Origin of the sequence: Gordonia sp. KTR9 (assembly GCF_000143885.2) — a bacterium.
In the GTDB taxonomy this organism is placed as follows: domain Bacteria; phylum Actinomycetota; class Actinomycetes; order Mycobacteriales; family Mycobacteriaceae; genus Gordonia.
The window spans coordinates 114,465-172,135 of record NC_018581.1 but is presented as its reverse complement, the minus strand read 5'-3'; the positions used below and the strand labels follow the sequence as shown (position 1 = coordinate 172,135).

Annotated in this window: 49 protein-coding genes (2 of these 49 cut by a window edge); 17 read left to right on the top strand and 32 right to left on the bottom strand. The window is 68.6% G+C overall.

The window, feature by feature from the left end; genetic code table 11:
* Nucleotides 1-134, top strand: the end of a protein-coding gene (locus tag KTR9_RS01560; protein ID WP_010843972.1) for a ferritin. It extends 403 nt beyond the left edge of the window; 134 of the gene's 537 nt are visible here — the last part of the coding sequence; the start codon falls outside the window, past its left edge; its stop codon occupies nucleotides 132-134.
* A 271-nt stretch (nucleotides 135-405) separates the two neighbouring features.
* Here the strand turns inward: KTR9_RS01560 and KTR9_RS01555 are convergent, their stop codons facing one another.
* The 6 genes from KTR9_RS01555 to KTR9_RS01530 all read right to left on the bottom strand — a co-directional run bounded on the left by KTR9_RS01555 (nucleotide 406) and on the right by KTR9_RS01530 (nucleotide 6,402).
* A complete protein-coding gene (locus KTR9_RS01555) occupies nucleotides 406-1,800 on the bottom strand; it encodes an IS1380 family transposase (RefSeq protein ID WP_014924917.1) in 1,395 nt (464 codons plus the stop codon).
* Nucleotides 1,801-1,968: 168 nt separating this feature from the next.
* Nucleotides 1,969-2,892: a DUF5926 family protein gene (locus KTR9_RS01550; RefSeq protein WP_014924916.1), complete on the bottom strand. Its 924-nt coding sequence runs from the start codon at nucleotides 2,890-2,892 to the stop codon at nucleotides 1,969-1,971.
* A gap of 55 nt (nucleotides 2,893-2,947) precedes the next feature.
* The gene (locus tag KTR9_RS01545; RefSeq protein WP_014924915.1) at nucleotides 2,948-3,757 is read right to left on the bottom strand and encodes a glycerophosphodiester phosphodiesterase family protein; all 810 of its coding nucleotides are present in this window, start codon (nucleotides 3,755-3,757) and stop codon (nucleotides 2,948-2,950) included.
* Nucleotides 3,754-4,716: a DUF4328 domain-containing protein gene (locus tag KTR9_RS01540; protein WP_148281134.1), complete on the bottom strand. Its 963-nt coding sequence runs from the start codon at nucleotides 4,714-4,716 to the stop codon at nucleotides 3,754-3,756. Before KTR9_RS01540 ends, KTR9_RS01545 begins: the two co-directional genes overlap by 4 nt.
* A 77-nt stretch (nucleotides 4,717-4,793) precedes the next feature.
* Nucleotides 4,794-5,144 carry a rhodanese-like domain-containing protein gene (locus tag KTR9_RS01535; protein ID WP_010843976.1) on the bottom strand — a complete coding sequence of 117 codons (351 nt, stop codon included), beginning with the start codon at nucleotides 5,142-5,144 and terminating at the stop codon, nucleotides 4,794-4,796.
* 394 nt (nucleotides 5,145-5,538) lie between these two features.
* A complete protein-coding gene (locus tag KTR9_RS01530; protein WP_044505630.1) occupies nucleotides 5,539-6,402 on the bottom strand; it encodes a S49 family peptidase in 864 nt (287 codons plus the stop codon).
* Between the two features lie 96 nt (nucleotides 6,403-6,498).
* Here KTR9_RS01530 and KTR9_RS01525 point away from each other — a divergent pair, with 96 nt between their 5' ends.
* Entirely contained in the window at nucleotides 6,499-7,248 is a 750-nt protein-coding gene (locus KTR9_RS01525; RefSeq protein ID WP_010843978.1) for a VOC family protein, read from the top strand.
* A 55-nt stretch (nucleotides 7,249-7,303) separates the two neighbouring features.
* Here the strand turns inward: KTR9_RS01525 and KTR9_RS01520 are convergent, their stop codons facing one another.
* Together KTR9_RS01520 and msrA are read right to left on the bottom strand one after the other, a co-directional pair.
* The gene (locus KTR9_RS01520; RefSeq protein WP_014924912.1) at nucleotides 7,304-8,380 is read right to left on the bottom strand and encodes a winged helix DNA-binding domain-containing protein; all 1,077 of its coding nucleotides are present in this window, start codon (nucleotides 8,378-8,380) and stop codon (nucleotides 7,304-7,306) included.
* 50 nt (nucleotides 8,381-8,430) lie between these two features.
* Nucleotides 8,431-9,141 (bottom strand): peptide-methionine (S)-S-oxide reductase MsrA, encoded by a 711-nt coding sequence (gene msrA, locus KTR9_RS01515; protein ID WP_014924911.1) that lies wholly within the window; start codon nucleotides 9,139-9,141, stop codon nucleotides 8,431-8,433.
* Between the two features lie 145 nt (nucleotides 9,142-9,286).
* Between msrA and KTR9_RS01510 the strand changes: the two genes are divergently transcribed.
* Both KTR9_RS01510 and KTR9_RS01505 read left to right on the top strand, forming a co-directional pair.
* Nucleotides 9,287-9,469 carry a hypothetical protein gene (locus KTR9_RS01510; protein WP_055477220.1) on the top strand — a complete coding sequence of 61 codons (183 nt, stop codon included), beginning with the start codon at nucleotides 9,287-9,289 and terminating at the stop codon, nucleotides 9,467-9,469.
* 217 nt (nucleotides 9,470-9,686) lie between these two features.
* Nucleotides 9,687-10,316 carry a superoxide dismutase gene (locus KTR9_RS01505; RefSeq protein ID WP_010843982.1) on the top strand — a complete coding sequence of 210 codons (630 nt, stop codon included), beginning with the start codon at nucleotides 9,687-9,689 and terminating at the stop codon, nucleotides 10,314-10,316.
* A gap of 489 nt (nucleotides 10,317-10,805) precedes the next feature.
* Here KTR9_RS01505 and KTR9_RS01500 read toward each other — a convergent pair whose 3' ends face one another.
* The 3 genes from KTR9_RS01500 to KTR9_RS01490 all read right to left on the bottom strand — a co-directional run bounded on the left by KTR9_RS01500 (nucleotide 10,806) and on the right by KTR9_RS01490 (nucleotide 14,996).
* Entirely contained in the window at nucleotides 10,806-11,891 is a 1,086-nt protein-coding gene (locus KTR9_RS01500) for an IS110 family transposase (RefSeq protein ID WP_014924910.1), read from the bottom strand.
* A 208-nt stretch (nucleotides 11,892-12,099) separates the two neighbouring features.
* Complete coding sequence (locus KTR9_RS01495; protein WP_014924909.1) at nucleotides 12,100-12,852, bottom strand: energy-coupling factor transporter transmembrane component T family protein; 753 nt, start codon at nucleotides 12,850-12,852, stop codon at nucleotides 12,100-12,102.
* Complete coding sequence (locus KTR9_RS01490; protein ID WP_148281133.1) at nucleotides 12,849-14,996, bottom strand: ABC transporter ATP-binding protein; 2,148 nt, start codon at nucleotides 14,994-14,996, stop codon at nucleotides 12,849-12,851. The genes KTR9_RS01495 and KTR9_RS01490 overlap by 4 nt, the downstream gene beginning before the upstream one ends.
* Nucleotides 14,997-15,211: 215 nt before the next feature.
* Here KTR9_RS01490 and KTR9_RS01485 point away from each other — a divergent pair, with 215 nt between their 5' ends.
* The 3 genes from KTR9_RS01485 to KTR9_RS01475 all read left to right on the top strand — a co-directional run bounded on the left by KTR9_RS01485 (nucleotide 15,212) and on the right by KTR9_RS01475 (nucleotide 17,476).
* Entirely contained in the window at nucleotides 15,212-15,733 is a 522-nt protein-coding gene (locus tag KTR9_RS01485; protein WP_014924907.1) for a hypothetical protein, read from the top strand.
* A gap of 149 nt (nucleotides 15,734-15,882) precedes the next feature.
* Nucleotides 15,883-16,578: a TMEM165/GDT1 family protein gene (locus KTR9_RS01480; protein ID WP_014924906.1), complete on the top strand. Its 696-nt coding sequence runs from the start codon at nucleotides 15,883-15,885 to the stop codon at nucleotides 16,576-16,578.
* Nucleotides 16,579-16,714: 136 nt separating this feature from the next.
* On the top strand, nucleotides 16,715-17,476 hold the full coding sequence (locus KTR9_RS01475; protein WP_044507485.1) for an SDR family NAD(P)-dependent oxidoreductase: 762 nt from the start codon (nucleotides 16,715-16,717) through the stop codon (nucleotides 17,474-17,476).
* Nucleotides 17,477-17,512: 36 nt separating this feature from the next.
* Here KTR9_RS01475 and KTR9_RS01470 read toward each other — a convergent pair whose 3' ends face one another.
* The 3 genes from KTR9_RS01470 to KTR9_RS01460 all read right to left on the bottom strand — a co-directional run bounded on the left by KTR9_RS01470 (nucleotide 17,513) and on the right by KTR9_RS01460 (nucleotide 19,992).
* Nucleotides 17,513-18,691 (bottom strand): MAB_1171c family putative transporter, encoded by a 1,179-nt coding sequence (locus KTR9_RS01470; RefSeq protein ID WP_014924904.1) that lies wholly within the window; start codon nucleotides 18,689-18,691, stop codon nucleotides 17,513-17,515.
* A gap of 87 nt (nucleotides 18,692-18,778) precedes the next feature.
* On the bottom strand, nucleotides 18,779-19,291 hold the full coding sequence (locus KTR9_RS01465) for a hypothetical protein (protein WP_014924903.1): 513 nt from the start codon (nucleotides 19,289-19,291) through the stop codon (nucleotides 18,779-18,781).
* A gap of 125 nt (nucleotides 19,292-19,416) precedes the next feature.
* Nucleotides 19,417-19,992 carry a helix-turn-helix transcriptional regulator gene (locus KTR9_RS01460; protein WP_014924902.1) on the bottom strand — a complete coding sequence of 192 codons (576 nt, stop codon included), beginning with the start codon at nucleotides 19,990-19,992 and terminating at the stop codon, nucleotides 19,417-19,419.
* 291 nt (nucleotides 19,993-20,283) lie between these two features.
* Here KTR9_RS01460 and KTR9_RS01455 point away from each other — a divergent pair, with 291 nt between their 5' ends.
* Nucleotides 20,284-21,279 carry a hypothetical protein gene (locus tag KTR9_RS01455; protein WP_044505629.1) on the top strand — a complete coding sequence of 332 codons (996 nt, stop codon included), beginning with the start codon at nucleotides 20,284-20,286 and terminating at the stop codon, nucleotides 21,277-21,279.
* A 42-nt stretch (nucleotides 21,280-21,321) separates the two neighbouring features.
* On the opposite strand, the gene KTR9_RS01450 is transcribed toward KTR9_RS01455, so the two are convergent.
* A complete protein-coding gene (locus tag KTR9_RS01450; RefSeq protein WP_014924899.1) occupies nucleotides 21,322-23,022 on the bottom strand; it encodes a TM0106 family RecB-like putative nuclease in 1,701 nt (566 codons plus the stop codon).
* 230 nt (nucleotides 23,023-23,252) lie between these two features.
* Here KTR9_RS01450 and KTR9_RS01445 point away from each other — a divergent pair, with 230 nt between their 5' ends.
* Together KTR9_RS01445 and KTR9_RS01440 are read left to right on the top strand one after the other, a co-directional pair.
* A complete protein-coding gene (locus tag KTR9_RS01445) occupies nucleotides 23,253-23,945 on the top strand; it encodes a DUF6474 family protein (protein WP_014924898.1) in 693 nt (230 codons plus the stop codon).
* Between the two features lie 147 nt (nucleotides 23,946-24,092).
* Nucleotides 24,093-24,785, top strand: coding sequence for a hypothetical protein (locus KTR9_RS01440; RefSeq protein WP_014924897.1), 693 nt, complete (start codon nucleotides 24,093-24,095; stop codon nucleotides 24,783-24,785).
* On the opposite strand, the gene KTR9_RS01435 is transcribed toward KTR9_RS01440, so the two are convergent.
* The 8 genes from KTR9_RS01435 to lysX all read right to left on the bottom strand — a co-directional run bounded on the left by KTR9_RS01435 (nucleotide 24,765) and on the right by lysX (nucleotide 35,283).
* The gene (locus tag KTR9_RS01435) at nucleotides 24,765-25,700 is read right to left on the bottom strand and encodes an alpha/beta fold hydrolase (RefSeq protein ID WP_014924896.1); all 936 of its coding nucleotides are present in this window, start codon (nucleotides 25,698-25,700) and stop codon (nucleotides 24,765-24,767) included. The genes KTR9_RS01440 and KTR9_RS01435 overlap by 21 nt on opposite strands.
* 35 nt (nucleotides 25,701-25,735) lie before the next feature.
* On the bottom strand, nucleotides 25,736-26,551 hold the full coding sequence (locus tag KTR9_RS01430; RefSeq protein WP_044505627.1) for a cyclase family protein: 816 nt from the start codon (nucleotides 26,549-26,551) through the stop codon (nucleotides 25,736-25,738).
* Nucleotides 26,552-26,554: 3 nt separating this feature from the next.
* A complete protein-coding gene (locus tag KTR9_RS01425) occupies nucleotides 26,555-27,763 on the bottom strand; it encodes a PQQ-dependent sugar dehydrogenase (protein WP_044505623.1) in 1,209 nt (402 codons plus the stop codon).
* Between the two features lie 94 nt (nucleotides 27,764-27,857).
* On the bottom strand, nucleotides 27,858-29,411 hold the full coding sequence (locus KTR9_RS01420; RefSeq protein ID WP_014924893.1) for a succinic semialdehyde dehydrogenase: 1,554 nt from the start codon (nucleotides 29,409-29,411) through the stop codon (nucleotides 27,858-27,860).
* A gap of 89 nt (nucleotides 29,412-29,500) precedes the next feature.
* Nucleotides 29,501-29,992, bottom strand: a complete 492-nt coding sequence (rraA, locus tag KTR9_RS01415; protein ID WP_044505620.1) for a ribonuclease E activity regulator RraA — start codon at nucleotides 29,990-29,992, stop codon at nucleotides 29,501-29,503.
* Nucleotides 29,993-30,026: 34 nt separating this feature from the next.
* Entirely contained in the window at nucleotides 30,027-30,923 is an 897-nt protein-coding gene (locus KTR9_RS01410) for an alpha/beta fold hydrolase (RefSeq protein WP_014924891.1), read from the bottom strand.
* Between the two features lie 83 nt (nucleotides 30,924-31,006).
* Nucleotides 31,007-31,621 (bottom strand): ECF RNA polymerase sigma factor SigK, encoded by a 615-nt coding sequence (sigK, locus tag KTR9_RS01405; protein WP_044505619.1) that lies wholly within the window; start codon nucleotides 31,619-31,621, stop codon nucleotides 31,007-31,009.
* Nucleotides 31,622-31,869: 248 nt separating this feature from the next.
* Nucleotides 31,870-35,283 carry a bifunctional lysylphosphatidylglycerol synthetase/lysine--tRNA ligase LysX gene (lysX, locus tag KTR9_RS01400; RefSeq protein WP_044505618.1) on the bottom strand — a complete coding sequence of 1,138 codons (3,414 nt, stop codon included), beginning with the start codon at nucleotides 35,281-35,283 and terminating at the stop codon, nucleotides 31,870-31,872.
* Between the two features lie 134 nt (nucleotides 35,284-35,417).
* Here lysX and KTR9_RS01395 point away from each other — a divergent pair, with 134 nt between their 5' ends.
* Both KTR9_RS01395 and KTR9_RS01390 read left to right on the top strand, forming a co-directional pair.
* Nucleotides 35,418-35,663: an RNA-binding S4 domain-containing protein gene (locus KTR9_RS01395; RefSeq protein ID WP_010844003.1), complete on the top strand. Its 246-nt coding sequence runs from the start codon at nucleotides 35,418-35,420 to the stop codon at nucleotides 35,661-35,663.
* 839 nt (nucleotides 35,664-36,502) lie between these two features.
* Nucleotides 36,503-36,937, top strand: coding sequence for an SRPBCC family protein (locus KTR9_RS01390; RefSeq protein WP_010844004.1), 435 nt, complete (start codon nucleotides 36,503-36,505; stop codon nucleotides 36,935-36,937).
* A 20-nt stretch (nucleotides 36,938-36,957) separates the two neighbouring features.
* On the opposite strand, the gene KTR9_RS01385 is transcribed toward KTR9_RS01390, so the two are convergent.
* The 4 genes from KTR9_RS01385 to gltB form a co-directional block, all read right to left on the bottom strand.
* Nucleotides 36,958-37,629 carry a DedA family protein gene (locus KTR9_RS01385; RefSeq protein ID WP_014924889.1) on the bottom strand — a complete coding sequence of 224 codons (672 nt, stop codon included), beginning with the start codon at nucleotides 37,627-37,629 and terminating at the stop codon, nucleotides 36,958-36,960.
* 125 nt (nucleotides 37,630-37,754) lie between these two features.
* On the bottom strand, nucleotides 37,755-38,642 hold the full coding sequence (locus tag KTR9_RS01380) for a cutinase family protein (RefSeq protein ID WP_014924888.1): 888 nt from the start codon (nucleotides 38,640-38,642) through the stop codon (nucleotides 37,755-37,757).
* Nucleotides 38,643-38,804: 162 nt separating this feature from the next.
* A complete protein-coding gene (locus KTR9_RS01375; protein WP_010844007.1) occupies nucleotides 38,805-40,259 on the bottom strand; it encodes a glutamate synthase subunit beta in 1,455 nt (484 codons plus the stop codon).
* Complete coding sequence (gene gltB, locus KTR9_RS01370; RefSeq protein WP_010844008.1) at nucleotides 40,252-44,835, bottom strand: glutamate synthase large subunit; 4,584 nt, start codon at nucleotides 44,833-44,835, stop codon at nucleotides 40,252-40,254. Before gltB ends, KTR9_RS01375 begins: the two co-directional genes overlap by 8 nt.
* A gap of 515 nt (nucleotides 44,836-45,350) precedes the next feature.
* Between gltB and KTR9_RS01365 the strand changes: the two genes are divergently transcribed.
* Complete coding sequence (locus KTR9_RS01365) at nucleotides 45,351-46,394, top strand: alpha/beta hydrolase (RefSeq protein WP_044505616.1); 1,044 nt, start codon at nucleotides 45,351-45,353, stop codon at nucleotides 46,392-46,394.
* 79 nt (nucleotides 46,395-46,473) lie between these two features.
* Here KTR9_RS01365 and KTR9_RS01360 read toward each other — a convergent pair whose 3' ends face one another.
* From KTR9_RS01360 to KTR9_RS01340, 5 genes are all read right to left on the bottom strand, one after another.
* A complete protein-coding gene (locus tag KTR9_RS01360; protein WP_014924886.1) occupies nucleotides 46,474-47,883 on the bottom strand; it encodes a carotenoid oxygenase family protein in 1,410 nt (469 codons plus the stop codon).
* Between the two features lie 63 nt (nucleotides 47,884-47,946).
* The gene (locus KTR9_RS01355) at nucleotides 47,947-48,570 is read right to left on the bottom strand and encodes a hypothetical protein (protein WP_014924885.1); all 624 of its coding nucleotides are present in this window, start codon (nucleotides 48,568-48,570) and stop codon (nucleotides 47,947-47,949) included.
* A 134-nt stretch (nucleotides 48,571-48,704) separates the two neighbouring features.
* A complete protein-coding gene (locus KTR9_RS28110; protein WP_274518055.1) occupies nucleotides 48,705-51,440 on the bottom strand; it encodes a helix-turn-helix transcriptional regulator in 2,736 nt (911 codons plus the stop codon).
* A gap of 51 nt (nucleotides 51,441-51,491) precedes the next feature.
* On the bottom strand, nucleotides 51,492-53,675 hold the full coding sequence (locus tag KTR9_RS01345; protein ID WP_014924883.1) for a DUF2254 family protein: 2,184 nt from the start codon (nucleotides 53,673-53,675) through the stop codon (nucleotides 51,492-51,494).
* Between the two features lie 96 nt (nucleotides 53,676-53,771).
* A complete protein-coding gene (locus KTR9_RS01340) occupies nucleotides 53,772-54,764 on the bottom strand; it encodes a GGDEF domain-containing protein (RefSeq protein WP_014924882.1) in 993 nt (330 codons plus the stop codon).
* Nucleotides 54,765-54,924: 160 nt separating this feature from the next.
* Here KTR9_RS01340 and KTR9_RS01335 point away from each other — a divergent pair, with 160 nt between their 5' ends.
* The 4 genes from KTR9_RS01335 to arr all read left to right on the top strand — a co-directional run.
* On the top strand, nucleotides 54,925-55,563 hold the full coding sequence (locus tag KTR9_RS01335; protein ID WP_014924881.1) for a response regulator: 639 nt from the start codon (nucleotides 54,925-54,927) through the stop codon (nucleotides 55,561-55,563).
* Nucleotides 55,547-56,878, top strand: coding sequence for a sensor histidine kinase (locus KTR9_RS01330; protein WP_014924880.1), 1,332 nt, complete (start codon nucleotides 55,547-55,549; stop codon nucleotides 56,876-56,878). Before KTR9_RS01335 ends, KTR9_RS01330 begins: the two co-directional genes overlap by 17 nt.
* 134 nt (nucleotides 56,879-57,012) lie before the next feature.
* On the top strand, nucleotides 57,013-57,477 hold the full coding sequence (locus KTR9_RS01325) for a hypothetical protein (RefSeq protein ID WP_014924879.1): 465 nt from the start codon (nucleotides 57,013-57,015) through the stop codon (nucleotides 57,475-57,477).
* 151 nt (nucleotides 57,478-57,628) lie between these two features.
* A protein-coding gene (gene arr, locus KTR9_RS01320; protein ID WP_014924878.1) for an NAD(+)--rifampin ADP-ribosyltransferase crosses the window boundary here: on the top strand, nucleotides 57,629-57,671 show its 5' end (the start). It continues 395 nt past the right edge of the window; only the first 43 of its 438 coding nucleotides appear in the window; its start codon is at nucleotides 57,629-57,631; its stop codon lies beyond the right edge, outside the window.

Genomic DNA, 57,671 nt, shown 5'->3' with positions numbered 1-57,671 from the left:
TGACGACCCTGCAGACCATTGCCGAACGCTGCAACGGGAACCTCTTCGACCTCGAGAACTTCGTCGAGCGAGAGTTCAACGGCGAGAAGACATCCGACGCAACCGCACCCCTCGCGGCCGGCGGGAACATCTGACGCAGAAGCACTTTCGCTGGCAGAGGTGCGAGCGAAGCGGGCCTCCTGCTCCCTGAGGTGCGAGCGAAGCGAGCCTCGAAGGGCTGGTGACCAGAACTCACCAGACCCTTCGAGGCTCGTCGCTTTCGCTAGCCTGGATCTTTCACGTGAGGTTGGGGCGGGTGGGGTTGTGGTGTGGGCGTGCGGGGGTTCCGGCGTGTGGCCGGTTCTTCGGGTCCTGGGTTTGTCGGGTGTGGGGCTGCAGAGACTGAGTGCGTGGTCGTTGGGGTGCTCAGGTGGTGTGTAGTGCGGTCCAGCCGGTGGTGATGGTCTCCAGGTGGGGCCAGTTGGTCGGTAGTCGCAGGAGTTGGCGTCGTCCGGAGTGGATGATGCGCCCGGCCACGGCGAGGATGCGTAGGCGTAGTTGTTTGGGTTCCCATCGGCGGATTGTGGCGTGAGGGCCCCAACATAGGGTTTGGGTCCATACCAGTAGTTCTGTTGCCAGACAGACTATTTCCAGCCAGATCTGGTTCTTGGTGAACGCCTGGAACGGCAGGTTGGCCAGTCCGGTGTCTTTGAGGTTGCGGATGCGGTCCTCGGCGCGGGCGCGTTGGCGGTGGCGTAGTTCGAGGGTGGGTAGCGTCCAGCCGGTGCCGCGGGTGTTGGTGGCGAACACGGTGTAGCGGCGGCCATCGATATCGGTCAACCGTAGTTGGGCCCCGGAGTGGGGGTACTCGCGGCGGACGATGACGCGCATCCCTGCCGGCCATGAGGGGGCATCAGCGTTGGCCAGGGCGGGAATCGTGCTGGTCAGCTCGGCGACGTGGGCGTCGAGTCGAGGTTCACCGTGGGTGTCGATGGCTGGTTGCCAGGCCTGTTCGGGTAGTCGGGCCAGTGCGGTTTTGATGGTGTCGGAGACGATGTAGCCGATCGAGTACTGCAATCCGGCGTCGGTGATGTGGGCCAGGAACTCTTTGGAACATCCCGCGGCGTCGGTGCGGACGAGTACCTGGCCGCGTTCACCGGCCGGTAGCTGGTCCAACGCGGCGCTCAGCGTGGTGATGTGCAGGTCAGCGCCTTGGGGTGAGGCGCCGCCGCGGCGGAGGTCGCAGATGAGTGGTTCACCGGTGCCGTACTGGCCGTGATCGAGCAGTGCGCACATCGGGGCGTGGCCGTACTGGCGTTTGTAGTTGATTTCGGCGTGTTCTTTGTCCGAGTGCGCGGTCACGGTGGTGGCGTCGAGATCGATGATGACCTGCCCGCCGTCGAAGCTGCCCGGTCGTCCCTCCAGGGGCCGTCGCCGCGCCCACACGCGTTCTCGGCAGTGTGCGCGGGCCTGGCGGATGGCGGCCACGGCTGCGGTGGAGTCCTCGGCGAGTGTGTTGATCAGGCGAGAGGCTGTCGGGTCCGAGGCGACGGTGCCGAACAGGGCGGGTTGGGCGCGCACGATCGCCAGATCAGACACACAGTCACCGCCCACGGCGACCGCGGTCGCGAGGTCGAGCAGCACTTTGGCGGGGTGGTGCACGGTGCGCGAGGTTGTCCACGGCATCAATGCCGCGCTCAGGGCGGTATCGAGACCGGCGATCTGCATGGTCTTGCGTAGCAGGACCGCGCCGGTGGTGCTGGTCAGTGACTCACTGCGGTCGGTATCGACAACCAGATGTGGGTAGCGGTTATGCTTCACGTGCGAAGTGCCTCTCTGCGCCAGGATCATTGTCTTGTGGTGATTCAATAATCCACTGGCAGACAGGCACTTTCGCGTATTCACACGCCGACAACCCCACACGCCCATGAAAGATCCAGGCTAGGGGGCAACGTCGACACTCCTCGTAGCTCAGGGAGCGGAGGGGTGTCAGCGCAAGGTGACCTGACGACCGCGGATGCCGTCGCGCGAGCTGCGCTGCTCGATCGTCAGCGGTGAGGTGTCGGCGAGTGCCTCGCCGAGCCACTGGTCGAACTGGTTCAGACCGGCGTACCACTCCTCGTGGTGCATCTCGTTGTCGAGGTCGAAGACCGGTACGAGCAGTCCGTGGGTGCGGAACGACCCGGCGAACCGCGACCCCTCCCCGACCGTCAGCCGTCCGGCGGCGTGCAGCCGCGCCATCGCCGACATCAGGTCGTCCTCCGGCTCGGGCCGAATCCAGCGCAGGTGGGCCCGCTCGCCGGCGTCGACCCACCAGGGTGCACCCGCGCCGCTGTCGACCACGAGCCGCGCAGTCGGCAGCACCGACTCGTTGGCGCGCTCGAACATCGCGGTGATCTCGGCGGGGACATCGGTGCCCTCCACGAACCACCAGCCGAAATCCTGGTGGACCGTGATGTCCAGGGTGGCGTCGGGTTTCACGACCTCGTCGAGGGTCGGGGCCTCGTCGGCGGACTCCAGATCGAACTCGCTGCCCGCGTCGGCGTGCGCCGCCCACGCGATGGCGGCGGCCAGTTCGACCGTCAGCGCCGTTCGATCCGGGTCGGTCTGCAGACCGACGAAACCTTCTGTGGCGCCGTCGACCTCGCGCGCGAGAGCGGGCACCGCCCCGGGCAGGATCGTCACGATCGAGACGTCGTTGCGCGAACCGGCCGGTTCGACGAGTTCCAGTCGCGCGGTCGCCGAGGCGACGAAGGTCCGCAGCGCGACGAAGTCGCACTCGGACGCGAACCCGGCGAACGGCCGGGGCGGCGGCGCCAGAGCTGCCGCCTGCCGCGCCTTACGTGCCGCTACGCGCTCCGCACGATTGCTTCCCGGACGTGGTCCACTGCCCCGTTTGCTCTTCTTGCCCATCGGTCCACTCTCTCACGCGGCCCGCGGCGCCCGACACGGTCGTGCACGCCGCAGCTCAGTCGACCGTGACCAGCCAGTCGCGCACCTTCGCCGGATGATTGGTGGCCAGCCACCGCACACCCAGATCGGCGCAGAGCTGGACGTCGACCTGTTCGTCGACCGTCCAGCAGTAGGTGACCCGACCGGCTGCGGCGGCGCGGTCGACGAGATCGGGGTACTGCCGCAGGGTCATCACCGACGGCCCGATGCCCGTCGCTCCGACCGCGGTGGCGGCACCGCCGCCGAGAACCCGGGCGGTGTCGCCGAGCAGGATCGTCGGCAGCATGGGGGCGTGGCGCCGGATACGCCAGACCCCCGCGGAGGAGAACGAGATGACCACTGCTCGACTGTGATCGGCCGAGGGTGGGGTCGCCACCCCGAACTCGTGCAGCATCTCGAGGAGCTTCTGCTCGACGAGACTGCCGAAACGCACCGGATGCTTGGTCTCGATGAACAGCCGGACGGGACGACGCCAGTCCAGGGTCAGGGTCAGCAACTCGCGCAGCGTCAGGATCGACGCCGGCCCGCCCGACGCGTGCCAGCTGCCGAAGTCGAGTTCGCGCAGCTCGGCGAGCGTCATCTCGCTGACGATGCCCGTGCCGTTCGACGTGCGGTCGACGGTCCGGTCGTGCACGCACACGAGCTCGTGATCGGCGGTCAGCCGGACGTCGCATTCGAGTCCGTCCGCTCCCTGCGCAAGGGCGAGTTCGTACGCGGCCAGGGTGTGCTCCGGGCAGTCACCCGACGCTCCGCGGTGCGCCACCACCGCCGGCTTGCCCGAGCGCGAGACCTTCTCGGCCGCGCCCACATTCACCCCTGAGTTCATCCGACCGCCACCCACCGTCTCGTCGGGACCGGGGCCGCCTCGGCGGCTTCGAACAGTGTCCGCACCCGGCGTGCCATCCAGAAGGCGAAGGCCGCGGAGATCGCCGCGCTGACGATCACCATCGCCAGCGCATTCGCTCCGGTCTGCAGCGAGTCCGAGCGCCACGCGACGAGCCTGGCGACGATCGCCGCCGCGGCCGCCACGTTGACCAGCACCCAGGCGACCCACAGCTTGCGCAGTCGTCGACCCACGAGATCGGCGTCGAGCGAGGGATCCTGGCCGACGCGGTGCGTGGCGACTTCCTGCAACACCAGTGGGGCGCCGATCAGGTTGATCAACGGCAGTCCGGACAGCGCCGCGACCCAGCCGGGGCGGCGCGGGTCCGCAAGACCCGCGGACGCATAGGTGTCGGCGCGCAGTTCCAGGACCCACCGCATGAAAGCCAGCGTGGCGAGCACGAATCCGAGAAATGCCACGACCCCGACGAAGACGGTGAGCCAGTCCGACGCCACGATGAGGAACTCGGGAAGCGGACGGTCGCGGTTGACCACCAGCAGGATGTAGCGGACGAGATGGACCAGCGCCGACGCGGTCAGCGCGGAACCGGTGAGCACCAGCGCGAGTCCCAGCCGGGCCCGGGAACTCTCGAGCTTGCGGTGCGCGGTGTCGGTCTCGGCCGGTTCGTCGTGCAGACCCCAGGTGGGTATGTAGACGTAGCGAGGGATCAGCCGGGGACCGCGGCGGCCCGAGGCGCCGCGGCGGGCGGGTATGGCCTCGGGTGGGCGGCGGGCCACCCATCGCACGTTGCGGCTGCGGTAGAGCCGCCCGGCGGGCATCGGGGCCGAGCCGGCACGAGGCGGGATCGGTGAGGGGCGCATCGCGACACCGGGGGCCGAGGATCGCGCCGACGACCCCTGGCGGACGGCCATCGCGCGAGCGGCATCGTCGACGACGCTCAACGGTCCACCACAACGTGGACAGTGTTCACGTCCGGGACGATGCGGCGCCTGGATTCGACACCGCGGGCACAGGTCGATCATCGGCCGGCGTCGCCCTCGGATCGCGTATCGCCGAACTCGACGGGCTTGCCGTGCTCCTGCCAGGCGAGCATGCCACCGCGGACGCAGATGCCGTCGTAACCCACCTGGGCGAGGTACTGCAGGACGCGCATCGACCGGCCGCTGGAATGGCAGACCACGTAGAGGTCGTGATCGGGGTCGAGTTCGTCGAGGCGCCCCGGGACCTCGGCCAGCGGGATGTGCACGGCGCCCCGGATATGGCCGGACGCCCATTCGTCGTCCTCGCGGACGTCGAGCATGACCGCGTCGGTCCGCCCGGTGAAGTCGTCCGGAAGATCGGTCACCGGAACCTGAGTGATGTCGCCCATGGTCACTTTTCCATGGTGGCACAGAGACGGCCGGGTGCGACGCCAGCTGTCCACCAGGGCGGCCCGCGCGCCGCCGCCACCACCCCTCGGTTCGGCGTCGCACGGTCACTATGTTGACCTACATAAACTTATCCACATGCACGTTCTGGACGTTTGTCCCCAGGTCGCAGACTGACCGTCTAGTTGGGGATGAGACTGTGGAATTGTGGAAAAACGCAGGCCAACGGTTATCTACTTGTGACAGCGGTCACTTGATTGATCGAATGTGCGCGTAGGAAATTCACGTCAGTGCAGCGGTCGAGACGACCTGAAGTTCCACTTCACTGAACAGCCCTGTGGATAACTTGGGGACAATACACAAATAAAGCCGTGTGAAAACCCTCGCCGGCAGGTTTCAGTCCCGGTGCAGGAGCGACATACGCAGCGACGGTGCGCGATCGAACGCCGCCAGAACGCCGGTCGTCACACTCTCCGCGAATCCGGCGACCGACGTCTGGCTTCCCACCAACCGCATCAGGAGCGGCTTGGGGGTCTCCACGACGGTGATCTCGGCATCGGGATACCGCTCGGCCACGACCGAGCGCATCACGCCGATGCCGTCGACGACGCCGAGTTCGGCGGCACGGCTGCCGATCCACACGTCGCCGTTGAAGAGTTCCTCGTCGGACGCGATCAGCTTCTTGCCGCGACGCTGCCTCACCCACGCGATGAACGCCTCGTGCAACTGCCCCTGGAGCCCCTTGAGCCATTCGACGTCCTCGGCCTGCTCGGGCGAGAAGGTGTCGAGCCGGGCCTTGTTCTCACCGGTCGTGTAGAGCCTGCGCTGGACACCGAACCGGTCGAGCACCGCCGAGAAACCGAAACCCGACGACACGACGCCGATCGATCCCACGAGGGAGGTGTGTGCGGCGAAGATCTCGTCGGCCGCACACGCGATCCAGTACCCGCCGGAGGCCGCGACGTCCTCGCAGAATGCGAGCACCGGCACGCCCTTCTCCGCGGAGAGCTGACGGATGCGCTCGGCGATGTACTCCGACTGCGCCGGCGAGCCGCCCGGCGAATTGATGACGACCACGACGGCCCGCAGACGCTCGGTGGCGAAGGCCTTCTTCAGGACCGGCTCGACCGATTCGGTGTTGACGCCGTGCTTGCCCATGCCGGTGATCCCGATCGGGCCGTCGAGACGGACGACCGCGACCTGTTCGGTCCGCGCTTTCGAGAACTTCTTCCCCACCGCTCCCAGCGGTCCGACAGTCATCTGCCCGAGTCTAACGATCCGGGCGGTCGAGCGTCCGTACCCGTTCGCACGCGCCGCGACACTCTGCGGCGTCCGGCGCACCGTACAATCTGCCGGGTGCAGGTGCGGTGGCTCAGCGCATTCCTCGATTTCCCCGCCGGGGTGTTCGGCAGCGAGGTGACCTTCTGGCGCGCGATCTCGGGCAGTACCGTCTCCCCGCCACGGGGCGAGCATCGAGAGTTCGCGTCGCTGGAACCGTTCTACGGCGACCCGCACCTGCGGGTCCAGCGGATCGACGACGGCCCGGGCGGAGTCCATCTCGACATCCACACCGACGACCCGCACACCGCCACCGCGGAGGCCCTCGCACTCGGCGCCACGCTCGTCAACGACGCCGGCACCCACCTCACACTTCGGTCGCCCGCCGGGTTCGTGTTCTGCCTCGTGCCATGGGAAGGCGAGACCAAGCGGTCACGCCCCATCCGATGGCCCGGTGATGCGATCAGCATCATCGACCAGCTGTGCATCGACATCCCCGCCGACATGTTCGACGCCGAGGTCGGGTTCTGGACCCGATTGACCGGCTGGCCGACCAGATCGCGGAATCGACCCGAACTGATCGCGCTGCGGCGCGACCCGGCGGTGACCCTCGGAATCCTGTTGCAGCGCAGGCAGGATGAGCCGCAGGACGACGGGCCGGCGACCGCCCACCTCGACATCGCCACCAACTCCGTCGCCGACGAGGTCGCCCGGCACGAGGACTGGGGCGCGCGCGTGATCGAGCACTATCCGCACTGGACGACGATGGCGGATCCGGTCGGTCGCCCCTACTGCATCACCTCACGGAACCCGCGCACCGGCGACTGAGTCGCGGACCCGCTTCGGTTCGCAGTTGGCATCCGCAGGTGACCCGGCGTCCCGGTCACCGGATACCGGCCGTGAACTCGCGAAGCCGGTCGACCTCGACGTCGACCTCGCCGCGTTCAGCGGCGGTCACCGGACGCAAGAATTCCACGACCGGAATCTCTTCTGCGTCGAGAGACCATGTGCCGGCGAGGAATCCGTCGACGAAGAGGAAACCGGGCGACCGGCCGTTGGCGGTCACCGTGCGCCGGAACATCTCCGGCTCGGCGACCCGGGCCCGGTCGGCCTGAACGCCGATCACGTGATCGAACGGGGCGATGAGCCGGACAGGTGCCGGCGTGTCCGGGTCGGCGAGTGCCAGACCGTCGAGGTCGTAGAGCACGTCACCGTTCGGCCCGGCGAGCCGGACGAGTTCCCAATCGGCTTCCAGCTTTTCGACGAGGGGGCGCAGCCGGGTGAGCCCGGACCAGGTCTGGATGGACTTCACGGTCGCCGGTCCGAACCCGCGCAGATACAGCCGGATCAGGTCGGCCCGGGCATCGTCGTCGACGACGGCCGGCTCGCCGGGCCCGGCCCACTCGGCGAAGATCCGGTAGGTCGGTCCGCCCCGACCCCGCCACAGCCCGCGCGGGGGAACCTGGACCAGCGGCAGGCCGCAGCGGGCGATGGCGGTGAGTGTCGACGGGTTCTCGGCGGGATGGCGGGTGGCCAGTTCTCTCCCGAGTTCGGCGCCGGTGAGTTCCCGGCCGGCGAGGAGCTCCTCGGCGGACGCGAGAACTCCCGCCGGATCGGCATCCACCAGTTTCGGCGCGTGGATGTCGGTCAGCTCGCGTCGCAGCGTCGGATCGGCGAGCGGCCGAATCCAGCGTGCGTCCTCGGCGTCGATGAGGAAGATCGTCGACCGCAGCAACGCCATCCGCACGACCTCACGGTCGGTGAGCAGCCCGTCCAGCTCGATGGGATCGAAATCCTCGATGCGCGACCACAATCCGAAGAACGCCGCACGCGGGTCCTGTGATTGCAGGCCGACGCAGCGGTCCAGTACCTCGATCGCGTCCTCGGCGACCCGGTCGAGCAGGTGCTGGCGTTGCAGCAGGGTGCGATTCCACTGGCGCAACGAGATCTCTTCGGTCACCGCACGTCTCGTCGAGCATGAAGTCGGACGACTCGGCCGGGCACCGCGTGTCAGCCCGGATAGACGACGCCGGTGGCGGCGTGGCAGCGGTACCCGTGGGGATTCTTGGCGAGGTACTGCTGGTGGTGATCCTCGGCGTAGTAGAACCGCCCGTCGCCTGCCTCCGCGAGCAGTTTGATCTCGGTGGCGATCGCGCCCTCGCCGGCGGCATCGAGTGCGGTCTGGAACGTCGCGGCGGTCTTCCGGACGGTGGCCAGGTCCTCGTCGGTCAGGGCGTACACCGCCGACCGGTACTGCGTTCCGATGTCGTTGCCCTGACGCATCTCCTGCGTCGGGTCGTGCGACTCCCAGAAGATCTTCAGCAGGCCCTCGAGATCGGTGACGGCCGGATCGAACACCACCAGCGTGGACTCGGTGTGTCCGGTCCGGGCGGTGCACGTCTCCTCGTAGGTCGGGTTGGGCGTGTAACCGCCCGCGTAGCCGACCGCGGTGGTGTGGACGCCGGGGACCTGCCAGAAGATCTCCTCGATACCCCAGAAACAGCCACCGGCCAGCACGATCGCGGCAAGACCGTCGTCGAATCCCCCGATGCCGTGCACGTACGTGCCGTCGGACTCGGGCCGGCCACGCATCGGGGTGCCGAGGATCAGGTGCTCGCCGGGGACCGTGATCTCGGAGCTGCGGCCGGGCAGGGCGGCGTCTGCGGCGACGAGATCCTGTTTGCGTGAGCCGGCGGCGAAGAGCTGGTCGAGCCAAGACATGCGCCAAGTCTACGCGCGGGAGAGGCCGCATCAACGAGACGACGAGTTGAGCTGATCGTCCGAGTCTGCCTATGATGGCGATCACATCCGTGACATTGTGATACCGATCACGTCCACGTCATCCCGGTTTCTCGACGGGAGGGATGTGCAGCCGATCACGGAACGAAAGGCGACGATGGCGACGCACGCGACCGGAGATCTCCGACGCGCCCCAGGGGTCGGGCGTACCGCTCCGCGCGCCAACTACGACGTGGCGAGGAGTTGCCGCACAAGCGCCCTGACCATCCTCGCGCTCGTAGCGGTCTTCGTTCTGCTCATCCTGATCTGAGCGCAGCGGACTCGACGCGGCCCAGACGCCGCTGCTCCCTTCGCTCGTCGTCACCGATTCGCGTTGAAATCTCAACCGCACTTGATGTTTCTTGGGTCGCGCTTGTTGCAATCACCCATGCTCTGCGGAAGGGTGGAACCATCCGCGTGGCGCCCGGCCGAGTCGTCGGACCCACGCGTGGACAGGGAAAACGAGTAGCACCTCAGAGAGGAACATCGTGGCTGATTACACCTTGCCGGATCTCGATTACGACTACGCGGCACTGGAACCGCACATCTCCGGCAGGATCATGGAGCTCCACCACAGCAAGCACCACGCCACCTACGTCAAGGGCGCCAACGACACCCTGGAGAAGCTGGCCGCGGCCCGCGACGACGACAGCATCGCCGGCAAGGTCTACGGACTGTCCGCCACGCTGTCGTTCCACCTGGGCGGTCACACCAACCACTCCATCTTCTGGAAGAACCTGTCGCCCAACGGCGGCGGCGAGCCCGACGGCGACCTCGCGGCCGCCCTCACCGAGCAGTTCGGTGGCTTCGACAAGTTCAAGGCCCACTTCACCGCCGCGGCCACCACCCTGCAGGGGTCGGGCTGGGCGATCCTGGGCTACGACACCATCGGTGGCAAGCTCGTCATCCTGCAGCTGACCGACCAGAGCGGCAACATCCCCGCCGCCATCATCCCGGTCGTCATGCTCGACATGTGGGAGCACGCCTTCTACCTCGACTACCAGAACGTCAAGCCGGACTACGTCAAGGCGTGGTGGAACGTCGTGAACTGGGCCGACGCCAACGAGCGTCTCGCTCGGGCGAAGAGCCAGGGCAGCGGCCTGGTCGTCCCGGCCTGATCCTCGGTTCGCCGAACATCAACGGCGCCGGTCACCTTCGAGTGACCGGCGCCGTTTGTCGTCTGATCTACCGCAGACCCACTGGCCGGCCTGCTCCCTGAGGAGCGTCCGGAGCTTGCGGAGGGCGCGTCACGAAGGGTCTCGCAAGGCAACTCACCAGACCCTTCGTGGCTCGTCGCTGATATGTAGTGCTGCTTTGTCAAGTTCCATGGCGAGTTGGCCTCCTTGCTAGGGGGCTGTAGTGGGGGTTGGCCACCCGCCGCGGTGTGTGGTGGTCGTTACTCGCGACGGTGTTGTCGGACTGATATACGCGGGTTGGTTACCGCTCAACGGTGTTCGACAGGAGATGAAAACGCTGACCGACGGGTCTATGTAAGCGTGCGTACCGTGCACCCAGAGGTGCTGGCGCACATAGCGACGCCGTGGATTCGTTCCCTGTTCACCACAGCACAGTCGCGGCGGGTGGCCAAGATTGTGTGTCAGTGCTGGTTAGTCGTCGAGCACCGCCAGCGACCAGCACCAGCCGGCGAGCTCACGAGCGATCGCGGTGTTGGCCACGCAGGGATGTTTGCTGCGGCGGTCGAATTGTTGCCAACGCTTGTGTAGCCGTCGGTTGCCGGCATGGCCACGGGCGCGGGCCGAGGGTGAGGCGGCCTCCCACCGACGGCGCATGGTCTGTCCGGGCGTGCCGTAGGGCCGCCGGTGTTGCCAGGCCGCCTCGACCAGCAACCGCCGCACGTGGGCGTTCCCGGCCTTGGTGATCGATCCCTGACTGCGGGTACCGCCGGTCGAGTATTCCGAGGGCACCAACCCGGCGTAGGGGCCGATCGTGGCGCCACTGAACCTCGACCAGTCGCCGATCTCGACGGCCAGAGCGAACGCGGTCAGCGTCGACACACCCCGCAGACATGACAATCGGGTGACAACAGCCCGCCACGGATCGGTGGCCGCGGTCTGTTCGATCAGCTCATCGAGGCGGTCTCGGCGTGCGGTCACGCTCAACACCGCGTCCAGGTCGTTGTCGAAGGCGGCTTGCAACAGCGGCAGCTCGAAACGTTGACGCTGCAGCCACTGTTGATGAACACCGGTCCAGGGTTTCCCGCCGGAGTAGACGATCCCCTGGCGCAGAAGCAGTTTGGACAATCGATGCCGCGCCCGCATCAGGTCGCTGCGAGCGTCCTCGCGGGCGCGGACCAGATCACGGGCCGCTTCGGTACCCTCCTCGGGCACACCGACCGCGACTACCTCGCCCAGGCGCAGCAACTTCGCCAGGTGCGCAGCGTCTCGGGCATCGGTCTTGACGCGGTCCCCGGCTGGCCGTTGCAGCTTCGAGGGCGCGGCAACCACACACTCCATCCCGGCCGCAGTGATCGCCCGAGCCAATCCGAAACCCGTCGGACCGGCCTCGTAGGCAACCCGCACAGGCGGAGCCAAGCTGTGAAGCCAGCTCACGATGGTCGCCGCATCGGGAACCAACGTCTCCCGAATCACGTTGCCGCTGTCCTCATCGATGGCGTGAGCGACCACCGAACGTGCGTGAACATCCAATCCGACACTTGTACCCTGAACAATCACCGGAGGCCTCCTGATCTGCAATGTGGTACTACCGCCGAGTGTGAACTCAGCAGCAGCAACCCACGATGTGTTTGCAGCTTGAGGCCTTCGGCCCCAAGGCCCTCATACCGTCTATCGCTCCTCGCACCTCAGGGAGCAGGGGTTATGCGGTTCTTTCGGATTAGGGCGCAGTGGATGTGTGATTCTTTCGGATCGAGAACGGAACCAGTCACAGGATGAGCGTCACCACTATCGCCACGGCGCACGCCAGCACGATGATGCTGAGCGCCAGCACATCTGCGCGCCCGGGACCGGCGTGGTGGGCGGTCAGCCGGCCGGTGCCGCCGCGGGCGGTGATCGCCTCGGACATCTCGGCGCTGCGTCGGAGCGCCGAGGACATCGCCGCCGTGATCAGGTCCATGATCCCCATCTCCGCCGACGGATGATCGCTGCGTCCCCTGGTGGTGGGACGCAGGCGATGCGCCGCGCGCAGCATGCGCAACTCCTCGATCAGCAACGGAAGACCCCTGAGGCACAACGCGATCGCCACCGCCCACTCGTCGACGGGCAGCCGGAGCCACCGCAGCGGGCGCATCAGCCGCGCCAGCGCGGGCGCCACATCTGCCATCGGGGTGGTCCAGATGACGAGGATCGAACTGGCGACGAGGACGAGGGCAAGCGTGATCGCACGCAGGAACACCAGGGCACCGGGAATGCCGGCGAACGACACATTGAACGCGACGCCGATCCCGATCAGTCCCCAGAACCACCACGGCGGACGCGGTATGGCGCCCAACGGGATTCCAGCCACGAGCGCGGTGATCACGACCACCGCGGCGACCATCCCGAGCGCCGGCCACGACGGCAGCACCCAGGTCATGATCCCGAGGATCAGCACAATCACGAGCTTGGTCCCCGCCCACAGCCGGTGCACGAACGAGCTGCCCGGCACCTGCCGCAGGGGGACGGTGCGCATCGTCATCGGATTCCTCCGTCCCAGCCGGTCGCCTGGTCGATCATGTGCTGCGAATCGGGTAGCAGCCGGCCGTCGACGAGCCGGACCCGTCGCGTACACACCGACTCCAGGGATTCGAAGTCGTGGGAGATGATCACGATCGTCATGCCCTCGGCCCGCAATCGGGCCAGCAGGGCGACGATCTCCTCGCGGGCCGGCGGATCGAGACCGGCCAGCGGCTCGTCCAGGACGAGGAGATCGGGGTGACGCGCGATGAGGCCCGCGAGCACGACACGTCGCATCTGCCCGCCCGACAGCGCGTCGACCTTGGTGATCGCCATCTGACGTGGCAGCCCGACGAGTTCGAGCACGCGGGCGACCTCGGCGGTGCCCACCTTCTCGCCGCCGGCCGCCATGATCTCGTCGGCGACGGTGACCTTCTGCAGCTGCAGCCGTGCGTGCTGGAAACCGAGCCCGACCGCGCCGACACGCTCGGCCATCGGCGTGCCGGCATCGAAACCTGTTCCGGGATTGATCTTTTCGTGGGTATCCAGCAGACGGCACGTTCCGGTCCCCGGTGGGAGCAGTCCGGCCATGATCCACGCGAGGGTCGTCTTGCCCGACCCGTTGCCGCCGACGATCAGCAGCCCCTCGCCGCGGTAGACGGTCAGCGAGATGTCCTCCAGCGCGACGACCTCCCACGGCGAGCCCGGCAGATGGGCGTACCCCACCTGGTCGAGAACGAGTAGCGGCCCACCGATCCGCGAGGTCGGCGCGGGCGGCGGCGACGGACGCATCGCCTGCGCCGGCGCAGCCAGGTCGGCGTCGGGACTCGGCATCCAGTCCGGCGCGTGCGGCACCAGGCGCCCGGAGTCCAGATGGATCACCCGATCGGCCGCCGCGGCCTCGCTGCCGCGATGGGTGACCAGGACGACGGCGATCCCACGGCGCGCCGGCAGACCGGCGAGCAACGCCAGCAGTTGTCCGCGACCCTCCGGGTCGACCATCGAGGTCACCTCGTCGGCGATGAGGAGTTGCGGGTCCCGCGCGAGCGCGCCGGCGATCGCCAGCCGCTGCTGCTGGCCGCCGGACAGGTCTGTGGTCTCCCGGTCACCGAGGCCGGCGAGTCCGACCTCGGCGAGCAGCGCCTCGACATCGACGTCGACGCCGGGCGGCAGACCCCACACGACGTCGTCGGCGACGCGAGAACCCAGCATCTGGATCTCGGGACGCTGCAGGACGAGAGCGGTCCCGCCCTGCGCACCCAGACCCGGCAGGCCCGGCCGGTGGACCGTACCCGTCGTCGCGGGCCGGCCGGCGATGATCTTGGCCAGCGTCGACTTCCCGGACCCGTTGGCGCCGACGACGGCGACGAACTCACCGGGATCGATCCGCAGGTCGATACCGTGCAGCACCGGGCGGGCCTCGGGCGAGTACGCGAATCCGACGTGGTCGAAGACCACGGGGAGCGGCGCGATGCCCGAATCGTGGGGCGCACCGGCGGACGTGGCCGGAGCAGACCCCGACCGGACGGCGTCGAGAGTGTCCTCACTCGGCACATCTCGCAACCGCCCGATGACGGAACCGAGAATCCACCACGCGACGACGAGCGAGATCGCGGTGCCCACGGTCCCCGACACCCAGACCCACACCCACCAGTGGTCGGCAATGCTCCGGCTCATGGCGTCGAGCCCATCGGCGACGCCCCCGGTCGGGCCCCATCCGTGCAGCCACTTCGCGACACCGTGGATGGAGTTGGTCATGGCCTCGATCGTCAGCTCGCGCAGGGGCACCAGCACGAGCAGGATCAGCACGGAGATTCCGCCGAGCAACGGCGACGCCACGAGTGTCGCGACACCCAGGACGCCGATCCCCCGGCCCCGGCGCTTGATGTCGCCGACGAGCCCTCCGACCAGCGCGGAACCCAGGACGGTCGCCATCGCGCCGGTCCCCGCCATCGCGAATGCGACCGCGGTGGTGGCCACGGTGGCGGTCACGAGGGCCCGCGGCCGGGTGCGCGCCGCGATGAGTGCGAGCGGCACCGGGGCGAGCAGTCCGGCCGCCTGGGCCAGCGGGATGACCGACGCGATGACAACCGCCGCGACGGTCAGTCCGCCGAAGATCGCGACGGACGCGAACTCCATCGGACGCAGCGGGGGCGAGTTCTTCACCGGTCCAGTGTGCCTGGTGTCGTCGCCCCCACCGGCGGGGACAGCGCCCCCGAGCCGCGGCTGTCGGTCGTTCGCATGTTAAAGATCCATCACAACACGGTGATTCGAGTTGTCGGCGTCTCGCTGCGGGTGGATGGTCTTTTCACCCGGGTCGGCCATCGGTCCCCAGTCCGTGGACCATCGGCGAGGTCTCGCCCGGGCCGGAGGAGGACATGATGCAGTCGATTCCGATCGGTCTCACCCCGTTCCAGCAGGAGGGCACCCTGAACGGGATTCTCATCTCCGGCCGCTGGCCGGAGTCGACGCTCGAGTGGACGCAGACACTCGTGGCCTCGGTCCGGATCGCCTGCCGGCCGGGTTTCCTGTCGACGACGACGATCTTCGGCGTGGTCGAGCAGCGTCCCGAACAGGGTGAGGCGGACGCCGTCGGCATGATGGTCGCGATCGGCAACGTCGTCGACGACAGCTTCGTCGAGGCGGGCCGGTTCCTGAACAATCCGCCGGCTCTGGTCATGTTGCATCCGCCCTCGCAGACGCGCCCGTCGCTGCCCGAGTGCTCACAGGTCGCCTCCGGGTGCGTGCTGCTGCCCGGTCTCCCCGAACTCGGGCTCGAGCACCGGGCGGGCTGGGCCGAGGCGGAAGCCGACGGGACCGTGGTCAACCTACGCAATCAGGTGGGGATCGACCCCAACGCCGACCCCGACACCGCGGTGCTCGCGATGCTTCTCGCAGCGTAGGGCGCCGAGGCTCCCCGAAGGCGTTTCGACGGGCCGCCAGAGCGTTCGATCACGGGCACCCGAACATTTGATTTTGATGCCCCGACCTGTGGAAATACGGGCATTCGACGAGTTGCACCGGCGAGTTCGGGCTGACTAACCTGGCGTCCGTGATTGCTGCCCTGCTCCTGAGCTTCGGCGTGATCTTCGTCGCCGAACTCGGGGACAAGTCACAGCTGATGGCGATGACCTATGCCCTGCGCTACCGCTGGTGGGTCGTCCTCCTCGCGATCACCGTGGCCACCACCGCGGTGCACGCGGTCTCGGTCTTCTTCGGCCACTTCCTCGGACTGTCCATCCCCACCGCACTCCTGACGATCCTCGCCGGACTCGCGATGCTGATCTTCGGCCTGTGGACCCTGCGGGGCGACCGGCTCGACGACGAGGAGTCCAGCCGGGCGACCCGCGTCGGCGCCTCGGTGTTCTTCGCGGTCATGTCGGCGTTCTTCCTCGCCGAACTCGGCGACAAGACCATGCTCGCGACCATCACACTCGCCACCGACAACGACTGGCTGGGGGTCTGGATCGGATCCACGCTCGGCATGGTCGCCGCCGACGCACTCGCCATCGGGGTGGGCGTCCTGCTGGGTCGCCACCTCCCCGAACGGGTCATCGCCATCGGAGCGGCCGTCCTGTTCTTCGCCTTCGCGACATGGCTGATCGCTGACGGGCTGATCGGTGCGTCGGTACCCGTGATCGCCGGCACCCTCAGCGCTGTCGTGGTCATCACAGGAGTGGGCGTGGTGTTGATCCGCCGCGAGAACCGCCTCCACGTCCAGGAACGCGCCCGAGCGCTCGTTCGGTAGAACCGAGGGCTGATCGAGGGTCCTTCACGACACCTGACTATCGTGAAACTGCAGCATGAGCCGGAGCGGCGTCGCCGACGACGGTGACGCGGCCGGCAGGAGAACGGGTCGGGTACCGCGAAAGGATCACTCACACATGGACGTTTCAGGCGCTTCCGTACTGGTCACCGGCGGGGCTTCGGGCCTCGGCGCCGCCACCGCACGGCGTTTCGCCGCAGCCGGCGCCCAGGTCTTCGGTCTCGACCTGCAGGCCTCTATCGACAAGGCCGCGCCCACCGACGGTGTCACGCTGATCGCCGCCGACGTCACCGACGAGGCTCAGGTCCAGGCCGCCATCGACACCATCGCCGAATCCGGGGCGCCGTTGCGCGTCGCGGTGAACTGTGCGGGCGTCGGCTGGGCCGCACGGATTCTCGGCAAGAACGGCCCCCACGAACTCGACCTCTTCCGCAAGGTCATCGACATCAACCTGATCGGCACCTTCAACGTCATGCGTCTGGCCGCCAACCGCATGCAGGAGGAATCCACCATCGACGGCGACGGCCAGCGCGGCGTCATCATCAACACCGCATCGGTGGCGGCGTTCGAGGGTCAGATCGGCCAGATCGCCTACGCGGCGTCGAAGGGCGGCGTGCATGCGATGACCATCTCGGCAGCACGCGACCTCGCGCGCATCGGTGTGCGCGTCTGCACCATCGCCCCCGGGACCATCAGCACCCCCATGCTGGCGGGCGTGACCCCCGAGTTCCAGAAGACCCTGGCCGAGGCCATCCCGTTCCCGCAGCGTCTCGGGGAGCCCGACGAGTACGCACAGCTCGCCGAGTTCATCGTCACGCACAACTACCTCAACGGCGAGACCATCCGCATGGACGGGGCCATCCGCATGGCCCCGAGGTGACCTGGCGACCCCGTCGCGCAGGAGCCGGCCGGCCGATCACCGGTCGGCCGGTTCCTCGACATCCCGCAGCGCAACCACTGCGCGGGCCAGCCTGACCAGCGGAGCGGCGTCGGCCTCGAGTCCGTCGCCCTCTGCCGGGGCCAGGTCTCGGACGGCGCCGCCGGCGCCGTCCCGCGGATCGTGCTCGGCGACGGCAGCGCGCAACAGCCGCGCCTGCACCTCCGGTTCGGCATAGGAGAACACTGCCGGAATCCGAGGACTCAACTGGGTCAACGCGTCCCGGGTCTCGACGACGCGCCGATGCAGGCGTGTGGTCGGCGCCAGTCGCCCGGCGTCGGGTAGCACCACTTCCGGGACCGCGTCGGTCACGAGTCGCCACAGGGGCAGCAGTTCGGTGTCGAGCCGTCGACGGCGCCGGTTGGCGGCGACCGTCTGTATCCGCGCGTAGACCATCGGGTAGCTGATCCCCATCAGGAACGCGACGACACCGACGACGGCGACGACCCGGTTCGTCGTCAGAAGCCACGGGGACCGAACGACATTCGTCGCGGACACGACCACGAACACGACCTGGCAGACGGCGCCGATCGCAAGACACGTCAGGCCGGTCATCAAAAGACCAAGGGACACACGGAGATAGCCGTCCGCCGTGGCGTAGAACTTGCGGACACTGTTCACGCACGCGATGAAACCGTAGGTCAGGTAGCCGCTGGCGATCAGCATGAAGAGCGCGAAACCCCAGTTCTGAACGGTCCATTCGTCGATCGTCGCAGTGCGGATCTCGACCGGGATGACCAGCATGGTCACCTGCAGACCGACGAGGGCCATCACGAGCGGCAACGCCTCCCACCCGGCCCGACGTTCGCGCGTGACCTGTCCGGGGAAGAAGAACACCACCACGAGCGCCGCGACCCCGATCGCGAGGAGTGCGTAGAACGCCACCCTGGACAGGCCGGCGAACCCGACCTCGTTCAGCACGTCGGCAACCGAGTCGTCGACGACGACGAACGCAAGGGTCAGCGCCGCGACGGCAACCATCATCGCCAACGGCTGCAGCCCCCACCCGGCGCGCCGGATCTGATCGAGACGCCAGCAGAACGCGAAGGCGAAGACGACCGCGGCGACCGCATTGACCGCGCCGATCCCGACGTCCACACCCGACGCCAGATCGACCGACGACGCCTGGACCTCGGATGCAGGGACGCCCCACGACACCGGATGGACCGTCGGGCCCCCGCCCGCGACAGTGATCACGCCCAACAGGGACTCACATTCTCACCGCGGTCGCAACCGGCCGGCATGTCACAACCATCCCCGGTGGCCGCCGAGCAGTCGCTGCAGGCCGCGCAGTTCGTCGTGCGCGGCGGTGCTCCCGACGCCGGTGCTGGCGTCCTCGGCCCAGCCGAGGATCAACGACGCCAGCATCTCGGCTTCCCACTCCGCGTCGTCGGAATAGCACGTGCGCCGGAGCGCGGCCGAGGACTCGTCCTGCGTCAGAGCGGCGATGCCCTGGGCCGAAGCCTCCCCCAGGACCTGGTGGCCGGCGACCAGATGTCCGAACTCGTGGATGACGATCTGGTCGCGGTGCAGCCGGGACGTCTCGGCCTGGTGGAAGAAGTAGTCCGCGTCGGAGGCAGCCAACCAGATGCCGTTGGGCACACCGGCGGGCAAGGGATGCGCGATCAGCCGGATCGGCCGGCCGCGACGCTCGCCGTATCGGTCGCACAGTTGAGTGACGTCGAGGGGCAGATCGAGATCCAGCCCCTTCAACGTGGTGCGGCACAATGCACGCAATGCGCGCTCTGATCGACGCATGGCCTCATCGAAGCACGAGCGCCGTCGGGGCCGCGACCCACCCACGGCGGTCGACCTCTCGGGCCTGTCCGGGCCGACACCCCTCGGTCCGGACTGATCAGGCTCCGCGAACGCCTCGGTCGCGGTCAGTCGTCGCTGTTGTCCCCGACGACGCGCAGGCGCGAATCGGCCGACGGCTTGCTGTCACTCAGGCCGGCTGCGATGACGTCCGGCGGGTCCTTGGGCAGGCCCTGCTGCTCACGCAGCACCTTGATCAGCTCGTTGACCACCGTGACCGAGTCACTCGACAGCCCGGCCAGACGGAATGCCGCCAGTTGGACGTTCGTGTCGGCCTGCAACCGCATCAGGTCGATCTCGTCGCGGGTGCGCTGCGCCGCCCGATCCTCGAGGAAATAGTGCACGTCGACCCCGAAAGCGGCCGCGATGCCCTCGACCGTGCGGAACGACGGGGACTTGGCCTTCCCCGATCGCAACTGGCTCAGATACGACTCGCCCAGCCGGAATCCCCGTTCGGTCGATCGTGCCGCGATCGCTTTCGCGCTGTACGCCCGGCCGTTCGGCCCCGGAACAGTGCGGAACAGCTCTTCGAGCCGCCGGGCGAAGAGCCCGGGGTCGAGAGCATCCGTGTCCGTGGTCTTCGAACGATCGGTGTCAGTGCGTCCGGTGTCGCCCATAGGCTTCTCCGCCCCTCCTGAAGTCATGACACTCTTCTCCGAAATGCAAAATTTGAATTTGCAAGCATTAAAGCCCGCTGTACACGGCCATTGCAACGATCGGTACGATCAGAAAGTACCGGACCGCCGCACTCGGCGCGTATCACCTGTGAAGATGGTGTAACGATCGATAGTGTGGCGTTCTTCACATTCTTGGGGGTCATGGGTTGCCGACACGGATCCGGCGGGTGAACATCTGGCTCCGACCCGGAGCGGGCGGCGGTCTGCCCCGCGGTGTCGGCGGCGTTGTCTGTCCCCATCGACTGTACGCCTGACGCCATGACCCACCGTCTCCCTTCCGGCCCGAATGCCGGCAGCAGGCCACGCGGCCTCGCCGTCCTCTTGGTCGTCATCGCCGCGATCGCCTTCATCGCTCTGGCGCCCGGTGTCGCGTCGCCCGCGCCGTCGGACCCCGGCGCGTCCGGGTCCGACTCGGCCGGTTCCGCCGACACGGATGCCGACACCGACACGGACACGGACACCGATGCGGACACCGATGCGGACACCGACGTCGACGCCACCGACGACGAGGACTCCACCGACACCGACGAACCCGGCGGCTCGGCGACCACGGATCCCGAGACCACCGATCCTGAGACCACCGATCCCGAAGACACCGACGAGCCCTCGTTGCCGTCGTTCCCCTCGGGATGCGAGTGCGGACCGACGCCGACGACCGGCACATCGGACCCGACGACGGAGACCACCGAGACGACCGAGACCAGCGACACGACGACAACAACGACGACCGACGATCCGGACCCGACGAGCACCGAGCCGACGAGCACCGAGCCGCAGACCTCGTCCGGGAGCGACGGCGAGGGCGGCGTCACCGTCAGCCGCACCCGCGAGCCGGAGGCCGCCACGCCGACCTCCGACCACGACGACGCGGGCGGGTCCGATCCAGCAGGGGCACCCGCGGAATCCGGGCCCGCGAGCGGCGACGTGCCGTCGGTTGCGCCACCGAGCGGCGGCGGGTCCGCAGGGTCATCCGGAACGCCTCCGTCCTCGGGTCCGGCGGGCGAGTCGGGGGCCGACCGCCCTTCTCCCGACGCGGAATCCGACGACACCGACGATTCGCAGACGGTCGCCGGTGCGCAGGAACCGCCGGCGGGTCCACCTCAGGCGTCGACCGGTACTTCGGGTGGTTCGACGTTGACGTCGGTGCGGAAGTTCGTCCTCGGGGTGGCGCCGGGCGCGCTGCTCCTGCTGGGTGCCGTCGCCCTGTTCGGCAGCGGGTCGTTCCTCGACTCGTTACGGTCGATGCGTCCCTGAGTCGTTCCCGGCCGGTTCGTTCCCGGCCGGTTCGTTCTCGGTTCAGCCCCGGTGGTGTCCGCCGGTGTCGACGGCAGCCCGGGCCGGAGCCGGCGCAACGGGTGACCATTCGAGTAGATCCCGCTCGTGGGGCACCTGCGCGGCCGCGCCGTCTGACATCCACTCGCGCAGGACCTTGGTGGCGCGCACATCGTCTTCGTTGTACTCGAGAAGGCGCTGACGCTGGCCATCGTCGGGACGTCCGCCGCCGAGCGCAACGGCCGCCCGGTACCACTCCATCGACGCCTCCCCGCTCGCGTCGTCGTCGCGCCAGGAGAATCCTGCCACCGGCGCCACCCGTTTCAGTCCTTTGCCGCGGGGACAGATGAAGTTCTCGCCGACGGCCTCGTAGATGTCCACCCATTCCGACGATCCGATGAAGGCCTGGACCTCGGCACGAGCGGGGATGCCCGGTTCACCCGCGAAGCGGTCGGCCGACCCCAGAAGCCACCGGTTCTCCGCCTGTTGGGAGTAGCAGTAGGCCGCGAACGTCTTGCCGGCGTCTCGCGCAGCATCCCGTTGCGCCATCAGCCAACCCCAGAACTCGGCGAAGGACCGTGCCTCGTCGCGGGTGGGCAGCGGATCCCAGGTGACGAACGGGCGATACTCGACGGGCACCGACTCATCGGTGGTGTCCGTGAGCAGTGTTCCCCACAGATACGCGCCGTGCTCGCCGTAGCTCTCCATGTCGACGTCGATCTCGACATCCGCGCGGTGGACCCGGGGCGAGTCGACGCGACGCACGAGCTCGGTGCCCGTGAGCCAGGCGATCGCATTGATGATCGCGTCCCCGAACCGGACTCCGCCCGGCCATCCCTCCGGCGGCGCCCCGCGCTGCGCGGCGAGCTGATCGATCGTCGTGATCCCCGCGTCGATCAGCACCGCTCCCTGGTTGCCGGTCGCCACGAGACTGACGTCGCGCTTCTCCTCCAACTCGGGTCCGCAGCGAACCCACCACGGACACGAGCGGCATTCGCTGATCCGGCGGGGCTCGGTCGGGATCTCCCCCGCCGCGACCGCGAGCCGGCGCTCGAGGATCGCCGAGTAGTCCTCGAGCATGGCTCCGGTGTCCAGGACGACGATGCAGTCGGCGTCCACGCCGATCACCCCGCCGCGCAGATCCGCCGTGTCGGTCGACGACGCCCTGCCGAGCTCGACGAGCATGGCGGTCAACTGTGCCAGCCGGAGGTTGTCCCGACGATTCGGCCGGCCGGTCCGATAGGGATCGGGACTCGGCGCCCACGTCCAGAACGGACTGGTCACCAGGGTGGCCGGACGTCCGTCCGGGTCCGGAGCCGACTTCGCCGGCTGGCTGACGCGGTGGTTGACGACGATGACCGGGACGTATCCCTCGCCGACCCGGACCAGCAGCTCGGAGTGGCCGCGCCGCCCGTGCACCTCGTCGACGGGGAGCGTCGCGTTCCAGATCCACTCGGCACCGTCATCGCAGGCTCGCAGCGTCGCCGCGACGCGGTCCGATGCGCTCGCGTCGGGGTCGACGACCACGAACACGCCGGGCTGGTCGCTGTGCACGCCGCGAAGCAGTTCGCGGACCGCGGCGCGGTGATCGGCGGCGGCCTCCTTACGACGCTGCACACCCGGCGGGTCGGGCTCCTCGGCAGGACGTCTGCTGTGGGCGAAGTCGAGAGCCACTCGGTGCTCGCAACCAGCGAGGTCGCGCGGCGACAACACGACAGGGGCCACGCCATCCCTTTCTGGGCTCGAGCGGAGGAGACACGTGGTCGGATACAACCACATGTCATGCTTGTACTTGTTATCACGCGCACCTGACGCCGGGAGCGAAGCGAGCGGGGCCACAGAAGTGCGGCGCCGCCGTGGGCGGGCAAGCCAGCCGGTCGACCGGCGCCGGGAGCGGAACGGGAGCGGGCCGGGGGTCGACTGCGGTCTACTCGGCAGCAGCGAAAGGGCATTCGATGGGATTGTTCTCCTCCGACGGTACGACTCGTGCGCAGCGCAAGGCAGAGGCCAAGGCTCTCAAGGCGAAAGCCAAGCTGGAGGCGAAGTTCGATGCCAAGTCGCGGCGCAAGGAGCAGAAGGCTCGACGCAAGAACGAGCACAAGTACTTCAAGAAGGAGATGAAGGCCGAGCGCAAGACCGCCAAGCAGCTCGCCAAGTCCCAGACGAAGGTGAGCAAGGCCGAGGCGAAGAAGTTCGCCGTCGAGGCGCAAGCAGCTGCCGACGCGAAGGCACTCAGCCCGGCCAGCGTGAAGCGCTACCTCACCGTCGCGCGGCTCGTGGCACCGATCGCCGCACCGGTCGTCTACCGGGCCGCGGTCGCCGGACGTGAGCAGCTCTCGACGCTGCAGGCCAACCGCGCGGGGGTCTCACCGGAAGTGTTGCGCCAGTTCAGCGGTCACGGCGCCAGCCTGTCCGCACGGATCGCCACCACCCGCACTGCCCTGGAGAAGGTCGTCGCGCAGGACACCAGTGCCGATGCCAAGGACTTCGTCGCGGCGATGACCACGCGCCTCGACAACCTCGACATCGCGGTGCAGACCGCCGAGACGATGTCGGCCGGTCAGCGCCGCACCGCCCACAAGTCCATCGCCGACGAGCTCGAAGCGGTCGACGCCGACATCCTCGCCCGGCTCGGCGTCCGTTCCTGACGCGAGTCCCCTGCGGGCTCTGCAGGCACCGCCCAGGGGCCACGACCCTCGTCGGGTGAGGGTGCCGACCCACTAGGATGGGCCCGAACGGGCCGCGCGGCGGAGCAGTCGCCGAGCGCATGCCGGACACTTGCGAGGGAGCACCGTATGACCGAGCCGGATCCGAATGTCACGCCGTCCGGCGGTGACCCGAACCGCGACGAGCAGGCACTGTTCCCGATCGCCACACCTGGCGATCCGAACGCCGACGCGCCGGCCTCCGCACCCGCACCCGAGAAGCCGGTAGCGAAGAAGGCGGCCGAGAAGGCGCCGGCCAAGAAGGCCACGCCGGAGACGGCGGCCGCGGAGTCCGGCGGCGACAAGCTCCCGCCGAAGAAAGCCGCGAAGAAGACATCCCCGACCAAGGCGCCGGCCAAGAAGAGCCCGGCGAAGAAGGCAGCCGGCGTCGCACCGGCGAAGAAGTCGACGGCCAAGAAGGCGCCGGCGAAGAAGGCACCACCGAAGTCGGCCCCGCCCGTGCCGGAAACGCAGGCGCCGACTCCCGAACCCGAGGCGCCGCAGGTGTCGGCCCCGGTGTCATCGTCGAGTCCGCCGGTGACCCGCTCCCCGGAACCGGCCTCCACGGCTCCGGCCGCCACGCCGCCCGCACCGACGTCTGGGCCCGCACACCCGCCGGTCGACGTGGTCGCCGAATCCGACGCCGCCCGTGCGACTTTCGCTCAGTTGCGCTCGGGCTCCCCGACCGAACCCCCGACCACCAATCTGACGCCCGCATTCGCGGGGCTGGCGGCCGCGGTCGCCCTGATCGTCTTCGTCGTGTTACGCCGAATCCTGCGCTGACGGACCGCCGGCCGGTGACGCGGTGTCCGTACCGTGGGCCGGGGTCGAATCCGTTGCGTCCGAGCCGGTTCGCGTCCGATGGTCGGTGACGCGGGCGACGATCGCCGCCGCGACGTCGTCGGGGTGGGCCTCCGGTAACCAGTGGTCGGCGCCGGGCAGCACGATGAACTCGTAGTTCGCCTCGACCCAGCCCGAGCACAACCGGGCCGCGGCCGGGCCGATCGCGATGTCGGCGTCGCCCCACACGAACGTGGTCGGGACCCGCACCGGTCGTGGCGTGCTTCGCTTGTCCGGCAAGAACATCGCGCGGTACCACCCCAGCGCGCCGGGAAGTGCGCCGGAGTCGCCGATCTCGGTCGCGACCCGCGACGCGAACGGTTGCGGGAGTCCCATCCGCTCACCGAAATCCGGCTGCGTCCGCATCGCCGCGCCGAGGAGTTTCTCGGGCAGCACCGGGACCTGGAATGCGGCCATGTACCAGGAGCGGAAGATCTGGCCGTGGGGCATGGCGCGCAGGAACGCCCCGGGGTGCGGCACGGACAACGCGGTGAGCGTTGCGACCCGGTCGGGATGGTTCGCCGCGACCGTCCACCCGACGATCGCACCCCAGTCATGGCCGACGATGTGAGCTCGTCCGATCCCGGCGGCGTCGAGCAGGGCGACCACGTCGGCCGCGAGCTCCCCTTGGACGTAGTCTCGTCTCCGTGTGGGTCGGGCGCCGGGCGAATAGCCACGCTGGTCCGGTGCCAGCGTTCGAAACCCGTTGTGGTGCAACGTCGGCGCGACCAGCTCCCAGCACGAGGCCCGCTGGGGGAACCCGTGCAGCAGTACGATCGGTTCACCGTCGACCGGCCCCGCATCGGTGACATCGAAGGTGAAGGGCCCGCGATCGAACCGGGTGAGGCGTGTCGTCATCGATGACCTTTCGTATCCGTTCACACGTGGACCGTTCACACCATTGCGAGTACGCGCGCCGGACCGCCGGTTCCGCCGGAGAACCTCGGGGCGCCGACGATCACGATCGAGCCCTGCGGCGGAACCGCTTCCAGGTTCGCCATCGCCTCGACGGCGTACCTCCCGCTGCCGAGGATCGCGGTGTGGGCCCCGGTGACGCCGCGGACGTCGACGCTGAGCGTGTCGGTCCCGATGGCCACGACTCCCCGCTCGGTCACGAGCATGCCGACCGCGGCGGATGAGTAACCGGCGGCGTCCGCGCCACCGGTTCGCGGCTGCCACCCGGTGTGCAGCGCGACCAGCGCGCCGCGGGGAATCCGCCCATGTCTCGACTCCCAGTCCTCGACATCGCGTTCGGTCAACTCGGCCCGCCGGTCTCGGCGTGCCCTGGACTCGATACTGATCACCGCGAGAGGCGCGACGAGGTCGGCCGGATCGATGCGGTCGACCGTGATCCCGCCCCCGATCTTGTGGGCGGGCGCATCGACATGGGTGCCGGTGTGCTCGGCGAACGAGACCCAGTTGGTTGCGAAGCCCGAATTCCCCGCCCGCACACGGGATGTCGGCACGGTGACCATCGGCGGGTTGCCCGGCCACACCGGGAACGTCGGTGAGAGTGTGTGGGTGAGGTCGACGATCCGCCCGGCCGATGCGTCACCCGGCGCTCCGCGAGAGGGAGCTGCCAGTCCGGCTCCCGCGGCCATCGAGGCCGAAATCCCCGTCGCCACCCCGGCAGCCACCCGCAGTGCCGTACGGCGAGACATCCGGCGCGCTTCCTCGTGTGCGTGCTCGACGATCGCGTCGTCGCACATGCCTCAGCCGTTCCAGCGCACACGCAGGATGCGATCCGAACCTTCGCCGTCGCTGGTCGTCAGGACGAGTGAGCCGTCGGGCGCGACGGCCACCCCGCGCAGGCGGCCGTGCGCGTCCTTCAACGCCTCGGTCTCCGAGACCACGCGTCGCCCGTCGTCGGAGAGCTTCATGAACACCAGTCGCTTGCCCTTGAGTGCCGTGAGCACGAGACCGCCGCTGTACGCGCCCCAGCCGGTCTCGGGCAGGAAGGCGATGCCCGGCAGGGCTATCGTCGTGTCGCCCGAGCTCCACACCGGGCCGATCGCACCCGGGACCCGGACCGGATCGGTCATCGGCACCGATTCGTCGTAGATCACCGGAAGACGATCGGGTTTGTACCCGTAGTTGCCCCCGGCGACGATGCGGTTGAGTTCGTCGTCGCGGGTCGTCCCCTGCTCGATGGCGTACACGCGGCCCGTGCCGGGCTGGACGGCAACGCCCTGGACGTTGCGGTGACCGAGGCTGTAGATCGGACTCCGCGGGTTCGGATTGCCCGGAGCCGGGGTGCCGTCGAGCCGGATGTGCAACACCTTGCCGCCCAGCGAGGTACGAGACTGCGGAATCCACGGAGTGGCGTTGTCACCGGTTCCGATCCACAGACCGTCGGCGGTCGCCGCCAGCCCGCAACCGCCGTGGCGTCCCGACGAGTTGACCGGAATCCCGCTCAGCACCGTGCGTTCGCGGGCCATCTGGGTCCAGTCGGAGCCGACCCGCCAGGACACGACCTTGATGGTCTGCCCGGTCTGCGGGAACTCGATCGGGATGTTCGACAGCGACCCTGGCGCACCCGGAGCACCGGGCACGGTCGCCTCCGCCTGGCAGGAGTACACGCGGCGGGTCTGTGCGAAACGCGGATCGATGGCGAGTCCCATCAGCCCCGACTCGCCTTCGGCGAAGATGCGCGACAGGTCGGCGCGGACGTTCACGCGTTGTCCTCCCGGGCGCACCGCGACGAACCGTCCCGACCGCTCGCCGGTCAGCACCGTCCCGTCCGGAGCGACCACGACGCCCCACGGGATGCTCAGCCCGCCGGCGACGGTCGTCACCTGGAGGGAAGGTGCCGCGTCGGCGGCGGGCGCGGACACCAGTGCGCCGACGAGGGCTGCCGAGACTGCCGCGGTCAGCACCCCCAGACGCGTCCGGCGGGATCGGGTCACGGGGTCTCTGCGCATGCGGGGGCTCCGGGTCACGGGGCTACCGTAACCACGCTCACACCGATCGGGCAGGACAATCGGCTCACTCGGGGGCGGGAGGCGCCGCCGGGCGCTAACGGCCGGGCAGGTACTTCAGCGCGCGGACAGCGGCCGGGGTGATGGCGCGGTAGATGTTCGTCGGGACCACCGGCATGCGGTCGATGCCGATGAAGCGCTGTTCGGCGATGGTCTGCGGCTCGGTGTACTTCAGCAGGCCCTCGTCGCCGTGGCGGCGCCCCACCCCGGAGATGCCCATGCCACCCATCGGGGCCGCAGTCGACGCCCACGCCGCCGCATAGCCCTCGTTGATGTTCACCGTCCCGGCCCGGAGTTGCTCGGCGACCTCCTGCGCCTCAGCGCTGCTACCGGCGAAGACGCTCGCGTTGAGGCCGTAGTCGGTGTCGTTGGCGAGCTTGATCGCCTCGTCGGTGGAGTCGACGGGGTAGATGGAAACGACGGGTCCGAAGGTCTCGTTCCCGAAACAGACCATGTCGTCGGTGACGTCGGTGAGGACCGTCGGCTCGAAGAAGAAGGGGCCCAGGTCGGCTCGTCGTTTCCCGCCGGCCAGCACCTTCGCGCCCTTGGCGACTGCATCCTCGACGTGCGCCTCGGCGGTGTCGACCTGGGCGGCCGAAGCCAGCGAGCCCATGTCGGCGGTGAAATCGTAGGAGGCCGACAGCTTCATCGTCGACACATGGGCGGCGAACCGCTCGGCGAAGTCGTCGGCGATCTTCTTGTCGACGTAGATCCGTTCGATCGAGATGCACAGCTGCCCGGAGTTGGAGAACGACGCGCGCGCCGCACCCCGGACGGCGTTGGCGATGTCCGCGCTCGCGGTGACGACCATCGGGTTCTTGCCGCCGAGCTCCGCCGAGAAACCGATGAGCCGACGCCCGGCCTGCTCGGCGAGGGTCGCCCCGGTCTCCGAGGAGCCGGTGAACATCACATAGTCGGTGGTGGCCATGATGGCCTGTCCGACAACCCCGCCCGGGCCGGGCACCACGGCGTACAGCTCGCGCGGCAGGCCCGCCTCGTACAGCAACTCGGCCAGGGCCAGTGCGCAGTACGGGGTCTGGCTGTCCGGCTTGATGACCACGCCGTTGCCGGCGATGAGCGCCGCCACCGCGTCGGACACGGCCAGTGTCAGCGGGTAGTTCCACGGGCTGATGATGCCGACCACGCCCTTGGGCAGGTAGCGCACACGGACGCTGGTCGCACCCGGCAGCATGCCCTTGACCTTGCGGTCGGAGAGCAGCTTGGGACCGTTCGTCGCGTAGTGCCGCGCGGTGATCGCGACGTCGATGACCTCTTCTTGCGCGTAGATGCGCGCCTTGCCGGTCTCGGCCTGCGCGATGTCCATCAGCGACGCCGCGTTGCGGTGGACCAGTTCGGAGAACCGATCGATGATCGCGGCGCGGTCGGCCGGCGTGCGGGCCGCCCACCCCTGCTGTGCCTGGCGGGCACGGGCGACCGCCACCTCGAGATCCTCGGCGGTGGCGACGGGAATGGTCGCCATCTCCGTCCCGCTGAACGCCTCGAGGACGGGGCGCGTGGGACGACTCGCGGCGTCGTCGATGGCGACGAGCGCACCCAGGCGGGCGAAATAGTCGGCGGTGGGCTTCGGCATGGCGGTGCTCCCTAGCGCTGTCGGGTGTCCGGTGTTCTCTTCGATGGCGATCGCCGGTCCCGGCGATCGGGGTTCTGCCCGGTGTCGGCCTACTGTGGTTCCGGCGCGACGAGCACGATGCCGTCGTCGTCGGAGTAGACGATGTCGCCGGGGGCGAACGTCTCACCGCCGATGCTCAGCGGGATGTCGCGCTCACCGGCGCCGGTCTTGGTCGATTTGCGCGGGTTGGTGCCCAGGGCCTTGACCCCGATCTCCATCCCACCGATGGTCTTGGCGTCGCGGATGGCGCCGTTGACGATGATCCCCACCCAGCCGTTGGACCGGCCGAGTTCGGCGATCAGGTCTCCCACCAGGGCGGTGTGTACCGACGCGTCGCCGTCGACGACGAGCACCCCGCCGGGGTTGGACTCGCCGAGAACCGACTTCAGCAGGGCGTTGTCCTGGAAGCATCTGACCGTCGACACCCGTCCGACGAACTCCCGGTTACCGCCGTACTGCGTGAACTGGGTGTCACAGCTACGGACATCGGCACCGATCTCGTCGACGAGGTCGGCCGTCGGGGTGAAGGTCAGCTCGCTCATGCCGAACAGTTTAGGTGTAACCGCAAGTAGCTGGTTACTCGCGGGTAGGGATCGATCGGACCCCACGGATGATCTCGGCGACGTCATCCGGGCGCTCGGAGACCAGGAAATGCCTCGCCCGCGGGAGAACGGCGATCTCGCGGGCGCCGAGCACCTCGGCGTATCGCCGTTGCTTCCATTCCCACAACTCGCGCCACCCCGGAAGCCTCGACGACGCCACGACGACGATCACCGGGGCGTCGGGCATCGGCGCGGACCGTCGCAGACTCCGCAGCGTCTGGTTCATCGACCCGAAGGCGGCGTTCTCGACGAGGAGCGCGAGCAGATACGGCGGCTGCCCGAACACGTGGGTGCTCCACCGGCGCTGCTGCTCCCCGCGGCCCTCCGGGGGCGCGGGCACCACGCGGCTCCACACCTGGAAACTCGGCCAGCGACGGATACCCACGCGACTCGTCACCGCACGCGCCGCACCGACCACCCGGTGAGCGTTGCCGACCCGGAACGAGAGCGGGACGAGCCGCCATGGGAGCAACACGAACGACCCGTCGAGCACGACCACACCCGCCGTCCGTTCGGGATACCGCCGCGCGAACGCCTCCACGTACAGCGACGCCAGCGAATGACCCACGACCACAACCGGTTCGTTGACGCCACGCGCATCGAGGACGGCGGCCATCCGTTCCACCTCGCCCAGCAGCGAGGGATGGTGGCCACGGCCGATGGGATCGGACAGCCCGTAGCCCGGGCGGTCGTAGCGAAGGACCCGCCACGACGTGGACAGCCGCGCGACCAGCGGATCGAGGTCGAACCAGTTGCTCCCGAGCGCCGCCATCAGCAGCAGCGGCGGCCCCGAGCCCTCGTCGAGCACGTGGAGATGATGCTCCCCGACCGTCACGAACGTGCCGGGTGTGTCCGGGCCCTCGTCGGGCATCCTCTCGCGCACTCGTCCAGTGTGCCCGGAGGGACCCGGCAGCGTCGGCGGACGATGCGACCGGACGCCACCGACGAGCCTGGTCAGCGATCGTCGTGCGAGTCCAGGCAGATCCGCAGCCGGCGCAACCCGTCCCGGATCCGGGACTTCGTGGTGGGCAGCGGTGTGTCGGTGCGCGCCGCCACCTCGGGATAGGTGAGCCCGCCGAAGTACGACATCTCGAGGCTCCCGCGCTGCAGGTCGGTGAGGTGTCCGAGGCAGGTGCGCACCGCGCTCACCTCCGCCGCCCGGACGACTTCTTCGAGCGGAATGTTCTGCGCACCTTCGGGTTCCGCGTTCCGAGCGCCGTACTCCGACATCCGCTCGGTCTGCATGTTCTCGGAGCGGACCCGGTCGACGGCGCGGCGGTGCGCGATCGTCATCATCCAGGTGATGACCGACCCGCGAGCGGGTTCGTAGTCGGCGGCCCGCTGCCAGTACTGCAGGTAGGCCTCCTGGACCACCTCTTCGGCGTAGTGCCGGTCACGGACCACCCGGACGGCGAGCCCGTAGATCCGGGAACTGGTCAGATCATAGAGACGCGTGAACGATGCGCGGTCTCCTCCGGCGACGGACACCAGAAGATCGCGCAAGAGCTGCGATTCACCCCCGCCCCCGTGGTCCGCTCTCGCGGTTGCGTCGCTCTCCCTCGGCGCCACGGGTTCAGGTGCTGCGCAGCTCTTCGACGACCATTCCGGGCACCTCTCGTCAGACGTAGGGGGTTGATTACTAGGTCGTTCGACCCGATCCCACCGTTACAGATCGTGACCACGTGTAGCTCAAGCGGATGACAGGCGGCCCCCCGCACGGGTTGTGTCCGACAAGTGCACACGGCGTGACTGTACAGTGCGTATGCACATGATGTCTTGCCGATGTACGGCAGCGAGACAGCCGGGTTTTCCTCCGGTCAGGCGTCCTGTGGTTTCGCGAGCGGGAACGCCAGCGACTCACGGATCGACTGTCCGGTGATGAGCATGACCACGCGGTCGACGCCGACGCCGAGACCGCCCGTCGGCGGCATCGCGTACTCGAGCGCCTGTAGGAAGTCCTCGTCGAGTTCCATGGCCTCGGGGTCGCCGTCGGCCGCCAGGATCGACTGCTCGGTGAGGCGCTTGCGCTGCTCCACCGGATCGGTGAGCTCGGTGTAGGCAGTGCCCAGTTCGACGCCCCAGGCCACGAGATCCCACCGCTCGGCGACGCCCGGCTTGCTCCGGTGCGCGCGTGTGAGGGGCGATGTCGACGTCGGGAAGTCGATGTAGAAGGTCGGGAACGTCGTGCGGTCCTCGCCGAGGTGCTCGTAGAGTTCCAGCACGATCTGCCCGGCGTCCCAGTCCGGCCGGTGGTTGATCTCGAGGCGATCGCACACGGCGCGCAAGACCTCGACGGGGGTGTCGGGGGTGATCTCCTCCCCCGCCCCTTCCGACACCACCTGGTGGACGGTCTTGACCGGCCACTCCCCCGAGATGTCCACGCGCTCTTCGTTTCCGTCGGCGTCGGTCCGCACGATGACCGGTTCCCCGTAGGCGGCGGTCGCCGCGTGCTGGATCATCTCGCGGGTGAGGTCGAGCATCTTGAGGTAATCACTGTGCGCCTCATAGGCTTCGAGGCTGGTGAACTCCGGGTTGTGACTGAAGTCCACGCCCTCGTTGCGGAAGTTGCGGCCGATCTCGAAGACCTTCTCCACACCGCCGACGCAGAGCCGTTTGAGGTAGAGCTCCGGCGCGATGCGCAGGTACAGGTCGAGGTTATAGGCGTTGATGTGCGTCTGGAACGGGGTTGCGTTGGCACCGCCGTGGATCTGTTGGAGGATCGGTGTCTCGACCTCCAGATATCCACGCGCGGAGAGAAAGTCGCGCAACGACTTCACGACGAGGCTGCGTGTCGCGAGTGATGCCCGGGTCTGCTCGTTGATGGCCAGGTCGACATAGCGCTGGCGGACACGCGCTTCCGGATCGGTGAGACCGGCCCACTTGTCGGGCAGCGGACGCAGGCACTTGCCGTTGATCCGCCAGGCGTCGATCAGGATCGACAGCTCGCCCTTGCGGCTGGTGCCCACGACGCCGCGCGCCTGGATCAGGTCACCGAGGTCGACGTCGGTGCCGAAGTCGGGAGTTCCCGGGATCACGCGGGAATCCTCGACGAGGACCTGGACCTCGCCGGACCAGTCGTGCACGTCGGCGAACACCACCTTGCCGAAGTCGCGAAGCCGCGTGACGCGGCCGGCGACGGTGACGACGGTCCCTTCGGGTTCGGCCTTGGCCTGCGCGATCGTGTGCGTGGGCCGGTCCGCCGGCGGGTACGGATCGAAGCCCCGTTCGACGAGCCGGTCCATCTTCTCGAGCCGGACGCGGACCTGCTCCGGACGGTGGACGACCGCACCCTCCGGGGTGGCCGCCTCGGCGTCGAGTTCGGCGATGAGGGCGGGGGCGTCGACACCGGCCGGGATCGACGGCTGGCCTTGCGTGTAGTGCTTGGCCCGGCCGAAGCGCGGCAGCGTGATGAAGCCCTCGGTCACGATCGCGGCCAGCCCCACCCGGGGCAGGATTCGGCTGTCCTCGAAGCACAGGTAGCGCGACTGCCAGTCCGGCAGATACTTCGCATTCGACTTGTACAGCGACTCCATCTGGAAGAACCGCGAGCCGAACATCAGCACCGAGTAACCCATCCGCATCACGGGCCCGGCACCGATCTGGGGCCCCTGCTCGAAGAACGCCCGGAATGCGGCGAAGTTCAGGGATACCTCGGTGATGCCCAACTGTTCGGAGTCGCGGCACAATTCGGCGACCATCGTCTCCACGACGCCGTTGGGCCCGTGCCGGTCGCGACGCATCAGGTCGAGCGAGACCCCACGGCGCCCCCACGGCACGAAGGACAGCATCCCGACGACCCTCTCGTCGGGAGCGCCTTCGTCCATCACCGCCTCGACCAGCAGGCAGTCGCCGTCCGCGGGATCGCCGATGCGCGAGAGCGCCATCGCGAAGCCGCGTTCCTCGTCGGTGTCGCGCCAGTCATCGGCCCGCGCGACGATCTGCGCCATCTCGGTGTCACCGATCTCGGAGTGCCGCCTGATGCGGACATCGACTCCGGCACGCCGGGTGCGTGTCACGGCCTGGCGCACCGCCTTCATCGCGGGTCCGCTGAGGCTGAACTCACGCGTGTGGAGGATGGCCTCGTCGCCGATGTTGAGGGAGACGAAACCGGCGGCGTCGAATGCCGCCGCGCCACGTGGGCTCGACCCCATCGACGCCGGATGCCATCCGTATTTTTCGCAGAGCGTGAGGAATTCGGCGATGGCGTCGGGCCACGACTCCGGGTCGCCGATCGGGTCACCGCCTGCCAGTCCGACGCCGACCTCCACCCGGTAGGTGATGGCCGCGCGGCCGTCGGGCGAGAACACGACGGCCTTGTCGCGACGGGTCGAGAAGTAGGCGAGCGAATCGTCGTCGTTGAACCGCGCGATCAGAGCGCGGATGAGTGCCTCGTCCTCGGCGGTGATGAGCCAGCGCAGCCGCTGCGAACGGAACAACACGATCGCCGCGGCGATCAGCGCCAGCGCCCCGAACAATCCCAGCAACCCGTTGACGAAGAGATGCGTGTGCCGTCCGTCGAACGACGCGTCTTGGTCGATGGCGCCGAAGGCGACCACCCGGTTGAACGCATACGGCAACCGGTCGCCACGGGTGAGGGTGTGCGGGAACGCCCATACGAGCGCCCAGCCCAGCAACGTCGCGATGATCAGGCCGGCGACGAGGGTGCCGAACGCCGCGGGGATCGCTCCCCTGCGGACCCGTGTGTAGAACTGCCGGTACGTGGACAGCAGGAACATCAGCGCGAGGGCGTCGATGAACAGGCCGAGGTAGATGTTGGTGCGGTCCCAGGTCGTGACGCCGAGGTCGTCCTCGAGCGCCGGCACCAGATAGAGAACGTTGGCCGTCATGAACAGCACGAGGTAGACCACGCTGATCCACCAGGCGATCCGCTTGCGTGCGGAGAGCGCGACGGCGATGAGCGCCAGCACGAACGCCCAGGCGAAGCTGGTGTCGGGCAGGGTGATGATGTAGTCGTCGACGTAGCGTCGCGGGTCGTGGATCAGGTGCCGGATCGCCGGAAAGAGACTGGACAGCAACGCGATGGCGGCGAGGACACCGACCACGGTGCCGGCGATGTGCGGAGCGCGGGTACCGAACCCGGTCGGTCGCCTGATCTTGTCGAGGAGCGCCAGGGATCGACGATCGGCGGCGGTGGGTGCGCGCGACGTGCCGATGTGACGCTCATCGGGGTTCTCGGGGTCGACCGGCGCGAGGGGGGTGTCGGTGGCCATGCGTAAACGGTAGTCGGGAACATGAGTATGTCCGGGCAGTCCACGCGGATCGGCCATGTCCGGCTCAGATCGTCTCCACGGACCGTTCTCCGGTGCGCGCCCGGCCGAGGTGGCCCCGCCCGCCCGGTACCGGCATGATCGAAGCCGTGTACGACGTGACGATCCGAGACGAGTCCATCCGCCTCGGCCAATTCCTCAAACTCGCCAACCTGATCGAGTCCGGCGCGGAGGCCAAAGAGGTGATCGCCGACGGTCTGGTCAGCGTCAACGACGAGGTGGAGACCAGGCGGGGCCGGCAGCTGGCGATCGGCGACGTGGTGTCCGTCGGCGGGATGAGCGTACGAGTGGTCTCCGGGACCGACGACCTACCCGCTCCTTGATCCGACAGAGCGCAAACCACTGGCACACCCGCTCCGCGAGAGCGAGCCTCCTGCTCCCTGAGGTGCGAGCCTCCTGCTCCCTGAGGAGCGCCCGGAGCTTGCGGAGGGCGCGTCACGAAGGGTCTTGGCGACCGAGGCTGCGAAACCCTTCGTGACGCTCGCAAGCTCGCTCCTCAGGGAGCAGGGCGTGACGCTCGCAAGCTCGCTCCTCAGGGAGCCGGGGTGGACGCTCGCAAGCTCGCTCCTCAGGGAGCGGGGGGCGCTTTCGTAGTCCACGACGGCCGCCAGGCCGCAGATACTGAGGTGCGAACGGCGCTACGTGCGGACGCCGAATCGTCGGAGTTCAGCAGGGGTGATCAGACGTTCCGCTTCAGCGGGGAACATCGTCGTGGAACCGCGGCGGCCCCCGAGTCGCCCGCCGGTCAGCGAGTTCAGCAGGGAACCCCGGCGGGGTGGGTGAAATGGGTCAGCCAACTTCATGACCAATCACTTCCTGATACTTCACATTCGTTACAACGGACTCGAACTTTGTTCTACTGTAGCGGCTGTTCCGGATCGTGTCGCCGGACTATTGCGTGGCCTACGCCACGTCCCCCGCGACTGCCGACACGTGTGAATCCCGCACCTCCGGATCCCGAAGTGGCGAGTGCCGCACACGACGGCTAGATCGATCATTCCACGCGAAGCGTTACGTCGCGGTCAGCGACGCGCCCCTCACCTGCATGAATGACTCGACACGCGTCCGGTGGCCGCGCCGGGCAATCCGTCGGGTGAGGCTCGACGAATCCCTGTCAGCCCGCGGCGCGTGGGCGGGCACGGTATTGAGTGGAGGAGATCGCATGGTCGAGGTGTCACGGACCTTCCCGGTGAGACAGCCCATCGAGACAGTAGTCGCGTACATGCGCGACTTCGCCAACGCCGTCGAGTGGGATCCGGGAACGCAGAAGTGCGAGCAGATCGGCACCGACCCCATCGCGCTGGGCACCCGCTGGCACAACGAGACGAAGCTGTACGGGATCTCGACGACGCTGACCTACGAGCTCACCCGCGACGACCCGGACCACGTCGTGTTCACCGGTCGCAACAAGACCGCGACCAGTGTCGACGACCTGTCGTTCGCGCCGGACGGACCCACGCGCACCTCGTTCACGTACCGGTCCCACATCACCTTCAACGGCCGTGCCCGGCTCGCCGACCCGCTCGCGCAGCTCGCCTTCAACCGGCTCGCGGGTTCGGTGGAGGATCAGATCACCAGGGTGCTCAACAGACTCTGAACGACCGAAGCCGGCCGCGCCTATCCGGCAGTGCTCGCTCGCCGGCGACGCACCCGCTTCACGACGAACCAGGCGACCATGAGGACGAGAAGCGCGATCACGATGTTGGACAGCGCCCCGCTCCAGCGTTCGAGCGCCGGGGCGATCGCCGGACCGAAACCGAAGCCGATCCCGATCCACAAGGCGTTCCACACCCCCGAACCCAGCGCGGTGTAGGCGGTGAAGCGCCAGAACGGCATCTTCTCGATGCCCGCGGGGATCGAGACGAACGATCGCACGAGCGGCACGCACCGGCCGAGGAGAACCGCCATGCCGCCCCAGCGGACGAAATACTCCTCCGCCTTGTCGAAGTCGTCGTAGTCGAGCAACGGCAGCCGGCCGACGAGCCGCCGGGTGCGGTCGCGACCCAGGGCGGCGCCGATCCAGTACCAGAGCCAGGCGCCGACGAGCGACCCGACGGTCGCGGCCATCCAGGCGAGCCAGACGTTCATGCGGCCCTCGTAGGCGAGGAACCCGGCGCCGGGAAGGACCGCTTCGGAGGGGATGGGCGGCAGGAAGGTCTCGAGGAGGATCGCGACCCCCACACCCAACTCGCCGAGTGTGTCCATCAGGTCGAGGATCCAGCCGATGAAGCCGCTGTGACCCTGAGACGGGTCGGTCTGGGCGAGTACGGCGGCGAGCTGCGTTGGCAAAGAATCAGTCCGTTTGTCCGAGGGGCGGTCGGCTGGTCCCCGGCAACGGTGACCGCCTCGGCAGCCACTCTAGTCGGAAGTCCGATTCATCCGGTTTCCGCGCAGGTCGACCGACCGGCATCGGCTCAGGCGAGTCCGGCGAGGAACCTGTTGGCCCACTGCACCGCGGTCACCCCGGGACGAACCTCGAAGTCCCGGTAGGTGCCGTGGGACCCGGACTGCAGGAACCGGTTGAACGATCTGATCTGTTCGCGGGCCCGGTCGTCGCCGAGTTCCTGCACGATCTCCCCGGGTCCGCCGAGGGTGAGCAGTTCGGCGAGGATCGCGCCCGCCTCCGCCTGATACTGGACGATCTGGCTCGGCGTCGGATCACTGGTCTCGGCGAGGTAGCCGACGATCCGCGTCACGTAGTAGTCGCGAGGCACGTTGCAGTAGACATCGCCGGGTTCGCAGATCGTGAACGCTCTCGGCAGGACCCAGCCCATGCCGTCGAGGCGAGGGCCGCCGCTTCCCTCTCCGCGCAGCGGCGGACCGACGAGGTTGTCGCGCTCGGACCGTCGCGGATCGGCGATCAGGACGACGCCCGCCACCTGACCCGGCCTGATGGCGGCACGGCCGGTGCCGATCTCGGAGGCCAGGTCCCCGGCGGCGTCGGCGCCCTGGCTGTAGCCGACCAGTGCGATCCGGGTACCCGGGCATCGACGCAGCATCTGCAGGGCCAGTCCCGTGGTGTTGGCCACGGCCTGCCCCTTCGACTTGCCGTAGATCGCCTTCTCCCAGGGGAACGCGGTGGCGTCGTATCCGACGTACTGCACGCGGGTCTCCGGTCCGAGCCCGGCGGTGACCTCACCGAGCAGGCCCGGGCTGGCGCCGTTGGACCACGTTCCGGGCACGGCGAGCACGTAGATCTCGGGGCATCCTCGCGGCGCGGCGTCGGCTTTCGGGACGGCGAGGCCTCCTCCGGCCAGGACGGCACACAACAGCGCGCACATGGTCGCGACGATCCGACGCATGGTCCGTTCCCTTCGTACTGGCCGGTGAGGGCCGACAGCGATGAGGCGAGTGTAGGGCGGAAAATACCTACCCAGCACGGTCACCGTTCACACGCAGAACTCCCGCCCACCCCGAAACGGGCGAGCGGGAGTTCTGTGTTCTGCTCTGTGCGAGGCGCGCGGTCAGCGCTGCGCGACCTGCGTCGGCACGATCGGCGCGGGCAGCTCCGACGCCCCGGTGAGGAACTTGTCGGCGGCCGCTGCGGCCGACCGGCCCTCGGCGATGGCCCACACGATGAGCGACTGTCCGCGACCGGCGTCACCGGCGACGAAGACGCCCGGCTGCCCGACGGCGGCGAAGTTGTTGTCGCGCTTCACGTTCCCACGGGGATCGTAGTCGACGCCCATCTTGTCGAGGAGATCCTCGCGTTCGGGACCGACGAAGCCCATGGCGAGCAGCACGAGGTCGGCCTCGAGCTCGAAGTCCGAACCCTCGACCTTCTCGAAGCGTCCGTCGCGCATGACGACCTCGTGGGCCCTGAGACCGGTGACCTTGCCGTCCTCACCGAGGAACTGTTCGGTGTTGACCGAGAAGACGCGCTCGCCGCCCTCTTCGTGAGCCGACGACACGCGGTACATCAGCGGGTAGGTCGGCCAGGGGGTCGACTCGGCACGCTCGATCGGCGGCTTCGGCATGATCTCGAACTGGTGGACGATCTCGGCCCCCTGGCGCAGCGAGGTGCCCAGGCAGTCGGCGCCGGTGTCGCCACCGCCGATGATGATGACCTTCTTGCCCTTCGCCGAGATCTGGCCTTCGACGGTGTCGCCGAGCTGCACCCGGTTGGCCTGCGGCAGGAACTCCATGGCCTGGTGGATGCCGTCGAGTTCGCGGCCTGGGATCGGCAGATCGCGGCCGATGGTCGATCCGTTGGCGAGGATCACCGCGTCGAAATCGGCGCGGAGCTGCTCGACGGTGATGTCGACGCCCACGTTGACGCCGGTGCGGAAGACGGTGCCCTCGGCCTCCATCTGCGCCAGACGCCGGTCGATGTGGCGCTTCTCCATCTTGAACTCGGGGATGCCGTAGCGGAGCAGACCACCGATGCGATCGGCCCGCTCGAACAGCGTCACGTCGTGTCCGGCACGCGTGAGCTGCTGCGCCGCAGCCAGTCCCGCAGGTCCGGAGCCGACGACGGCAACCGCCTTGCCGGTCTTCGCCGACGGCAGGACGGGGGTGACCCATCCGTTGTCGAAGGCGTTGTCGATGATCTCGACCTCGACCTGCTTGATGGTGACCGGCGGCTGGTTGATCCCCAGCACACAGGACGCCTCGCACGGAGCCGGACACAGGCGGCCGGTGAACTCCGGGAAGTTGTTCGTCGCGTGCAGACGCTCGATGCCGTCGCGCCACTGGTCCTTGTAGACCAGGTCGTTCCACTCAGGAATGAGGTTCCCCAGCGGGCAACCGTTGTGGCAGAACGGGATACCGCAGTCCATGCAGCGGCTCGCCTGCGTCTTCAGGTGGCCCTTGTCGAAGTCGGTGTAGACCTCTTTCCAGTCCAGCAGACGCAGATCCACCGGGCGGCGGTCGGGCAGCTCCCGCTCGGGGTGCTTGAGGAATCCTCTGGGGTCAGCCACGTGCGGCCTCCATGATCGCTTCGTTCACGTCTCGCCCGGTCTTCTCCGCCTCGGAGATGGCCAGCAACACGCGCTTGAAGTCGCGTGGCATGACCTTGGCGAACTTGGTCTGGGCGGTGTCCCAGTCGTCGAGAAGTGCCGCGGCGACCGGGGAATCGGTCTCGGCACGGTGCTCGTCGATGATCGCCGAGAGGAACTCGACGTCCTCGTCGACGAGCGGCTCGAGGTCGACGAGCTCGGTGTTGAGATTGTCGGCCAGCTTGCCCTCGGGGTCGTAGACGAAGGCCATACCACCGGACATGCCCGCCGCGAAGTTGCGGCCGGTCTCTCCGAGGACGACGACGCGCCCGCCGGTCATGTACTCGCAGCCGTGGTCGCCCACGCCCTCGACGACCGCTGTGACACCCGAGTTGCGGACGCAGAAGCGCTCGCCCACGATGCCGCGCAGGAAGATCTTGCCCGCGGTGGCACCGAACCCGATCACGTTGCCTGCGATGATGTTCCGCTCGGCGACGAAGTCGTCCGGCGCGTTGCGCGCCGGGCGGACCACCAGACGGCCACCCGACAGTCCCTTGCCGACGAAGTCGTTGGCATCACCCTCCAGGCGCAGCGTCACACCCTTCGGCACGAAGGCGCCGAAGCTGTTGCCCGCCGAGCCGGTGAAGTCGACGATGATCGTCCCGTCGGGAAGACCCTGTGCGCCATAGGCCTTGGTCACCTCGTGGCCCAGCATCGTGCCGACGGTGCGGTTGACGTTGGTGATCTTCGAGGTGAAGGACACCCGGGTACCGTGGTCGATCGCCTCGCGGCTCTGCGCGATCAGCTGCTGATCGAGCGCCTTCTCCAGCCCGTGATCCTGCACGCCCGAGCAGTACAGATCCTGGTTCATGAACGGCGATTCCGGCATCGTCAGGATCGACGACAGGTCGAGCTTGCCGGCCTTCTCCGACTTCCAGTGCGCCAGCGCCTTGGTGGTGTCGAGTGCCTCGACGTGACCGACGGCTTCCTGCAGGGTGCGGAAGCCGAGGCGCGCCAGCAGTTCCCGGACCTCTTCGGCGATGAACATGAAGAAGTTCTCGACGAACTCCGGCTTGCCCGCGAAACGCTCACGCAGGAGCGGGTTCTGGGTCGCCACGCCCACGGGGCAGGTGTCCAGGTGGCACACGCGCATCATGATGCAGCCGGAGACCACCAGCGGCGCGGTCGCGAAGCCGAATTCCTCACCACCGAGCAGGGCGGCGACGACGACGTCCCGGCCGGTCTTGAGCTGGCCGTCGACCTGCACCACGATGCGGTCGCGCAAACCGTTGAGCAGCAGGGTCTGCTGGGTCTCGGCGAGGCCGATCTCCCAGGGCGCTCCCGCGTGCTTCATCGAGGTCAGCGGGGTGGCGCCGGTGCCGCCGTCGTGACCGGAGATGAGGACCACGTCGGCGTGCGCCTTCGACACACCGGCCGCGACGGTGCCCACGCCGACCTCGCTGACGAGCTTGACGTGGATGCGCGCCTTGGGGTTTGCGTTCTTCAGGTCGTGGATCAGCTGAGCGAGATCCTCGATCGAGTAGATGTCGTGGTGCGGGGGCGGGGAGATCAGACCGACACCCGGCGTCGAACCACGGACTTCGGCGACCCAGGGGTACACCTTGTGCGGCGGGAGCTGGCCGCCCTCACCGGGCTTGGCGCCCTGCGCCATCTTGATCTGGATGTCGGTGCAGTTCGACAGGTAGTGCGAGGTGACACCGAAGCGTCCCGAGGCGACCTGCTTGATCGCGCTGCGCCGCCAGTCGCCGTTCTCGTCGTGATGGAAGCGACGCGGATCCTCGCCGCCCTCACCGGAATTCGACCGGCCGCCCAGACGGTTCATGGCGATCGCCAGGGTCTCGTGGGCCTCGGCGGAGATGGAGCCGAAGCTCATCGCACCGGTCGAGAACCGCTTGACGATCTCGCTCGCCGGCTCGACCTTCTCGATCGGGATCGGGTCGCGATCGCCGAAGTTGAAGTCGAACAGGCCACGCAGCGAGGCCATCTGCCGGGACTGGTCGTCGACCAGCTTGGTGTACTCCTTGAACACCTTGTACTGGCCGGTGCGCGTGGAGTGCTGGAGCTTGAACACCGTGTCCGGGTTGAACAGGTGGTACTCGCCTTCACGACGCCACTGGTACTCGCCGCCCACCTCGAGCTCGCGGTGCGCGCGCTCGGAGGGACGGTCGGAGAACGCCAGGGCGTGACGCACCGCGACGTCGTCGGCGATCTCGTCGAGGCCGATGCCGTCGAGCTGGCTGTTGAGTCCGGTGAAGAACTCGTCGACCGTCTCCTGCGACAGACCGATCACCTGGAAGAGCTGCGCGCCGGTGTAGGAGGCGATGGTCGAGATGCCCATCTTGCTCATCACCTTGAGCACACCCTTGCCGGCGGCCTTGATGTAGTTCTTCTGCGCCGTGGCCAGGTCGAGGTCGCCGAGCACGCCGCGCTCGATCATGTCCTCGATCGATTCGAAGGCCATGTACGGGTTCACCGCTGCCGCACCGAAACCGACGAGCGCGGCGACGTGGTGGACCTCACGGCAATCGCCGGACTCGACGATCAGGCCGGCCTGGGTGCGCTTGCGCTCACGCACCAGGTGGTGGTGCACCGCAGCCGTGAGGAGCAGCGACGGAATCGGTGCGTAGGTCTCGTCGGACTCGCGGTCGGACAGGATGACCAGGTTCGCGCCGTCGTCGATCGCGGCGCTGACCTTGGCGCGCACCTCGTCGAGCGCCTTGCGGAGTCCGGCACCGCCGTCGGCGACCGGGTAGAGGCCGTGGATGTGCACGCTGCGGAAGCCGGGCAGCGCGTCGTTGGAGTTGATCTCCACCAGCTTGGCGAGAGTGTCGTTGTCCAGGACCGGCGACGTCAGCTCGATCTGCCGGCACGACTCCGGGCCGGGGTTCAGCAGGTCGGCCTCGGTGCCGATGGTGCCGCCGACGCTGGTCACGATCTCCTCGCGGATCGCGTCGAGCGGCGGATTGGTCACCTGCGCGAACAGCTGCTGGAAGTAGTCGAACAGCATGCGCGGACGCTTGGAGAGCACCGCGATCGGGGTGTCGGTGCCCATCGAGCCGAGGGCCTCGGCGCCGGTCTTCGCCATCGGCGCGACCAGGAGGTCGAGTTCCTCGCGGGTGTAGCCGAAGACCTGCTGGCGCAAGGCGACACGGTCGTGCGGCATGTGCTGGTGCGGCGGCGCCTCGATGTCGTCGACCGGCACGAGTCCCTGCTCGAGCCACTCCCCGTAGGGGTGCTCACCGGCGAGCTCGTCCTTGATCTCCTCGTCGTCGACGATGCGGCCGGCCGCGGTGTCCACGAGGAACATCCGGCCGGGCTGCAGACGCATCTTCTGCACGACGTCGGAGTGGTCGATGTCGAGTACGCCGACCTCGGAGGCCATCACCACGAGGCCGTCCTTGGTGACCCAGACCCGGCTGGGGCGCAGTCCGTTTCGGTCGAGCACGGCGCCCACGACGGTGCCGTCGGTGAAACACACCGACGCCGGGCCGTCCCAGGGCTCCATCAGAGCGGAGTGGTAGCGGTAGAAGTCCCGGTGCTCGGGCTTCATCGACTCGTGACGCTCCCAGGCTTCCGGGATCATCATGAGCACGGCGTGCGGGAGCGAGCGTCCACCGAGGTGGAGCAGCTCGAGAACCTCGTCGAAGCGCGCGGTGTCCGACGCGCCGGGGGTACAGATCGGGAAGATCTTCGACGCCGCGTCGGCCCCGAAGGCCTCGGTGTCGATGAGCGCCTCGCGGGCCCGCATCCAGTTCTCGTTACCGGTGACGGTGTTGATCTCGCCGTTGTGGGCGACGCGGCGGAACGGATGTGCCAGCGGCCACGACGGGAAGGTGTTGGTGGAGAAGCGCGAATGCACCAGACCGAGCGAGCTCTCGACACGCGAGTCCTGCAGGTCGACGTAGAACTCCCGCAGCTGCGGGGTCGTCAGCATGCCCTTGTAGACGAAGGTTCGTCCGGACAGGCTGGGGAAATAGACGGTCTCGCGGCCCGGGCCGTCGGCGCCGGCGCCCTTGTTGCCCAGCTCGTACTGCACGCGCTTGCGCACGACGTAGGCACGACGCTCGAGTTCCATGCCCTCGGCGCCGCCGACGAACACCTGACGGAAGGTCGGCATGGCGTCGCGGGCGAGCGCACCGAGCGAACTCTCGTTGGTGGGCACCTCGCGCCACCCGAGCAGGGTCAGACCCTCGGCCTCGATGACCTTCTCCACACCCTCGCAGGCGAGGCGGGCGTCCTCCGACCCCTGGGGCAGGAATGCGATACCGGTCGCGTAGCTGCCTTCCGCGGGCAGCTCGAAGTCGACGGTCTCCCGTAGGAAACGGTCCGGGACCTGGATCATGATGCCGGCACCGTCGCCGGTGTTCGGCTCGGCGCCCGCGGCGCCGCGGTGCTCGAGATTCACCAGCGCCATGATCGCCTTGTCGACGATGCTGCGACTGCGCCGTCCGTGCATGTCCACGACAAACGCCACGCCACACGAGTCGTGCTCGTTGCGTGGGTCGTAGAGACCCACCGGTCCCGGAGCCTGCTTCATAGTTCGCCTCACTTTGCGCGCGAGGGGTGCACGCACTACCCGTCGTCAATGTCTGGGGCCACACCCGGCCGTGTCGGGCCGCGGACCACGATGTCCCCGGCGTCGTCGTCATCCGCCCGCATCGGGGCTGACCTGGGCGGAGCCGACGATCACAGCGGCGGTGAGTCCCGGTCAGCGCCGTTGCTGACGGTCCCTTCGAGCCGCGTCGTCGGGGCCCGAACCACCCTGCTCATCGCAACTACCGCGCGCAGCACGCCAGAGCGCCCCCGGGCAGCCGTATGAGCATTGTGAGCCATTTTTCCACGCGGAGGGCCGAGTCAAGAAATCCGGATACCACAACAGCACCTCAGGTGCACGTCAGACGGGGATCTGGCGTTTCGGGGCCACCCCGGCCACGGTCTCGGCAGCGCTCGCGGCGAGGGGTTGCGGGCTTCGTCGGTCGCGATCGGATTGCGGCCGGATCTCGCCCGCGGAATCTCACCCCGCGGGAAACGCCGAACATCTACCGTCAGGTGATGAGTGTCACTGTGCCGGCGGATGAACCCGCCTTCGATCCGGGGGTGGAGCATCCGTTCGGTCACCTCGGCGTCGCTCCCCATGGTTCGCGCCGCTCCCGGGCGGTCAACGCCTACCTGGCCCGCGTCGCCTGGCCGATGATGGCCGCGGCCGGGGTCAGCCATCCCCGGGTGACGGCACAGATGATCCAGCGGACCCGTCCGGCCCTCAACCGGACGATCGAGCGGATGAACCCGCCACCGGCCAACACCCGGGTGGATCTCGTGCGCGAGACGTTTCGCGGCGGACAGGTCCGCGGCGAATGGGTCATCGGCCGGCACGCCGCCGCCCCGGCCCCCGGCACGCGGATCGTCTACTACCTGCACGGGAGCGGGTACATCGTGTGCTCGCCGCGAACGCACCGCGGCCTGGTCGGCCGGCTCGGCAACAAGACCGGTCTGCCCGCGTTCAGCCTCGACTACCGGCTCGCCCCCGAACACGCGTGGCCGTGCGCGGGCAACGACACCATCCGCGGCTATCGCTGGCTCCTGTCACAGGGGTACCGCGCCGAGGACATCGTGGTCGCGGGCGACTCCGCCGGCGGTCACCTCGCGCTCGACCTGCTCGCCGTCAACCACGCGACCGGAACCCCGCAGCCGGGGTCGATGGTGCTGTTCTCGCCGCTCTACGACCCCACTTTCGAGCTGGCCGTACGCAACCAGCGCACCGGGGTGCGCGACCCGATCATCGACGCGATGTCCGCGCGGAAGATCCTGCGGCTCTACACCAGGGCCGCGGACCCCGATCACCCTCGGATGCGCGTCCGCCTGACCCGGGACATGGGTCTGCCCAAGACCCTCATCCAGTACGGGGCACGCGAGGTGATGGGCGCCGACGCCCGGGCCACCCACGATGAGATCGTCGGCGCCGGAGGGGTTTCGGTGATCCAGGCGTGGCCGGATCAGGGGCACGTGTTCCAGCTGATCCCACGTCTGTCGGCCGAAGCGCGGTCGGCGATCGACACCGCGGCCCGGTTCATCGCGGTGACGGCGCCGGCTTCCTGAGGCCCGCAAATCCACCCCTTTTCCGCAAACCCACCACGCTCGGACGGGGTGGGTTTGCGGAAATAGGGTGGGTTTGTCGTCAGGCCGGGTCCGCGAGCCAGGCGCCGTGGAGCCCGGCTGGGACGCGGATCGGCAGTTCGACGGTGGCCACCGGCCCGGCCGCGGGGTCGTCGGCGGCGAGAAGGTAGAAGTACGAACGCATGTCGGCGGGATCGGTGCCGATCGCGCCCCAGTGGTCGCGTTCGGTACCCGGGATGTAGATCGGCTCGCCGATGGCGGTTCCGGGGCTCCAGAAGGTCTCGGTACCGGCGGAGAGATCGTGGAACCAGAGGCTGTCGCTGGCACCACTGTCGCGCGGACCCTTGGCCACCGAGGCGATCCGGTGGTGGTCCCGGGTGAGCAGGCGGTCGTCGACCCGTGGGAATTCCATGTTGAAGGCGTTGTCGCTGACCGTATTCCGGGTGATCGTCCCATCCGGGCGGATGATCGCGCGGGTGAGCGCCGAGGTCGCCGGCCGCGGTTCGTCGGCGAAACCGCCCGGGTAGCTCCACTCGACGTAGTCGACGATGACGCCGTCCTCGGGGTTCGGGCCGTCGAAGGCGTTGGCGAAGTGCCACACCCAGAACGGGTCGGTGTGCACCCAGCGCACCGGGCCACCGTCGCGCGGGATGAGCGCGATGCGCGTGCCGTCGTCGGGCTGCCACGACAGCAGCGACCCACCGGTCATCACGCCCTCGAGGTCGAAGATCAACGGGCACACGAAGAGTACGAGGTATCGCGACGTCAGCGCCATGTCGTGGATCATCACCGGCTTGTCGAGTCCGTCGACCGGGGTGGGGCCGGTGGTCGTCGTCCCGTCCGCGGCGACCACCGACCACGTCAGATACGGCGCCTCGAGCCCGTAGTTGAACAAGACCATCTCGCCGGTGGCCGGGTCGATCTTCGGGTGGGCGGTGCTACCAACCCGCATCGCACCGTCGCAGTCGGTCTTGGCCAGGGTCGCCAGCGACGACGGTTCGAGCAGATAGGGCCGGTCGGATTCGGCCATCGCCATCAGGCGTCCGCCGTGCCGGACGATGTTGATGTCGGGCAGTTCGCGGTAGGTGCCGGCGAGCTCGTCGCCCACCACACTCGCCGGCGGCGTGTATCCGTCGGTGAGTCCTGACCAGAGGGCATGTCCGGCAGCCTCTTCCGCGAGGACCATCGGGGTCCGGACAAAACGGTTGGTGTACCCGACCCGACCGTCGTCGATGCTGATCCGGTGCACCATGCCGTCGCCGTCGAGGGGGTAGACGAAGGATCCGATCGGGTCGAAGCGCGGATTGGGGCCGTTGCGGAGATAGCTGCCCCGCAGATCCGCGGGGATCTCTCCGGAGACGGGCAAGTCGGCGACATCGACCTCTTTGCGCTGCGGGGCGAACACGCCGGTGAGGTGGGCGTGGTGCGCCATGTCGACGGGGGCGGGGGTGGGGGGCGTGGTGAGGGTCATGGGACTACCTTCGGGCTGCTTGGCGACGGGCTGGTCGGGCGGATGGAGTGGTACCGGCGAGTTTCAGCCGGCGGTCGGGGCGGCGCTGCCGGCGGGCGTGCTGGGCGCCGAGTCGGCGATCGCTCGGGTTCGCTTGACCGCGAAGACGATCAGTGCGATCGGGACGACCCAGTTCAGCAGGATGTTGCCCGGGTGGCTCCCGGACGCCGTCGAGGTGGAGGCCAGCAGCCCGGCGACGATGTGCGAGCAACCCATGAGCGCGATCGCGGCCGCCCACAGGAGGCTGATCTGCCGGTTCTTGGCGCGGAACACCGGCGAGTTCCAGAGTGCGGGATCGACGGTCTCCCGGGCGTACTGCTCGGTGAACGGGACCGTGAACGCGGACACGGCCATGACGGCGGCGAGGACGAACGCCGAACCACCACGCCCGAAGAACACGAGCGCCTCGTCGACCTGCGTGTCGCCGAAGATGCCGATGAGCGCGATGACGCCGAACAGAACAACTCCGGCGACGTCGATGATCTTCCAGCCGCCGCCCGTGCGGACCGCCTCGTAGATGGTGACGGCCAGGGCCAGTACGCACGCGGCGAGCCCGGCGAGCGTGACGTGGTCGGCGCCGAGACGTTCGGCCGACCATGCGAATACGAACCACGGAGCGAGTCCCAGGATCATCGACTTGGCGTTCATGGTGCGGTCTCCTTCGGTACGGCGGTTGTGGGCCCTCACGGGTGCCCACGTCTGGGTGAATCCACTGTCCGCCGTGCCGGTCACGCGTACATCTGCGTCATGACGGAGAAATCGCCGCCAACCGTGCCTGGTGATCAGTTCTGCTGCCGGCCCACGACGAACGCGGCGAGTTCGACGCGAGTGCGCAGGCCGAGCTTGGCCAGGGCGTGGGAGACGTGGGTCTGCACGGTGCGGGTCGAGATGAACAGACGGTCGGCGATCTCGCCACCGCTCATGCCGGTCGCGACCAGTTCGGCGACGGTCGTCTCGGTCCGCGTGAGACTCTCCCATCCATGTGTCGGGCGGTCCCGTGCTGCGGGGTCCAGCCGTATCCCCAACGGGCGCAACCGCGAGGCCACCCGCGCCGAGCTGGTGCTCGCGCCCATGCCCCGGGTCAGTCGCATGGCGCGGCGGGCGAGATCGCGGGCTCTGTCCCGGTCTCCCGCCATGGCCGCCGCGCATGCCGCCTCCTCCCACACGCACGCCTCGGACTGCCGGTCTCCGACGGTCTGCAGGATCTCGGCGTGTTCGTCGGCGGCGGCCACGATCGTGAGCGGATCCTCGTCGCGCAGCGCCACCGAACACATTGCACGGGTCACCGCGACGGGGCCGGACATGGGCCACGCGGGCGGGACCGGGAACTCGTCGAGCCCGTCCAAGACGCTGCCGAGCAAGGTGTTGTCGCCCGCGCGGACGCCGATCCGCGCGGTCCCGAGCGCGACGGTGGGCAGCCAGGAGTAGAGGTTGAAGCGACGGCCGTGATCCCAGGCCCGGGTGACCGTCGTCGCGGCCACCCGCAGCTTCCGGTTCGCTTCATGGAGCAGTGCGCGGGCGTGGATGGGCACCGGGAACCCGAACTGATCGGGCAGGCCGGTCCCGTCCCACTCGTCGAGTCGGTTCGACGCGATCGCGAGGTCGCCGCGGAGAACGTCGACCATCGCCCGGCCGCCGACCGCCATCGACTTCCATCCCATGTCCGCGGAGTCCGCACGGTCCAGGCCGGCGTCGAACGAGGCCGCGGAGTCGTCGAGGTCGCCGAGCCCGAGTGCGATCCCACCCCGGGTGAACTCGTGGTACGCGGTCATCCAGTCGGCGCCTCGGCTCGAACGCAACCGGGCGGCGCCCGCCAGCAGGTCCGCCGCGGCTGCGGGGCCATGCGCGTACTGCTCGATCAGCGACGGCCAGATGTCGGCCGATGACGTGGACAACGGGCCGGTGGCAGATTCCACGGCGTCGCGTCGCGAGGCGTGCAGCGCCAACCCGAGTGCATCGTCGACCTCGCCGCGCAGGAACCGCCGGAGCGCCTCGGCGATCAGGCCGGGCACCGAGCGGGTGGTCGCTTCTCGGTCGATGTCGAAGAACGGGGTGCGCGGGGCCGGTGCGCGTCCGTCGAGGAGCCCGACGTAGTGACGCAGATCGGTGAGGGTGTCCGCGACCTCGTCGTCGACGGGGAGCTGCAGCGTCTCGTCGATGAGTGCCCGGACCCGGTCGGTGTCGCCCTTCGCGGTCAACGCGAACAACAGGATTCGGAGCAGTTCGGCGATCTCGGCGATCTCGGTCGCCAGCGCCATGCCCTCCTCCGCCACCCGACAGGCGCGGTCCAGCCGACCGGTACGGGCGAGGGCGACCGCGAGGGCGGTGTTGACGCCTGCCGACGGACGCGCAGTCCGAGTCGCCAGCGTCTCCAGCAGTTCGGCCGCCACCGCAGGCGTGCCGCCGAGCTCGCTCTCGGCACGTCGTACCGCGGCGAACATGGCGGATTCGTCACTGCCCGAGGCAATTCGATGGTGCGCGACCGACTGCGGGTTGTGCCGAGTGCTGGGATGGCTGGCGATCGCGTCGTGCAACACCGAGCGCAGCGCCGGATCGAGGTGCTCGTAGGTGACGTCGGCGTACAGATCGTGGGTGAACCGCAACGCTCCGCTGTCGTCGGCGGCGACGATGCCGGCGTCGATCGCCGATTGCGCCGGCCCGACCAGGGATGCGGGTGGTACCGCATCGACCGCGGCCAGCTGGGCGAGTGTCGCCGGACCGCCCCACACCGCCAGTTTCTGCGTCAGTTCGCGGGCCCGTCCGTCGAGGAGCGCGGCATGTTCGGCGATCGCGTCCTCGAGCCCCTTCGGTATCCCATCCCGAGTGCGGGCGTCGACGGTTGCGCGGCCTTCGACGATCCGCAGCCCGCCCGACTGCTGCAGGGCGCGCAGGACCGAGATCACGTGCATCGGATTACCTCCCGATGCGAGCAGCCCGAGGAGTTCGTCATCCGGTGCGGCACCGATGATCTCGGTCGAGATCCGGCGAACCTCGTCGAGTCCCAGCGGCGGCAAGGCCCATTCGCCGACCTCGGTGCGCGCCACCAGCCGGTTCAGCAGGTCCCGCTCCGGAAGCGGCCTGCGGCCGACGAGGACCACCAGCGGCAGCACACGTGTGCCGGTGACGAGTCGGTACAACAATTCCAGGGTCGCGGCGTCGGCGTGGTGAGCATCGTCGACGACGAGCACGAGCGGCTCACCGGCACACAGCGCGTCCACTCGCGCGTAGAGTTCGTCCTCGAATCCGTCGGGTACGGGGGTCGGCAGATCGACGTCGAGCAACTGTCCCGCGAGCCCGAACGGCTGGCGCCACGACAGCTCGTCCGCCCGGACCGTGCGGACGAATCCATCGGCGGCGGATACCAATTCCCGCAGGGTGTGGGTCTTGCCTGCGCCCGGGCCCGCCGTGATCACGCAGACCTTTCGCCGGACGGCCCCCGGTTCCCGCTGAGCGGCGGCGATGAACTCGCGCATCTCGTCGACCACCGCGCGACGATCGGCGGGCTGGGACGCGAGCACGAAACCCAGGGTATCGGCTGTGTCCGATTCGCGTGATCTATCCGCGCACCCTCACCGGCCGAATTCGGAACCGTAGCCCTGCCGGTCCGCCGCCGCGGCGAGTCGCCGGTCGAGGTCGTCGGACCAGTCGCGCGCGACCTGCGCGTCGAGCACGGCCAGCCGCTCGGTCACCGGGACGCGCTGCGCCGGGCCGCATCCGTCGAGGAGGGACTCGAACAGCGCGCGCAACCGGCGTTGCACTTGCACCTGGCCGGTGCTGTGCCGGCGGATCTCATCGGTCCCGATCGCGACGTAGTCCGCCCAACTGCGGCGGATGCCGCGCACCGAGGCGCCCGGTGCAGTCGGTTCGCCACACAGCCGCGGTGCCAACAGCAGCAGTAGATCCTCGGTGTGGTCGAGTGCCTGCACCACTACGCTCGGGTCGTTGCTGCCCGCGGACATCGCCTTGAGCGCGATGTCCGAGATCGCCTGCAGCGCCGCGGCGGGACTCACCGACGGCTGGTGGGTGTCACCGAACAACAGGCAGGCCAGCACCCGACGCGTCTCCACCCGTGCCGGGTCGCCGACGATCTCGACGACCGGGAGATCGTGCGGGACATGGTCGCCGACGGCGACCAGCAGGTTGATCCGCACGTCCCACGAAGCCGCATATCGCCGCAGGCGGTCGCCGTTGACCGCCAGGAGCACCCGACCGCGCGCGGTCACCTCCCCCAGCCTGATCTGCGTGCGCTCCGCTTCGATCTCCGCGCCCGGATCGGTTCCCCCATCGCCCCGGTCGAGCGCTGTCCCGACGACGACCTGGTCGTCGAAAGCGGTTGGGGCCGTGGTCTCGTCGTGCGCTGTCGGCGGCGGTAGCTGCCGGACGATCGCCGACCGGCCGTCGTCGGCGATCCACTGCAGCAGGCGCGCGGTGTTCAGGATCGTCCCGACCTTGCCGACGAGCGCGATGAAGAGGTACGCGCTGATCGTCGTGAGCATGAACGCGATCGCCGTGGACAGACCCGGAGTCGGCTCGTCCGGGCCACCCACCGACAGGTCGATCGCGATGATCACGCTATAGACGAAGGTCGCGAGGAAGAAGCCGGTGGACCACCGCATGACGGGTTCCTGCTGCAGCATCGGGATCACCCGCACCGAGATCGACGACGCCCCGAACTGCATCGCGAGGGTGACAGCGGTGAACACGAGGCCGGTCAGCGTCGCCATCGAACCGGCGATCACGCTGAGCAGCGTGGCCAGTGTTCCGGGGTCGACCTCGAGTTCGAGCAGTTCGTCGAAACCCACCGTCGTCCACGCCGCGACGATCGCGAACGTCACGAGCACGACCGGCAGCCGCCAGATCGGGACGGTGCGCAACGCCCGGCGCGTACGCCGCCACCGGATCGCGGTCGCCAGCGCGCTCGGTACCGCTTCCGTCACCACGCCGACCGCGGTCGGGGCCGGCGTCGGGTCGGGGACGGGCGCGACGGTGTCGGGCACTCCGAATCGGCCTGCCACCGCCTCCTGCACGACGATCTTCCAGCGCATCAGCGGTTCTCGATACCGCTGCTCTCGCCCGATCGACCGAGCGATCTTGCGGGGACGGTTCTTGTACCGCCACCGGGCCCACGGTGATCGCGGGCGTGCCAGCCGGGCGGCACCGAACCACAACAGGACCGGGACGAACATGCCCACGAGGCCCGTCCACACCTTGCCCTTGAGGAGGGTGACGACTGCCAGGAGCACGTTGAGCACGACGACACCCGCCGCCACAAGTCGCGCCACCAGTCCGTCTTCTTTCCGGATGTCCCCGACGACCTCGAACGCCCCGAACGGCTGCAAGCCCAGCAGGAAGAGCAGGCCGATGGCGATCGCGACGAACACCGCGTCGATCGACGTCCGGCCCTCCTCCGCCCAGTAGACGTCGCGGAGGTGGAGGATGAGCGCGAACTCGTCGAGCACCAGGGCCGCGCCGATGCCGAACGCGGCCGCCAGCACACAGTCGATGACCGGCGTGCGCAATGGGTCGACCGCGACGAAACCGAAGCCGGACAGGAGCATCGCCATCATGCCGAAGAAGGCGTGATGGACGTGCACCCCGCCGGGTGTCACGTTCCCGGGCCACCAGCTGACCTCCGCGCGGATCATCCGCACGCTGAACCGGATGAACAGGAAGGTCAGGACGAAGGCGAGCAGAAGGAAGAACAACGGTAGACGACCGGTCTCGACGATCCGCTCATCGAACCATCCGGCCATCCCCCGACCCTAGCGGTATGTCCCGGAAACCTACGGGGTTCGATCGACGTCGGGAGGTCGAGTCGATCTCATGCGGTCATGTCGCCGTCGACGATGTCATTGCGGGTCCGGCTGATCGGACCGTCGGGCCCTGTTGCGTCGGACCGACGCCAGCCGCGACGACGCCTGCGCATGGAGGGCGGTGATGTTCGCCGCCGGCGCGGGCGCCGTCGCGGCGCCCAGCGACGAGGCCGGTAGTCGGCGGCGTAGCTCGGCGATCAGGTCCGCGGCCTGTCCGGGCGGGCCGTCGTCATCGTGGACGAGGCAGATCGCGAAGTCGGAATCACTCAGGCGTGCCATGGCGGTCTCGGTGGGAAGCAGATCGACGCAGGTCTGGGCCAGGTGCACGAGCTGTTGATCCGCCGCCTCACGACCGAGCGTGTCGGTGGCCGTCGCGTCGTGGTCGATCGATAGGGAGATGACCGTGACCGCCGCAGCCGGCCGTCGCCCGTCGAGAAGTCCGGCGGTGGCGAGTTCCCAGCCGGCGCGGTTGAACACCCCGGTCACCGGATCCGTGCAGACGGCGGTGAGCAGCGTCCGCGTCAGCAGCCCGAACGACTCGGCGGCCGCCGGGATGGCGACGGCCACGACGATGTACGTGCTGAGGTACTTGGGCGCAGGTGCCACTGCCAATGCGACGACGCACGCGACGGTCAGCAGAGCGATCAGCGCCCACGCCTGCCGCCGCGGAAAGGTGGCGCGCAGGTACATCGCCAGGAACATCGCCGCGACCAAGCACAGGAACTCGGCACTGATCAGCTCGTGGAACGCCATCACCGCAGGGGTCGCCGCACAGGCTGCGATCACGGCCAGGAGCGGGCGCTGCGGACGCACGGACAGCCAGCCGAGCGCCGCGACGCCCAGGGCGACTGCGACGAATCCCCCGGTCGGGTCGGACAGCGTCGCCGAGTCGTCGACCGGGAACAGCGTGAGGGCCACCCCGATCGCGTACAGCAGCGATGTCACCGCGAGATAGGTTCGCAGCACGTGCAGCGGCGATCGCGGGAGCGGGCCCCGCAGCGCTCCCAGGTGCAAGTCCGGTCGGTACATCCCCCACTCCGATCCTCGGTATCGGTCCCCCGTCCCCGGTCCGAGGTTGCCAAACCGCGCCGCGATGCGCGACCGGCGGCGGACAGTGTGGTCGGGGCACCCCCTCGCTCGAAGCGCCGTTCGACTCGGTTCCAGCCGTTCCTCCACATATCCTGGGCCGATGGACAGCCTCGTCACCGTCGTCGTCGTCGACGACCACCCGTTCTTCCGCGACGGGGTGTCCCGGGGCCTGACAGCAAGTGGGCGGGTGCGGGTCGTCGGCGAGGCCGCCGACGGCATGGCGGGGCTCGAGCTGATCCGGCAGGAGAAACCCGACGTCGCGGTCGTCGACCATCAGATGCCGCTCATGACCGGCGTCGAGGTCGCGCATGCCGTCTCGCGCGACGCTCTGCCGACGCGGGTGTTGTTGCTCTCCGCGGTCACCGACGGGCCGATCGTCTTCCGGGCGCTCCAGGAGGGTGCGGCCGGTTATCTGTCGAAGGATGCCGATCGCGACGACATCGTCGGCGCGGTGACCCGGGTGGCCAAGGGCGAGACGGTGGTGCCACCGGAGCTCGCCGCCGGACTGGCCGGCGAGATCCGGGCGCAGACCCAGCGCGATGCGCCCGCCCTGAGTGAACGGGAACGACAGGTCCTCACCGGGTTCGCACGGGGGCAATCGATTCCACAGGTGGCCGCCGAGCTCTACATCGGTGCGTCGACGGTCAAGACGCACACACAGCGTCTGTACGAGAAGCTCGGGGTGTCCGACCGTGCGGCGGCGGTGGCCGAAGCGATGCGCCGTGGCCTCCTCGAGTAGCGCGGCCTCCTCGAGTCGAGGGGTCGACGTCGGCGGTGACGACAAGATCGCCGGGGCCACTCGGTATCTCGGCCTCGACGAGTTCGCCGACGAGCCGAGGATCCACGACATCCTGATCGATCACGCGATCCGCGGTATTCGGATTCAGGTGGTCCTGCGGCTGTTCCTGTCGGTGTTCGTGTTGCTGACCGTCAGTCTCGATCCACCAGCGCACGCGGAGACGTTCAGCGTCGTGACCGCAATCCTGTACGCGGCGTGGTGTATCGGTGGAGCGGTCGTCGTGGTCCGCCACGAGTCGGCGATGATCCGTTACTCGTGGATCGCGTTGCCCATCGACCTTCTCCTGCTCACCGCACTCGCCGTCGCGGCGAGCCGGTCCAACGAATCGAGTTGGACCACCGACGTTCTCCTCAGTGGTTTCGTCCTCGTGCCGATGATCGCGGCGATCGCCCTGCAGCCCAGGACATGTGCCGCGGTGGTGGTCGTCACGACCGCGGTGTACGCCGTCTCCTCCGCGTTGGCCCGCACGTCGAACGGCGAACCGTGGTCGGTGATCGTGCTGCGCATCCTCGTCGTCGCGGCGCTGGCCGTCGGCGCGATCCTGCTGTCCCGCTTGCAGCGATCCCGGGTGAGGACGATCGGGGCGCTCGCCGCCGAACGCGCCCGACTGCTCGATGCGACGATGGAGATCGAGGAGCGCGAACGGCGCGATCTCGCCGACAATCTCCACGACGGCGCCCTGCAGTACGTGCTGGCCGCGCGTCAGGAACTCGCCACGCTCCGCGATTCTGCCGACCCCGTGACCCTCGACCGCGTCGACGGTGCGCTGCGCGACGCGGCCCAACTCCTGCGTTCGACGCTGAGCGAGTTGCACCCGGCGGTGCTCGAGCAAGCCGGGCTGGCGGTCGCCCTGACCGATCTCGCGTCGTCGTTCGGCAGCCGCGCCGGAGCACCCACGGTCTCCGTCGACACCGCCGGATGGCCACCGGGGCTTCGTACCTCGGTCGATCCGCTGATATTCGCCACCGCTCGCGAACTGCTGGCCAACGTCGCCAAACACGCCTCCGCCACAACCGTCGAGGTCACCGCCGAGTTCGACGACGGGCGAGCGCGACTCGTCGTGGTCGACGACGGTGTCGGCCTGCCCGCCGACGTCGACGTCGAGGAGCTGATGCGGCAGCGACAGGCCAAGGGCCACATCGGACTTGCCTCGCGACGAGTGCGGATCGAGGGGGCCGGCGGCACGATGTCGCTCGCCGACCACCCCCGCGGCGGCACGGTCGCCATCGTGGAGGTACCCGCCCGCGAACAGTGAGGGCGTGTCCCCCGATCGGTGGAGGTGCGATTCAACCCCTCCATCACCCGGTCAGCGGAAACCACACACCGCCCCCGGCGAGCACAGTCATTGGTGTCACCGAAACAACCCCACCACCACACCGGGAGCACACCATGAAGACCACCACCCGCATCGCCACCGCCACCCTCGGACTCGCCGCCGCCACCGGCATCGCCCTCGGCGCCGCCGGAGCAGCCCACGCCGGCACCCTGCCCATCACCCGCCCCGGCGAACCCACCGTCGCCATGACCATCACCAACCACACCGACAAGCCCGAATACCTCCAAGGCGCCAACGCCGACGGCGGCCAATGGGTCAACGCACCCCAACACGTCCTCTACCCCGGCGCCACCGAAACCATCACCGCCACAGCCCCCTACACCAACCACCTCGACGTCAACGCCATCTACCGCATCGGACTGTTCGGACCCACCGCCAACTACCAACTCACCAACCACCCCCACAACGTCAACACCGACATGACCACCATCTGGGGACCACACGCCCAGAACTACTGGATCAACCCACACATCGACACCGGCTACCCCCAGGTCAACGTCGGCTTCGACCAGTGGTGAGGATTCTCGAAAGGAGGATGAGGGAACGGTTCGGGGGTGGTGCTCCGCCTCCGAACCCCGCCCCTTTCACCATAAGCGAGGAGTAGGGGCTTGCGGCAAGGCCCCCGCGACCGTGCACAATCGCTCGACGACCGACACCGGGAGGCGATCGATGGCAGATATGGCGGACACACCGGAACGTTTCCGGGTCCACG

What these genes read in the sequence shown, in the direction of transcription:
- KTR9_RS01550 (WP_014924916.1), bottom strand. Translation starts at nt 2,892, where the DNA reads ATGGGCAAGAAGAGCAAACGGGGCAGTGGACCACGTCCGGGAAGCAAT.
- KTR9_RS01545 (WP_014924915.1), bottom strand. Translation starts at nt 3,757, where the DNA reads ATGAACTCAGGGGTGAATGTGGGCGCGGCCGAGAAGGTCTCGCGCTCG.
- KTR9_RS01535 (WP_010843976.1), bottom strand. Translation starts at nt 5,144, where the DNA reads ATGGGCGACATCACTCAGGTTCCGGTGACCGATCTTCCGGACGACTTC.
- KTR9_RS01530 (WP_044505630.1), bottom strand. Translation starts at nt 6,402, where the DNA reads ATGACTGTCGGACCGCTGGGAGCGGTGGGGAAGAAGTTCTCGAAAGCG.
- msrA (WP_014924911.1), bottom strand. Translation starts at nt 9,141, where the DNA reads ATGTCTTGGCTCGACCAGCTCTTCGCCGCCGGCTCACGCAAACAGGAT.
- KTR9_RS01495 (WP_014924909.1), bottom strand. Translation starts at nt 12,852, where the DNA reads ATGACGATGCGCACCGTCCCCCTGCGGCAGGTGCCGGGCAGCTCGTTC.
- KTR9_RS01485 (WP_014924907.1), top strand. Translation starts at nt 15,212, where the DNA reads ATGCAGTCGATTCCGATCGGTCTCACCCCGTTCCAGCAGGAGGGCACC.
- KTR9_RS01475 (WP_044507485.1), top strand. Translation starts at nt 16,715, where the DNA reads ATGGACGTTTCAGGCGCTTCCGTACTGGTCACCGGCGGGGCTTCGGGC.
- KTR9_RS01465 (WP_014924903.1), bottom strand. Translation starts at nt 19,291, where the DNA reads ATGCGTCGATCAGAGCGCGCATTGCGTGCATTGTGCCGCACCACGTTG.
- KTR9_RS01460 (WP_014924902.1), bottom strand. Translation starts at nt 19,992, where the DNA reads ATGACTTCAGGAGGGGCGGAGAAGCCTATGGGCGACACCGGACGCACT.
- KTR9_RS01455 (WP_044505629.1), top strand. Translation starts at nt 20,284, where the DNA reads ATGACCCACCGTCTCCCTTCCGGCCCGAATGCCGGCAGCAGGCCACGC.
- KTR9_RS01445 (WP_014924898.1), top strand. Translation starts at nt 23,253, where the DNA reads ATGGGATTGTTCTCCTCCGACGGTACGACTCGTGCGCAGCGCAAGGCA.
- KTR9_RS01440 (WP_014924897.1), top strand. Translation starts at nt 24,093, where the DNA reads ATGACCGAGCCGGATCCGAATGTCACGCCGTCCGGCGGTGACCCGAAC.
- KTR9_RS01435 (WP_014924896.1), bottom strand. Translation starts at nt 25,700, where the DNA reads ATGACGACACGCCTCACCCGGTTCGATCGCGGGCCCTTCACCTTCGAT.
- KTR9_RS01430 (WP_044505627.1), bottom strand. Translation starts at nt 26,551, where the DNA reads ATGTGCGACGACGCGATCGTCGAGCACGCACACGAGGAAGCGCGCCGG.
- KTR9_RS01425 (WP_044505623.1), bottom strand. Translation starts at nt 27,763, where the DNA reads ATGCGCAGAGACCCCGTGACCCGATCCCGCCGGACGCGTCTGGGGGTG.
- KTR9_RS01420 (WP_014924893.1), bottom strand. Translation starts at nt 29,411, where the DNA reads ATGCCGAAGCCCACCGCCGACTATTTCGCCCGCCTGGGTGCGCTCGTC.
- rraA (WP_044505620.1), bottom strand. Translation starts at nt 29,992, where the DNA reads ATGAGCGAGCTGACCTTCACCCCGACGGCCGACCTCGTCGACGAGATC.
- KTR9_RS01410 (WP_014924891.1), bottom strand. Translation starts at nt 30,923, where the DNA reads ATGCCCGACGAGGGCCCGGACACACCCGGCACGTTCGTGACGGTCGGG.
- lysX (WP_044505618.1), bottom strand. Translation starts at nt 35,283, where the DNA reads ATGGCCACCGACACCCCCCTCGCGCCGGTCGACCCCGAGAACCCCGAT.
- KTR9_RS01395 (WP_010844003.1), top strand. Translation starts at nt 35,418, where the DNA reads ATGATCGAAGCCGTGTACGACGTGACGATCCGAGACGAGTCCATCCGC.
- KTR9_RS01390 (WP_010844004.1), top strand. Translation starts at nt 36,503, where the DNA reads ATGGTCGAGGTGTCACGGACCTTCCCGGTGAGACAGCCCATCGAGACA.
- KTR9_RS01380 (WP_014924888.1), bottom strand. Translation starts at nt 38,642, where the DNA reads ATGCGTCGGATCGTCGCGACCATGTGCGCGCTGTTGTGTGCCGTCCTG.
- gltB (WP_010844008.1), bottom strand. Translation starts at nt 44,835, where the DNA reads ATGAAGCAGGCTCCGGGACCGGTGGGTCTCTACGACCCACGCAACGAG.
- KTR9_RS01365 (WP_044505616.1), top strand. Translation starts at nt 45,351, where the DNA reads ATGAGTGTCACTGTGCCGGCGGATGAACCCGCCTTCGATCCGGGGGTG.
- KTR9_RS01360 (WP_014924886.1), bottom strand. Translation starts at nt 47,883, where the DNA reads ATGACCCTCACCACGCCCCCCACCCCCGCCCCCGTCGACATGGCGCAC.
- KTR9_RS01355 (WP_014924885.1), bottom strand. Translation starts at nt 48,570, where the DNA reads ATGAACGCCAAGTCGATGATCCTGGGACTCGCTCCGTGGTTCGTATTC.
- KTR9_RS01345 (WP_014924883.1), bottom strand. Translation starts at nt 53,675, where the DNA reads ATGGCCGGATGGTTCGATGAGCGGATCGTCGAGACCGGTCGTCTACCG.
- KTR9_RS01340 (WP_014924882.1), bottom strand. Translation starts at nt 54,764, where the DNA reads ATGTACCGACCGGACTTGCACCTGGGAGCGCTGCGGGGCCCGCTCCCG.
- KTR9_RS01335 (WP_014924881.1), top strand. Translation starts at nt 54,925, where the DNA reads ATGGACAGCCTCGTCACCGTCGTCGTCGTCGACGACCACCCGTTCTTC.
- KTR9_RS01325 (WP_014924879.1), top strand. Translation starts at nt 57,013, where the DNA reads ATGAAGACCACCACCCGCATCGCCACCGCCACCCTCGGACTCGCCGCC.